The sequence below is a fragment of the Specibacter sp. NPDC078692 genome, assembly GCF_040686835.1.
In the GTDB taxonomy this organism is placed as follows: Bacteria; Actinomycetota; Actinomycetes; order Actinomycetales; family Micrococcaceae; genus Specibacter.
This window is the reverse complement of record NZ_JBFBLV010000018.1, coordinates 1-55,797: the sequence shown is the minus strand read 5'-3', so window position 1 is coordinate 55,797 and position 55,797 is coordinate 1. Positions and strand designations below refer to the sequence as shown.

Genomic DNA, 55,797 nt, shown 5'->3' with positions numbered 1-55,797 from the left:
CGCGGACACCGACGCCTTGGCCACCACGCTCTGGGAACGCTACTACTTGGGCGATGGCAGTTATGGAGCGTACGACGCCCAGGCTCACTTGCCCCGCCGCGACGTGTACCTGCTGACCGATCACAACGGTGTCGATTTCGAGGACGACGGCTGGCGTGAAGGCGAACACCGCCGCCCCGAAATGACCGAATGGTTCAAGGAAACGCTCACCGACGAAGGCCATTCGTGGATCTTGGTCACCGGCAGCCCCGAACGTCGCGTCGCCACTGCCACGGCCGTCATCGACGCCATGCTGGCCCAGCAAAATACCTTTACCTCGCCTGCTTGGCAGAGCCGGACTGTTCTGGAGGTCGCAGCATGAACCGCCCCGAGGATGGTGTTGAGATCTCGACAGGCTCGACCACCGAGGCAGACTTTCTAGCTAGCTACGACCCCGCGGATTTCCCTGCCGTGGCGGTGACCGTGGACCTGGTGGTCTTCGCGGTGGTCAACAAGGTGCTCCATGTGGCGCTGGTTGAACGCGGCGCCCCACCGTTCCTGGGCAGATGGGCTCTCCCCGGGGGATTTGTGGGCCCCGCAGAAGATGCCCTAGCGGCCGCGCATCGGGAACTCGTTGAAGAAACCGGACTGGATCTGGGCACGCAGCGCGTGTTCGTGGAACAGCTGGCCACCTTCAGCGCACCGCACCGGGATCCGCGCATGCGCGTGGTCTCGGTGGCGCATCTGGTCCTTCTGGCTGGAAACGGCACTAGCGTGCCGGACTTGATGGCTGGCACGGACGCGGCCCGCGCCCAGTGGCTTCCCGTCCATGAACTGGATCTGACAAGTCTGGCTTTCGACCATGCAGATATCCTCGCTGCCGGGCTGGAACGGCTGGCTGGAAAAATGGAATACACCACCATCGCCGCGCAGTTGGTTCCGCAAGAATTCACCCTTTCGGCGCTCCGAGACATCTATACAGCGGTGTGGCAGACGGATCTGCCGGCTGGAAACTTCACCCGGAAAATGCGCGCATCCTTGACCCCCACGGGAGCAAAGGTGCAGGCGGTGGGGGCTCCGGCGTCGCTCTTCACGGTAGGAAGCGAATGGATTTCCCCGCCTTGGTCCCGGCCCGCAAGCTGAGTCTGGAAGGCGAGGGGAGCGTACCCGGTGGAACCTTTCCACAACCGCCTCCGTTGAGCTGGACAAGACCTGCAAAGCTGGGAGAATTTGATAAAGGACCGGATTCTCACTGCGGTCTGGATTGGCAAGGGGGGACACCATCGAAAGTCAGGCCGTGGAAGTCGCGCGAAGTGCAGTTGAGGAATCACGATTCCAGGAACAAGCCCTCCAGGAGGCCGCGCAAGCCATCCGCAACACCATTGTGGGCAGGCTTCACGACGACGGTCTGAACCACCACGACGTCCAGTTCCGGGTCAAGAAGCCCGAGTCCGCGGCCGAAAAGTTGAGACGCCGCGGCGATGATGGTGAACTGAAATACCCCGGCGGGCTGGCGAATCTTGATGACTTGATCGGGGTGCGCGTCATCTTGTACGTGGAATCGGACATTGACGCGGTGGCGATCGCTCTCACCAGCCAGTTCATCTGCCACGACGACGAAGACAAAACGGCCATGATGCGTAAAAACGGCGGTATTGGTTACGCCGGACGGCATCTGACGCTGGAAGTTCCTGCCGATCATCCGCCCACCAACTGCAAGGAATACACCGGCTACCGTTTCGAGGTGCAGATCCGTACCGTCCTCCAACACGCTTGGGCCGAATTTGAGCACGACATCCGTTTCAAGGGTTCCAGTGGTGACAATGCCGAAATCAGCCGTGCCTTCACCATGGCCTCAACGCTGATTGAACTGGCGGATCAGCAGTTCGTGAACATCGCAGACACCCTCAAGCGGCTGCAGTCTGAGGGTGCCCTTGAGGCCGTTGCGGAGGCTCAGCCGCTCGACGCCGGATCCCTCCAGGGAGTGTTGACCCGCGCCTTCCCGCAGTACCGCAGCAGCAAGGAAAACCAGTACGACTGGATGGTGCACGTGCTAGCCGCCAACGGGATCGACACCGTCAGCGCGGCCGAGGAATGGTTCCGCTCCATTGACCCGTATCAGGTAGCCAAACTCATGGAATACCGGTTCAATCCAGGCCAGGTGCGCATCGCTGACGACCTGCTGCTGCAGTCCTTCGGCGAATCGTATGTGGACGCCACGAAGTCCGTGGGTAGCGATAGGAACCGTGAATCCAAGCTACGTTCACGTCTGCGCCGACTCCGCACCGAGTGGGATAGCCAGCAGGAAGACTGAGCTGGGCTCAGCCCTGTTGTGCGGCCCATTCTGCGACGCGCGCGCCGCTTTCCGCTTCGGAGATGTCTTCCACGCGGGTCATGATGGACCAGCGGACGCCAAAGGGATCGCGGATGCTGGCAAAACGGTCGCCGACTGCAGGAGGCTGCCGAGCGCGTCCGAACGCATCCAGATGTCGATTTGGCTGCCGTGGCCGCAGAGCTTGGCTACGCAGACCAAGCGCATCTGACTCATGATTTTCGATGCGTCCTGGGCATCACTCCCAGCAGCTACCGGCGAGATTTGTGACGGTGCATGAACCCGCATGACCGGGCACGTCGGAACCCTTGAGCCTGCCCGGAACCGGTTCCTAACCTTGGGAAATGACAAAAAACCCAGCACAAAAAAATCCTGACCAACCCAGCCCTGACACCTCAAAACCTTTGCGAACAGTCCGGATAGAGGCAGCTAAAAAGCAGCGCCGGAAGCTACGTGGGGTGGAGGTTGTGGCCCTCGCCGCGATCGTTGTCCTGATTGGCGGGGGTGCGGCCGTAGCCACCGTGGCCAGCGTGGCCAGCAACAACAAGGGCTCTACGGAGAATGCAGCGGACGTTGCCGGACCCGCAGCCGAGCTTCGTCTGGGCTATTTTCCCAATGTCACCCACGCGCCCGCCCTGATCGGTGTCAACAACGGCATTCTGGCCAAGAATCTGGGGGCCACCGCCCTGAAAACGCAGCTGTTCAACGCCGGCCCATCAGCCATCGAGGCGTTGAATGCCGGGGCCATTGATGCCGCCTATCTGGGTCCCAACCCGGCCATCAATTCATTCGTCAAGAGCGGCGGCGAGTCGCTGCGCATCATCGCCGGTGCCACCAGCGGCGGGGCGCAACTGGTGGTGAAACCGGAGATCACCACGGCGGATCAACTCCGCGGCAAGGTCTTGGCCACCCCGCAATTGGGTGGCACCCAGGACGTGGCGCTGCGTTCATGGCTCGCCAGCCAAAATCTGGCCACCACGCCCAGTGGTGGCGGAGACGTAACCATCAACCCCACCGATAACGCCAGTACGCTCAAGCTCTTCCAAGAAGGAAAGATCGATGGCGCCTGGCTGCCGGAACCGTGGGCCTCGCGCCTAGTGCTCGAAGCGGGGGGCCAGGTGTTGGTCAACGAGGCCGAGCTGTGGGAGCAGGGTGAATTCGCCACCACCATCCTGATTGTCAGCAAGACCTTCCTCGAAGCCCATCCGGAAACTGTGGACGCCCTGCTGGCCGGTAATGCCGAGTCCCTCGATTGGCTCAACGCCCATCCTGCCGAGGCTCCTGGGCAGGTCAATGCGGCGCTCAAACAGGCTGCGGGCAAAGAGCTGCCCGGTGATGTGATCGAGAGGGCGCTCTCTGAGCTCAACTTCTCAACCGACCCACTGGCCCGCACCTTCCCCAAATTACTGGCTGACGGTGTCACCGCCGGAGTAGGAAAACAGGCCAACCTTTCGGGCATCTTTGAGCTGGGACCACTGAATAAGATCCTGACAAAAAGTGCTAAAACTGCTGTCTCCGCAAGTGGCCTGGACTGACCGTATGTGACCGCGGCCGGCAATGTGACGTTGCGTGAACTACCGTGACCTCGAGTGTCCCGTTCATTGAAGCGGCCGCTGCGCTTTCCCTACCGTTTGACTATGAGTACACGGGAAAGCCATCAGGACACGCAGCCAAGCCCGCCGCTGCCAGCTCAACCGTTGCGGCTCAAGCGTGTCGTTGCCGGCGAGAAGGCCAAGCACAAAATTCGTGGCCTGGAGATCCTGGTAGTCACCGCACTGGTTGCCCTCATTGGATCGGGCGCGGCCGTCGCCAGCGTCAACGCCAAAAGTGCCGGCGAAGAATCTGCTGCCGCAACGTCCACAGCCCCGGCCGAGGTTCTCAACCTTGGCTACTTCGGAAACATCACTCACGGACCCGCTCTGGTGGGTGTGGAAAAGGGCATCTTCGCCAAGGATCTAGGCGCCACCACGCTGGAGACCCAGGTGTTTACCACGGGCCCGGCCACGGTTGAGGCGCTCAACGCCGGAGCCATCGACGCCGCGTATCTGGGCCCCAACCCCGCATTGAACTCCTTCGTTCAAAGCGGTGGCGAGTCCATCCGAATCATTGCTGGCGTGGCATCGGGCGGGGCGCAGTTCGTGGTCCGCCCGGGCATCAGCGAGGTTGAGGGCCTTCGCGGGAAGACCATCGCCACCCCGCAGTTGGGTGGCACGCAGGATGTGGCGTTGCGCAAGTGGCTGGCCGATCGCGGACTGGAAACCAACACCTCCGGCGGCGGCGATGTGACCATCACCCCCACCACCAATGCTCAGACGCTGCGTCTGTTTCAAGATGAAAAGATCGACGGCGCATGGGTCGCCGAACCGTGGACCTCGCGCCTGGTACTCCAGGCCGGGGCCACGGTACTGGTCAATGAGGCCGATCTCTGGGACAAAGGCGAGTTCAGCACCACCGTGCTCGCCGTGAATAAGAGCTTCTTGGCGGAACATCCCGAAACTGTTGAGGCTCTGCTGAGAGGACATGTGGATTCCGTCAAGTGGCTCGATGACAACCCTGGGGAAGCAACCACAGTTATCAATGCGGCGCTCAAGGTAGCTATTGGCCAGCCACTGGAAGATGACGTGATTGCGCGGTCCATCTCGGAACTGAAATTCACCTCCGATCCGCTAGCAGCCACCTTCCCCACACTGCTGGACCATGGCGTGAGTGCGGGCGTTTCAAAACCCGCAGACCTCAACGGACTCTTCGATCTGACGTTGCTGAACAAGGTACTAAAAGCTGCCGGCGGAGAACCCGTCACGGCGGCAGGATTGGGAACACAATGACCAAGCTGTTGATAGCAGGGCAGGAAGCTCTCACCCGCGAAGCGCGCAACGCCGACGGTGAAAGCCGGGCACCCGCCGTCGTCCTTGAGAACCTGGGCAAGCGCTTTGGTGCCGGCGCCCCCGTGCTGGATGACGTCAATGCCACGGTCTATCAGGGCGAGTTTGTGGCTCTGCTGGGGGCTTCGGGTTGTGGGAAATCGACGTTGCTGAACATCATTTCCGGGCTCGATGTGCCCTCTTCCGGCGCCCTCGAGGTGCCCGAGGACGGTGCGGCATTCATGTTCCAGGACGCCTCCTTGTTCCCGTGGCTTAGTGCGCGCGGCAACGTGGAAATGGCGCTGAAATTACGTGGTGTGGGGCATGCCGAACGGAGGGTTCGGGCCGCCGAACTGCTGGATTTGGTGAACCTGGGTCACTCCATGGACAAGCGCCCGCACGAGCTCTCCGGCGGTATGCGCCAACGCGTGGCGCTCGCTCGATCGCTGGCGCAGGATAAGCCGCTGCTGCTCATGGATGAGCCGTTCGCTGCGCTGGATGCCATCACCCGGGACCTGCTGCACAACGAGCTGGAACGGGTCTGGAAAGAGACCGGCCGGACCATCATTTTTGTTACTCACAACGTCCGCGAGGCCGTCCGGCTGGGACAGCGCGTCTTGCTGCTGTCCTCTAGGCCGGGACGTGTGGTGGCTGAATGGAACGTTTCCGAGGAACACCGCACGGACGCCGGCGCGGCCGGTGCGCTCACCGCCGACATCACCACCCGATTGCGCCAGGAGATCCGCAAACATGCCTGAAACAGTAACGTCGCCGATGATTAAAAGCGGCACTGAAGAGGAAATGCGGTCCCTCGAAGCAGGGCTGGACTCACTGCAATCCGAGGCCGTTGAAGGCCGCGGGATCGATTGGTCCCGGGTGTTACTGCCGCTGGCCGCGTTCATCGTGGTGCTGCTGGCCTGGCAGTTCTATGTTTCGTTGGGGCTGCGGCGCCGTGATCTGGTCCCCGGACCGTTGGATGTGCTCGGTTCCCTTGGCGCATTGTGGGGTGAAGGGACCGCTCAAGAGGCTGTCTGGACGTCGCTGCAACGGGGCATCATGGGCTTCGCCATCAGCATTGTGGTGGCCACCCCTATTGGTTTGCTGCTCTCGCAGGTGCGGGTGTTGCGCCGGGCGTTTGGGCCGCTGATATCCGGGCTGCAGGTCCTGCCATCCGTGGCATGGGTACCGGCCGCCATCATCTGGTTCGGACTGACCGACGCCACCGTTTACTTTGTCATGTTCATGGGCGCCATCCCCTCCATCATCAACGGACTCATTGCCGGGGTGGACCAGATCCCGCCGCAGTACCGCCGCATGGGCCAGATCCTAGGTGCTTCGCGGTGGGAGATGGCCGTCAACGTGGTGCTCCCCGCCGCATTGCCCGGTTATGTTGGTGGGCTCAAGCAGGGCTGGGCGTTCTCATGGCGTTCGCTGATGGCTGCCGAGATCATTGCCATGGGCGGTTCGCTCGGCTTCGGGCTGGGTTCGCTGCTAGAACAGGGCCGCCAGCTCTCAGACATGGGGATCGTCATGTCAGCCATCTTGATCATTTTGTTCGTGGGCATCTTGGTGGAACTGGTGGTGTTTGCACCCGTGGAGAAGCGCCTGTTGCGCGGTCGGGGCTTGTTGGCTGGCAGCACCCGCTAACCGCTGACGCAGAGATCCCTGAGGCGAGGCAGATCGGGGCCGGCGTTCCACAACAGTTGTAGGTCAAGCAGATCGTGCGCGCGGTCGAAGCCGGGATCGGTCACGGCGTGAATCTGCTGCGCGATCTGGTACTCGAGCTCAACGAGCTCTGGCCGCTGGTGAACCTGCGCAAGAACTTGTTCCCGCCGACCAAGAAGGTCACCGGCATCACCTGAGCCGCAAGGGGAAACCGGTGCGCAGCTACGACGATCCACGCACGCCGGCCCAGCGGATCAAGGACACGGGGATCATGCTTGAACCCCAACGCCACCACCTGGACGAGCCCTACGCCAGCCTCGACCTGGCCGGCCCGACGAACCGGATCAACGAGATCCAGCAGCGACTCATCCGACTGGCCGCCGCCAAGACCTACTCCCAATCACCCCACGCAGCATGAGCATCTCGCGAGCACAATAGATGAGGCACGCAGCCGTGCCTGCAGAAATGTGTCCTCAGGTGACGTTGCGTGAACGGGTGTAACGGGAACCTTGTCCAGGAATATTTCACTTCTCTAAGGTTTTGTTCCATGGCAATCGTGGATCTCTACCCAACCTCTCTCCGGCTTCTGGGCCGTCCCGTCCTCGTTGTGGGCGGCGGCACTGTTGCTGCGCCCCGGGCCAAGGCATTGCTCGACGCCGGAGCCCAAGTCACGCTGGTGGCTCCGGAACTGTGCGCCCCGGCACGGGAATTGGCGGATGCCGGCCTGGTCCGCTGGCTCGCCCGCGGTTATGAATCAGAGGACATGGCCGACGCTTGGTATGCAGTGGCCGCCACGAACGAGGTGGCTATAGACAATCAAGTGGCTGCCGACGCCGAAGCAAACCGTGTCTGGTGCGTCAACCACTCCAGCGCGCAGGAATCTGCTGCCTGGACACCCGCAGTAGCCACCATTGAAGACGTCAAGGTGGCAGTCAATGCCGGGGGAGACCCGCTGCGAGCCATAGCCATCCGCAACGCCATTGCCGCAGCTCTTGAAACCGGCGATCTGCCGTTGCAAAGGTACCGAGGTACCGCCGGCGGACCGGTCAGCCCGGATCTCGAGCCGCTCGATCACAGTGGGGGCTCCGTGGCTCTTGTTGGCGGCGGTCCCGGCGCCGAAGACCTTATTACAGTGCGCGGGCGCAGGCTCCTGGCTGAGGCCGATGTCGTTGTTGCGGACAGGCTCGGTCCGCGTGGACTGCTGGAAACCTTGGGCGAAAACGTCAAAATCATTGAGGTCGGCAAGACTCCCGGCCACCATCCCGTTCCGCAGACTGAAATCAACGCGATCCTGGTCCGCGAAGCCAAAGCAGGCAACCGCGTGGTCCGGCTCAAGGGCGGGGACCCCTACGTCTTGGGCCGTGGCGGCGAGGAAGCCATCGCCTGCCGGGAGAACGGTGTGGATGTGGAAGTTGTCCCCGGAGTCACCAGCGCTGTCAGTGTTCCTGCTGCAGCAGGGATCCCGGTCACGCACCGCGGCCTGGCGAAGGCCTTCACCATGATCAGCGGTCATGAAGAACTTGAAAACGTCCCGCACGGCAGCGATCACACGGTGGTGCTGCTGATGGGGGTAGGCACGCTGAACCGCTCCATGCCCATTCTCGAGGCGGCCGGCCGTGGCAGCGACTGCCCCGTGGCCATCATCGAGAATGGTTTCGCCAAGAATCAGCGCGTCACCATCGGCACCCTTGGCACCATCGTGAGCCTCGCTCAGGCGTGCCATGTGCGCAACCCGGCGGTCGTCGTCGTTGGTGACGTGGTGAGGGTCAGCCCCCTCGCTCCGGCCGAAATCGCCACAGCGTACTACGGCACGCGGGAAACTATCAGTTCTCTCTCTTAGACTTATCCCTAACCCCTTTGAATCACAAAGAAATGAGCACAGCCGTGTCATCACACACCCCCGTGACTTCAGTAGCGCCCGGAACCCAGGATCGCCCGCTACGCATCGCCGTGATCGGCTCAGGTCCGGCCGGAGTTTATGCCGCCGACATGCTGACCAAGAGCGAGGCGGTACGTGACGGACTGGTTGTCAGCATTGACCTTTTTGACCGTTATCCGGCGCCGTATGGCTTGATTCGCTACGGCGTGGCCCCCGATCACCCGCGGATCAAGGGCATTGTCAACGCTCTGTACAAGGTGTTGGACCGCGGCGACATCCGCTTCTTCGGCAACGTTGATTACGGCACCGACCTCTCGCTGGAGGATCTGCAGAAGCATTACGACGCCGTCATCTTCGCCACCGGCGCCATCAAGGATGCCGATCTGAACATCCCGGGCATCGAACTGGATGGCTCCTACGGCGGCGCAGACTTCGTCTCCTGGTACGACGGGCACCCGGACGTTTCCCGCGAATGGCCGCTGACCGCCAAGGAAATCGCCGTGATCGGCAACGGCAACGTGGCACTGGATGTGGCACGCGTCCTGTCCAAGCACGCCGATGACCTGCTCGTCACCGAGATCCCGGACAACGTCTACGCCGGGCTGAAGTCTTCCCCGGTCACCGATGTGCACATCTTCGGCCGCCGCGGACCCGCCCAGGTGAAGTTCACGCCCATGGAGCTGCGCGAGCTCAGCCATTCCAAGGACGTGGACATTGTCCTGTACGAGGAGGACTTCGATTTCGACGAGGCCTCCGATGCAGCCGTCAAGTCCAACAACCAGGTCAAGACCATGGTCAACACGCTCACCAACTGGCTCGCTGAGCAGGACGACTCGGAGGACGCCGCGGATCCAAGCACCGGCGCCTCCCGCCGCCTGCACCTGCACTTCCTGCACAACCCGGTAGAGATCACGGGCGCCGACGGCAAGGTCACGGGCATCAAGTTTGAGCGCACCGAGCTCGATGGCACTGGCAACGCGCGCGGCACCGGCGAATTCATCGACTACCCGGTCCAGGCCGTGTACCGCTCCGTAGGCTACTTCGGCTCGGCGCTGCCAGACGTTGAGTTTGACCACCAGCGCGGCGTTGTCACGAACGACGGCGGTCGCGTCCTGGGCGCCGACGGCACCCACGTGCCGGGCATCTATGCGACGGGCTGGATCAAGCGCGGTCCGGTTGGCCTGATCGGCAGCACCAAGGGCGATGCGCTCGAAACCATCACGCATTTGCTATCCGACCGTGAAGAGCTGCCGCTGGCCGTGGAGGCTGCACCTGAATCCGTGGTTGAGCTGCTGGACTCCCGTGGCGTGGAATTCACCACTTGGGAAGGCTGGCTGGAACTGGACGCCCACGAAAAGGCGCTCGGCGCAGCTGCTTCCGAGGGTGGTCCGGTGCAGCGCGAACGCATCAAGGTGGTGCCGCGCGAGGACATGGTGGCTGTTTCCCGCGGCGCCTCCGTGGTGAGCTAGCGTTCCTCCGCGGTGAGCTAGCCGAAAATGCCACTGTTTGACGTAAATGCCAGGGTTTGAACTATGGCATTTACGTCAAACGGTGGCATTTTTGCTGCGTCGCCCGAAGTGGTCCGGCCCGTTCGCGGATTCGTCAGCCTCCGAGGATCCCATCCACATTCGGTAGACCGTCAAAGCGGGTGAAAGTTCCTTGTTCGGCGATCTCCTTGGCGGCCTGCAGAAAGCCGCCCCAAGCGGTTCGCGCAAGCGTTCCACCAACGCTGATGCGCCGCACACCCAGCCGGGCCGCTTGCGCCACCGTCATAAAAGGGGCGTTGATGAGCAGATTCACCGGCTTCGGTGCCACCGCCGCGACGATGGCGCTGACATGCTCGGTGGAGGTGATGCGCGGTGCGTAAAGGCAGTCGGCACCTGCCTCGGCATAGGCGCGCAGCCGCCGAATTGTTTCGGTGATATCCGGGCGCCCATGTACGAATCCTTCAGACCGGCCAGTGAGGAGGACCGCGGTTCCGGTTTGATCGATCGCCTCCCGGGCAGCACGGATGCGGTCCACGGCGATATCGAAGTCAAAGAGCGGATCTTGCGGGTCTCCTGATGCGTCTTCGATGGATAACCCTGCGATCCCACTTGCCACGGCCCGTTTGACGTTCACAGCAACTGCTTCCGGTTCAGCTGCGTAGCCGCCTTCGAAGTCAGCGTTGACCGGAACACTGACTGCATCGACGATGGAGCGGAGGTGGGTAAGGACTTCCTCGAGACTGGCTTTGGTGTCGGGGCGGCCCAATGTCCAAGCGAATCCGGAGCTGGTGGTGGCTAATGCCGAAAATCCCAGCTGTTCCAGGGCCCGTGCGCTCCCCGGATCCCAAGGGTTGGGTATCACAAAACATCCTTCGGAATGCAAACGATGAAACTCAGCGATCCGATCCTCTGAAACAGACATGGCACACCTCATTTTTGGAAGGTGCTCAAAACTCTACGCGCGGTGCAAGATCCCCGGCAAGGGCTGAATCTGTACCCGGGCCGCCCCGAATTAGCACGGTTTAGCCACGCCGTTCTGCTGCGCTTAGCCTTGCTGCGCTTAGCCTTGCGGCGCGATCCTGCGCACGGCCAGGGCCAGCCACAACTGCACACGGTCGGGTGTCAGTGCGGGGTCGTAGCCTGTTAGTTCGGCAATCTGCGTCAGCCTGTATCTGACCGTATTGCGGTGCAGAGCCAGGGCTTCGGCAACGGCCGCTACGGAACCGTTGAGCCGCAAATAGGTTTCCAAAGTGTCCACGAGTTCGGCGCCGTGCGCGGTATCGAATGCGGTGAGTGGACCCAAGGCCTCAGCGGCCATGTCCACCATGGGCACGTCCTCACTGGCCAGCAGGAGCGAGGTCAGGCTCAGCCGTTCGGGAACATTGACTTCCAGCCCTCTGGTGGCGGCTTCACGTGCTTCAAAGTAGCTCCAGCGCAATCCGTTAGCCTGTGAATATGCCCCGCCGATTCCCACCGGCGTAGTGATACCAATGTTGTGCATCTGGTGGCTTAGTGCCCGGCCCAGGGCAGCAGGATCACCTGCCTGAGTTGGCAGCACCAGCAATAGTTCCTGCCGGCCTTCGGCACTGATGATAGCGGCAACTGCCGTTTCTAGTCCGGGCGGCAGTGTGATGGTTGACAGGGTGCTGAATTTGCCTGCGTCTGTGCTCACCAGCAAAACAAAGTTCTTAGCTGTCGGCGAGATCCCCAGATTCTCGAGCCGGGCAGCCGAATCGGCGGCTTCCAGAGTTCCCCGCACAATATCGGAAATAACTTGCCCGGCGATTTGGCGTGCACTGTGGCGCCGCTGCACGAGGTTGTTCAATTCGATGCTGATGAGCCCGCGGGCGTAGTCAACAATGCCATTGTCGTGAAAGGGCTGACGGAGCCAGAGCGTGCTGGCATCACGTTTGCCCGTGGACAATGCCACCGGGTGCCAGCTAGGTGCTTCGGGGAAGGCACCGGGGGATGTTGACTCGACTTCTCCGCCGTACTGGGTGATGATCAAATCGGCTGCGACTATGGCCGAGAGTTTCTTGAGGAGGGCCGGCAAACCACCGCCCGTCAGTAGCGCACGCGCCAAGATTTGGTGTTCCCGCAGTAGCTGTTCCAGCTTGATGTAGTGGTCCGAGGAGCGGGCATCGGCAACGAGTTTTCCAATGGCAATGAATGGTGTGCTGTATGGCACCTCAACCACCGGCACTGCCCACCGGTTCGCCTCGGCCAAAAGGGCCGGTGGCACACAGTCATGTTCAAAGCCAATGCCAAAACCAATGCCGACGGCCCCGGCGCGCTTAATTTGGCGGACAAAGGATCTCTGGGCATCGGCGGTTCCTTGCCGGGCACCCGTAGTGAGGACCAGTTCGCCTCCGCTGAGGAACGCTTGAGGGTTTTCCAGCTCTGTCACGGCAACCCAGTCAATCGCGGTGGTGAGCGGTGTCCGGGTCGAACCCAAATTTTTCAGGTGCAGATCGGGTACGCCCAAAAGGTCCGCCAAGGAAAGTGCCATGCATCAACTATACAAACGCACTATGCCAAATGCAGCGGGTGGTGCATTTGGCTATTCGCTTGCGTACGCGTCCGGGCTTAGGCTGTCGCATAGAAGGCGTATTTTCGCCCTTTTCACATCGAGCTAAAGAGGTTGAACACTGTGGTCCAAACCTTGCAGAACTTTATCAATGGAGCATTCGTTGCTGTCACCGGTACCGAGTCACTGGATATCGTCAATCCAAGCACCGGCGACATTGTGGCCAAAGCGCCCGTCTCTAGCCAAGCCGATGTGGATGCGGCCATGGATGCCGCCGCCACCGCGTTCAAGACCTGGAAGAAGGCCACGCCAGGACAACGCCAAAGCGTGCTGCTCAAACTTGCGGACGCTATTGAAGCGCGCAGCAGTGAAATCGTAGAAGCTCAGCACCGCAACACCGGGCAGGTCAAGCAGATGATCGCCGATGAAGAGGTCGCGGCAGGTGCTGATCAGCTACGCTTCTTCGCCGGAGCAGCCCGCCTTCTGGAAGGCCGCTCCGCCGGTGAGTACATGGAGAACTTCACCTCTTATGTGCGCCGCGAGCCCGTGGGCGTCATCGCTCAAGTAACTCCCTGGAACTACCCGTTCCTCATGCTCATCTGGAAAATTGGTCCGGCCCTGGCAGCCGGCAACACCGTGGTCCTGAAGCCCAGCGACACCACCCCGGAAAGTACTCTTGTCTTTGCCGATATTGCCAAGGACATTGTTCCTGCCGGCGTATTGAACTTTGTGCTCGGCAACGGTGCAACTGGCGCAGCAATGGTGGATCATACGACCCCGGCGATGGTCTCCATCACCGGATCAGTCCGCGCTGGCATTGCCGTTGCCACTGGTGCCGCTAAGGGCCTCAAACGTGCTCACCTGGAACTGGGAGGCAAGGCTCCGGCCATTGTCTTTGCAGACGCCAACATCGGCAAGACCGCCCAGGAAATCGCAGAGTACTCCTTCTTCAACGCAGGCCAGGACTGCACCGCCATCACGCGCGTGCTGGTCGAGGAATCTGCCCATGATGAGTTCACAGCTGCTCTGGCTACGGCCGCGCAAGGACTGGAAACTGGCAATGCCGATGATTCCAAGAACTACTTTGGGCCTCTGAACAACGTCAACCACTTCAATGCCGTGGTCAAGGTCGTGGAGAGCATTCCCGACTACGCAACTGTTGTCACCGGCGGAAAGCGCGTGGGGGAGAAGGGCTTCTTCTTTGCTCCCACCGTGGTGGACGGCGTCAAACAGAGCGATGACATTGTCCAGCAGGAAACCTTTGGCCCCGTCATCACAGTGCAGACGTTCAAGACCGAAGAAGAAGCTGTGGAGATGGCGAACGACGTCGACTTCGCGCTGGCTTCCAGTGTGTGGACCTCCAACCACGGAGTGGCCATGCGCGTCTCCCGCGACTTGGACTTTGGTGCCGTTTGGGTCAACACCCACATCATGCTCACCGCCGAAATGCCTCACGGTGGATTCAAGCAGTCCGGTTACGGCAAGGATTTGTCCATGTACGGCGTGGAGGATTACACCCGCATCAAGCACGTCATGAGCAACCTCGACGCGTAAACCACACTTTTTGGCACCGAACAGTTGTAGTTCGCGCCTTCCAAAACCCTCACCCTCTTGAAAGGAATGTCCATGAGCGATATTCAGTACCGCCTTGCCCAAAAGCGTCAGATCCTGGGAGCATTCCCTGGCCCGAAGTCGGAAGCGCTCAATGAACGCCGTAAATCGGTAGTAGCTGGCGGCGTCGCCTCCACCGTGCCCGTGTATGTTGCAGACGCCGATGGCGGCATCATCACCGACGTCGATGGCAACTCCTTCATCGACCTGGGCTCAGGCATTGCCGTCACCTCGGTCGGCGCATCGGACGCCAACGTGGTGGAGGCGGTCCGCGAGCAGGTTGGCCACTTTACCCACACCTGCTTCATGGTCACCCCCTATGAGAGCTACATCGAGGTCGCCGAGGAACTCAACGCACTGACCCCTGGCACGCACGAGAAGCGCACTGTGTTGTTCAACTCCGGTGCCGAAGCCGTCGAGAACGCCGTGAAGGTTGCACGCCTGGCCACGGGCCGGGACGCCATCGTCGCCTTCGACCACGCTTACCACGGGCGCACCAACCTGACCATGGCGCTGACTGCCAAGGCCATGCCGTACAAGACCAACTTCGGCCCGTTCGCACCGGAAATCTACCGCGTGCCCATGAGCTACCCCTACCGCGAAGAAGCCGACATTAAGGGTGAAGAGGCCGCCCGCCGCGCCATCACCATGATCGAGAAGCAGATCGGTGCAGACTCTGTTGCCGCAATCCTGATCGAACCCATCCAGGGCGAGGGCGGTTTCATCGTCCCGGCAGACGGCTTCCTCCCCACTCTCGCAGCCTGGGCCAAGGACAATGGCGTGGTCTTCATTGCCGATGAGGTCCAGTCAGGCTTCTGCCGCACCGGCGAGTGGTTCGCTTCCCAGCACGAAGGCGTAGTTCCGGACATCATCACCATGGCCAAGGGCATCGGTGGCGGTCTGCCGCTCTCCGCCATCACCGGCCGCGCCGACCTCATGGATGCCGTGCACCCCGGCGGCCTCGGCGGCACCTACGGCGGAAACCCTGTTGCCTGCGCCGCAGCGCTCGCCGCCATCCGCACCATGAAGGAACACGACCTCAACGGCCGCGCCACGAACATTGAACGCATCGTGACCGAGCGTTTCGAGGCACTCGTTGAGGAATTGGGTCAGGCCGGCATCATCGGCGAAATCCGCGGCCGCGGCGCCATGATGGCCATCGAATTGGTCAAGCCCGGCACCGCAAACACCACCAAGGAAGTCAACGCCGAAGCCGCCAAGGCAATCGCCGGCGCCTGCCTGCAGGCCGGAGTCATCATCCTGACCTGCGGCACCTACGGCAACGTCATCCGACTCCTCCCGCCGCTGGTCATCAGTGACGAGCTGCTGAACGACGGCCTGGACGTCCTCAGTGACGCCATCCGCGCAGGAGTCTAGAAGGCACGTATAGGCGGCTTTTCACGAGGCTGCAGACGTACGACGACGGCACCTGGCTGGGCATTAATGCCCGCCCGGGTGCCGCTCTTGTCATACCCAACCCGGCTCGAGATGAGCGCCCCAGGAGTGAGCTTGTGTAGGGTGGCAGGAATATCTTCACTAGTGGACGCGGCATAGTTAGGTGTCATGGGGAACAACAACTTTGACCAGCGGTACCCTGCGATGTTCCAGCCCGGCGGCGAAGACCACGTCTCCCAACAGTACTTCCCGCAGCCGCAACCGGATCAGGAGCCGGATCAGCAGCCGCCGCAGCCAAATCAGCCGCCGCAGCAGCCGGCCACCAGCGCCAGTGTTCGTGTGGCGCGCGCCCCCGTAGCGAGAACTCCTGGAGGCCAGCCGGAGGCTGCGGTTGTGGAAGAAGCAGTCCAGGTGCACGAACCGGACGGCGACGACGAACTGACCCCCGAGCTGATCCACGAAGAGTTCGCTGCCCCCTCGCCTGGACGTGTGAGCCATTGGTCCACCAGATCCTGGCTCGTCTGTTGTGTGGCCATCGTGCTGGTTTTTGCGGGATCGGTGTTCTGCTTTTTTGCGACCATGCTCATCCCTGGTTCTGCAAGCCTGGACCCAACCGCGTTTCATGGCGTGATGGTGATTCCGTGGGGGCATGTGATTTTCCTGGGAGGGCCAGCGCTCTTGACAGCCGGCCTGGGCATGCTTGCGGTCATGTTTTTGCTGGCGGCACGCCACTATCCGAGAAGGGCATGGCACTTTCAGGCCGCGGCCGGATTAGTGGGACTGGTGACGCTTGGACTCGCTTTGATGGCAGTGTTCAGCGAACAATTTTTCACTGAATTGCTCTACAATCCCATCGATTACCAACTGGATAGCAATCCCTTACCCTGGTATTCAGCGTTTGCGTCCTCCGCCTCACAGCTGCTGATTCTTGGACCGGCCATTCTGGCTCTCGCGGTGATCCTCCATCCGGATAAGAAAGGGAGCCCCGGTGCTGCCTCGCCCAAAATAACGTTTTGGACAGGTGCGCTCATCATTGCAGCTGGCGTTTGGGTGTGGTTTAGCCCGCAATTGTTTCCCTTGGCACGGGGCGTCTCCGTGGACTATCTGGAGGACCAGCGCTTCTTGACATCACCCTGGACGTACAGTCTTTCGCAAGCGGGTGGGCCCATAATTCTCGTGGGGTCCCTGGTGTTGTTCTGGTGGGTGCTCATCTTGGCCACCAACCACCGTCTGCCAGAAGAGGATGATGCACAGGCCAACGCCATCGACGGCGAGTGAAGGCTGTTGTTCAAGCCTCCCGCCGTTGTACAGTCAGTGCTACGACCGCCTGCACAATGATGTGACGGGCACTGTGCGAAAGGGTGCTTCATGAAATATGTAGTGGGATATCGGCCAGATGAGCGTGGCGCTGATGCTGTTGCCCTCGCCGCGGTTATCGCTAGAACCCAGGGTGCGCATCTGCACCTGGTCCACGTACTCCGCGGGGGTAAAAACGTGGGCGCCGATGTCGAGAAACAGGCGCTGGCACTGGTGCCCAGTGATGTTGAAGCAAGTTTTTCCACCCGCGTAGCCGAATCGTTCGCGCATGGCCTGATCGACGCAGCTCGAGAAGACAACGCCGTCATCATTGTGATGGGAGCCGCCAGTAACGGCCTGTTCAAACGGTTTACGGTGGGTTCGGTAGCCAATGGGTTACTGCACGCATCACCGGTCCCCGTGGCTCTTGCGCCGCGCGGCTACAACCGTAAGGCCCCGCTGACCCGGCTCACCGTCATGACCGGTGTACGCGAGGGTTGGCAGGCCGTGCTCGACGTCGGCATCGTCGCGGCAGGGCGTCGCCAGGTGCCGCTGCGGCTGGTATCTGTCGTGGAAATAGATCAACTGGAGCAAAGCAATTTCGATCTCGACAGCGCACTGAGCCCGGCCAAACAGCACGTAAACACTGTCTTGGCAGCGGCCGCCGCGAAACTCCCGGACAACAAGGTCACCGTGACGCTCGCACACGGCCGCAACATTGAAGAAGCCATTGACGGCATTGGCTGGAAGTCAGGAGAATTGGTGATCGTCGGTTCCAGCCGTCTCGCCGAAAAACGCAAGATCTTCCTTGGCTCCACCGCTAACAAGATCCTCCGGTCCTTGCCGGTGCCCATGGTGGTTGTCCCCCGCGATTACGTATCCGCGGAAATCTGAGGGCAGATTCTCTAAGAAGGCTTACGGCTCCATGAAAGCATCGCTGAACAGGAGCTGTAAGCCTTCTGCCATGGTGGGGTGGGTAATGACGGCGTCACGCAGACGCTGGTAAGGGAGCTTGCCGAGCATGGCCATCTGCACCACGGCAATCACCTCGCTGGATTCATGCCCCAGCAGGCTGACCCCGAGGATCTGGTCCGTGCCGCGCTCCACCACGGCTTTCCAGATGCCGTCCAGGTGACCCACAGTGCGGGCGCGCGGGATCGATGAGACGGGCATCCTCGCCACGCGGATGTCATGTCCGGCGGCGCGAGCCTCCGTTTCCGAGAGCCCCACCCTGCCAAGCTCTGGGGTGGTGAAAACTGCATAAGGAATGAGCCGATCACGGGTACTGCGCCGCTCCGTTTCAGAGGCTGCCGCAAGATTCGCTTTCAGAATGCGGTAGTCATTCCACGAGGCATGCGTGAACTGGGGCGTCCCGGCCACATCGCCGGCCGCCCACACGCCCGGTGCCCTCGTGCGCAGGAATTCATCCACCTGCACCAGCCCCTGCTCCGTAAGTTCGACGCCGGCCAACTCCAGTCCCAGCCCTGCCGTGACGGGTTCGCGGCCCAGAGCCACGAGGATTTGGGCTGCTTCAGCGGTGCTGCCATCGGAGAGTGAAACCCTCACAGTGCCGTTGGATCGGGAGACCGATTCGGCGGAGACGCCTAAGCGCACGTTCACGCCGTCGGCCTCTAACGCGGCGGTGACGGCTGCCGAGACATCCGCATCCTCGCGAGGGAGCAGGGCTTTGCCGCGCTGGATGATGGTCACGGCAACGCCCATGATGGCCAGCATGGAGGCGAATTCGCAGCCGATGTAGCCGCCACCCAGGATGATGATGCTCTCGGGAAGTTCGGTCAGGGCCAAGATGCTGGTGCTGGTCAGAGGTGTCGCGGCCCGCAAGCCGGCAATGTCCGGGACCCGCGGCACCATCCCGGTGTTCACCACAACATTGGTACCGGACAGCGTGCGGTGCGTGCCGGCGTCATCCGTTACTTCGATGGTGCGTGGGCCGGTGAAGTGGGCCTCGCCAATCACCAATTCCATGCCGGAAGCCAGGAAGGATTTACGCTGACCGGCAACCATGGTGCCCACCACGTCCTCTTTGCGGGCGCGCAGCAGCTCGAGGTTGATGGCCGGGGAGGCGGTGGCGTCAATGCCGAATTCCGCGGCCCGCCGAGTGATCGCCAGCAGCCGGGCGCTATTGACGAGTGTTTTGGTGGGGATGCAGGCGACATTGATGCACGTGCCGCCAATCATGCCCCGTTCCACCATGGCTACGCGTTGGCCGGCCGCTGCCAGATCCATGGCCAAGGACTTTCCAGCCTTGCCGCCTCCTACCACCAGCAAGTCAAAATTCTGCGTTGTCATGGAGTTCCTTTCGTAACTGTGTTCAGGATTTTGCTGGCGTTAAGTTCCGCAGTCGGGACGTCTTGCGGTAGCTCAGAAGCATGTCGGCCACGAGGATGATCAGTGCTACCCAGACAATAGCGAAGCCGATCCACCGTTCAACGCTCATGTGTTCATCGAGGAGGGTGATGGCGATGATGAACTGCACCACCGGGGTCATGAACTGGAGCAAACCGATACCGGTCATGGACAGGCGTCGGGCTGAGGCGCCAAAGAACAGCAGGGGCACGGCCGTCACAATGCCAGCGGAGGCCATCAGCCAGAAGTGGCCAGCGCCCATCCCGGTCAGCGTGGCCTGGCCCATGAGTGTCACGATCACCATGGCGGCGATGGCGAAGGGCGTCAGTACTGCGGTTTCAATACTGAGGCTGGTAATGGCGTCCACCCGGCCACCCACGCGATTCTTGACGAAGCCGTAGAGGCCGAAGCTCGCGGCCAGAATGAGTGCGATCCAGGGAAGTTTGCCGTAGCTGAACGTCAGCACTACGACGGCCACGAAACCAATACCGACGGCTGTCCACTGCAAGGGGCGCAGCCGTTCTTTGAGCAGAATCACGCCCAGTAGCACCGAGAAGAGGGGGTTGATGAAGTACCCCAGGGAGGCCTCGATGGTGTTGCCGGTGGTTACTGCAAAGACATAGGTGAGCCAGTTGATCACGATCAGGAAACCGGCCACGGTCAGGGTCCCCATGATGCGCCGGCTCCGCAGGGCGGCGCCAATCTTGCCCCAGCCGCGGGACACGGTGATGATGAGGGCACAAAAAATCACTGACCAGACCACCCGGTTGGCGACAATTTCAATGCTGTTAGCTGGAATGAGCAAGATGAAGTACAGCGGCATCAAGCCCCACAGGCCGTAGGCGCCTACGCCGTAGAGCGCGCCTTTGGTGCTCTCGGAGCGTGCGGGCTTGAGTGCTTTTTGTGGTTTACCGGGAGTGCCGTCTATCTGGGGTTCGCTAATTGTCACAAAGCCCATAACAACACCGATGCAGATTAAATGCCATGTCCACTTCGGATCGAGTGGACGGGTGCCGTTGAGTACTACCGTTCAGTACTGAGGTAAGTGAGTAGTTGGTCACTTTCGTAGGCGGCCCCTTTCGGCCATTGAGCGTTGCCAATTAGACTAGAAAAGTAGCGCTTAATTGGCGCCCCGGTGTGCAACAGTTGATGCAGTAACTTTGCTGATGTTGCCATTCCCCAGTTCGGAAGGACTCCTTTCTTGGCTAACTTGAACGCCACCCGCCCATTACGCGTTGCCATTGTTGGCTCCGGTCCTGCGGGCGTCTACGCGGCAGACATTTTGACGAAGTCTCAGGAAGTGGCCGGCGGCGACGTTCAAGTCAGCATTGACCTCTTCGAATCACAACCAGCCCCTTACGGCCTGATCCGCTATGGCGTTGCTCCGGATCACCCCCGCATCAAGGGCATCATGAACGCCCTGCACAAGGTTCTGGACCGTGGAGACATCCGCTTCTTCGGTAATGTCACCTACGGGCTGGATGTGACGTTGGCCGATCTACGCTCGCACTACGACGCCATTATTTTTGCCACCGGCGCCACCAAGGATGCCGTGCTTGATATCCCGGGCATGGACCTAGAGGGCTCCTACGGCGGCGCAGACTTTGTCTCCTGGTATGACGGACATCCCGACGTTTCCCGCGAATGGCCGTTGATCGCCAAGGAAATCGCCGTCATCGGCAACGGCAATGTGGCACTTGATGTGGCCCGAGTCCTGTCCAAGCACGCCGATGACCTGCTCGTCACCGAGATCCCGGACAACGTCTACGCTGGGCTGAAGTCTTCCCCGGTCACCGATGTTCATATCTTTGGCCGCCGAGGTCCGGCGCAGGTCAAGTTCACGCCCCTTGAACTGCGTGAACTCAGCCATTCCCGCGACGTGGACATTGTTCTCTACGAGGAGGATTTTGATTTCGACGAAGCCTCCGACGCCGCCATTAAGTCCAACAACCAGGTCAAGATCATGGTCAACACCCTGACCAACTGGCTTGCTGAAGAACACGATCCGACGCGGGTTCCGGCGTCGCGCCGCCTCCACCTGCACTTCTTACACACCCCCGTGGAAGTTCTCGGCACCGATGGCAAGGTCTCCGGCATCAAGTTTGAGCGCAATGAGCTCGACGGCACCGGAAATGTCCGCGGCACCTGCGAATTCATCGACTACCCGGTCCAGGCCGTTTACCGCGCTGTGGGCTACCTCGGTTCCGAGCTTCCCGAAGTGGACTTTGATTCTCGCCGTGGCGTCATCCCTAACGACGGCGGGCGCGTGCTGGCATCGGACGGCACCCAAGTGCCTGGGCTGTATGCGACGGGTTGGATCAAACGTGGACCTGTTGGCTTGATCGGCAGTACCAAGGGCGATGCACTGGAAACCATTGGCTGCCTGCTGGAGGACCGCTTGGGACTCCCCACTGCCGAACTTCCTGATGAGGCAGCCATTGTGAACTTGTTGGAATCCCGGGGCATTGAATTCACCACGTGGGAGGGCTGGAACAAGCTCGATGCCCATGAAAAGCAGCTGGGCGCCAGCTATGTCCACGCCGACGGCCTTGAAGTGACGCGCGAGCGCGTGAAGGTTGTGGACCGCGAGCAGATGGTCAACATTTCCAAGAAATAGCAGCCGCCAACCGCAGGATGGATTCCTGCGGCAGCTGAGACATGTTGTGGCCTCAAACCGTCGGTTTGGGGCCACAACCATTGGGCGGGCACCTCTTCCGAGAAGGCCGCCTGAAAAAACAGTGACTTCTTTTCGCGTCATGAACCACTGTGGCGCCGCTCTCACTAAGCGACACAACCGGAAATGCGGTTGTCGTATGGGGAAAGTTGCTTGTTGCTCATGTTGAGAAAAAATCTTTGGCGGGGACGGAAGTTGGCGGGGGCTGTTGCGGCCGTTGCAGTTGCTGGATCATTGGCCGCAAGTGCCTTGCCGGCGTTTGCCAGTCCGGAATTGCCCGCACCGCCTGTTTCAGCCCTGGCGGGCGCAAACGTCTCGCCCAACCCGGAACTGCCGCAAAAATGCGGTCTGAACCTGGCCATGGTCTTCGATATGTCCTCGTCCATGAGCACCTCCGATGTCGCCACGGTCAAGGAAGCCAGCACCGCGGCCGTTTCGGCGTTGCAAGGCACAGCGACCACGATGGGCGTCTACAGTTTTGCGACATTTGCACAGCAGGAGCTGGCCGCCACCTCGCTGGCCTCCGCACAGGGAGCCGGCAGAGTCACCAGCAGCATCAACGCATTGGTCCGCCCCAGTGACACGCAAACCTGGCATGGGGGCACCAACTGGCAGCAGGGACTGAACATCGTCCCCACAAACACCTACGACGGCGTCATCTTCTTCACCGACGGCGACCCAACATTCTTTGGGCCCACACCGCTGAATGAGCGCGGGAACGGGGCCAGCGGAAACGGGGGCACCGGTCAGGGAGGCAACGCCAACATCACAGCCTCCCTGAACGCAGCCATCCCCGAAGCCAACAGGCTTAAGGATGCCGGAACACGCATCGTCAGTGTGGGCGTCGCGGGTGCGAACGCGGACCGCCTGGCCAAGATTTCCGGGCCGGTTGCCGGTTCCGACTACTTCACCACCAACTATGAAGAGTTGGCAGACATCCTGAAGGGCATTGCCACGGCAGGATGCTCCGGCACACTCAACGTGAACAAGGCCGTCGAAGCCGCTGACTCCACGGAAACCACACCCGGTCAGGGGTGGGTCTTCGACGCCGCAGCCGAAGGGGCCGAGCCGGCAGTCCTGACGACCGGAGCCAACGGACAGGCCGGCCTGGCCCTGAACTTCCCCGCGGGGGAACCGGTCAAGGTCACCATCAAGGAACGCCAGCAGCCCGGCTACACCGTGGTGGCGAAGGACGGTTTCAACGCTGTCTGCACCCGTGACGGACAGCCGCTCGAGGTGACCAACACGGACGACACCGGAAACATCGGCTTTGAGGTAACCGCTGAAGCCGGCACCATCACCTCCTGCACCGTGACAAACAAGGCCCCCGTTACGGCCTGGACCATGGAAAAGACCTCTGACACCGATGGTACCGTCAACCCCGGTGACACGATCAGCTACACCGTTGAAGCCAGCAACACCGGGGAGGAAACCGTTGACGGCATCACTTTCCGTGATGACCTGTCCGATGTCCTGGACGATGCAACGTTTGTCAGCGGATCGGCAAAGCTCGTCGTGGACGGCGGCGCAGCCACAGCCGTCGAGGATCCTGCCGGTACGCTTCTCAGCGCAGGCCCGTTCGGCCTCGCCAAAGGTGCCACGGCAACTCTGCACTACCAGGTCAGGGTCAACGATGATGCCTACGAGGCAACGCTGACCAACGCGGTCACAGGCGCCGGTTCGGTGCCCCCGGCCCAGTGCGTGGAAGCGGAACCGTGCACCACCACGGACATCGTGCCACCCAAACCGACTGAGACTCCGACGCCGACGGAAACGCTGGAACCGACACCGACCGAGACTCCGACCGTGACCCCGACGGAAACGCCGGAACCCACAGCAACAGCCTCGGAAACCAAGGTTCCCACCTCCAGTGCCCCGGCGACAGGTCCGGCGTCGAACATGACAACAACCCCGACGGCGGACTCAGTGTCGAGCAAGGATCTGGCTGTCACCGGTGCCGGCAGTTCCCTGCCGCTGCTTCTGGGTGGTCTGCTCCTGGCCGGCGGCACCCTGATGCTGCTGGTCCGCCGAGTCCGCCGCACGCACTAGGCACTGGCGCAGAACAGCCATCGCACCGCCGGGGGCTGCCCACTGGATAGCAGTGGGCAGCCCCCGGACTGATGCATTTAAGGGCGAAAAAGATTCTTCAAAATGTTATCTATTTTCGCGTCATGATTTGAGCATTCCGTACTCACAGGCGGGCAACCGTGGCTGGGTAGACTGACGAATGCTGTTTGAGTGGCGCTCAATGAAGGGACGGGGCAGCGTGGCTGACAAGATCACCGACATGACTGACGGTGCCGCAGGCGCGCCCGCCTGCGACGAACAGTTGATTGAGCAGGTGCGAGACGGCAATGTTGAGGCCTACGCCGGCCTGTACGAGCGCCATGTGGACGCCGCCCGGGCGACAGCCAACAGCCACGCACGCAATCCCAGCGATGTGGCCGACCTGGTGGCCGAGGCCTTTGCCAATGTCCTGGCGGCGATCCAATCCGGCAATGGCCCAACGGTGTTTTTCCGCGCGTACCTGCTCACCACGCTGCGGCGGCTGGCAAGTGCCAAGCGCGCAGCCGATGGAAAACAAGTGGCCGTTGACGACCTTGAAACAGTCATCGTGGTGGAAGTCGGCAGCGACCCGGTCGTGGCAGCCTTTGAAAAGGACGTCGTGAGCCGGTCCTTCAAGGATCTGCCCGAACGGTGGCAGGCTGTGCTCTGGTACACCGAGGTCGATGGCATGGCTCCGGCCGATATTTCGCCCATGCTGGGCATTACGCCCAATGCCGTGGCCGCCCTGGCGGTGCGGGCCCGTGAGGGGCTCAAGCAGGCCTATCTGCAAAACCACATTTCAGCCGCTGCCAGCTGTTGTGACGAGTACGCCAAGAACCTGGGTGCATACGCCCGCGGGGGACTGACGCGCCGCCGCAAGGAAAAGGTTGAAGCGCACCTCCAGGGCTGCCTCACCTGCAGCGAAATGCTGCTGCACATTGAGGACGTAGGCGTTGGCATGCGCACCATCATCTTCCCGGCGGTGGCCGGTCTGGCCTTCGTTGGTGAGGAAATTGCCAGGGGGGCGGCTTATGCTGCTGCCCCGCTGCTGGCTAACGGCGTCCCGGCCGTGGGCGCCGGCGGGGCCGGTGTTGGCGGTGCAGGCGCTGGATCCGTTGGGTTGGGTTCCGTTGGCTTGGGTTCCGTTGGCTTGGCGTCCGCCGGTCTTGGCTCCGCAGGAGTCGGTGCTTTCGTGACGGCTTCGGCAGTTGGAGTGGTGCTGCTGGGTGCTGTGGTGGCTTCCGCGGTGGGGCTGTCCCACGTTGACAAGCATGGCAAAGATGCCGGTCCACTCCCGACGGACATCACCGCCAGCGCCCCTGCCACCGAAACGCAGCACCCTTCGGCCGGGACCGCTTCACCGGGTGAGGCCCTGTCGTCGGCCACCGCGGCGTCCGCCGTTCCAGACGTCCCTGCCCAGGTGCATATTTCCACGGTTCCGCCGGACCCGGACCACCCGCTGGCCATGCCTGAGGGGTCGCAGCTGGTCCCGCTACTACCGGCAGCGCCGGCTCCCACCCCTGCACCCGCTCGCGGGCAGGCGCCGTCGAAGCCTGCCCAGCCGGCCGTGGAGCCCTCGGAGCTGGTAGGGCCACCAACGTCTGCCCCAGCGCCAACCCCAGCGCCAACCTCAACCCCAGCGCCAACGCAGGCCCCAACGCCAACCCCAATGCCATCGCCAGCGCCTACACAGGCTCCAACACCAACCCCAGCGCCAACCCCAGCACCAACCTCAACACCAACGCCTACGCCAGCCCCAACCCCAACCCCAGCGCCAACGCCTACGCCAGCCCCAACCCCAGCGCCAGCGCCAACGCAGGCCCCGGATCCCGAGGCCACGTTCTCAGTCACCGGGAGCCTGCTCTCCCAAACGGCCCTGGAAACCGTGTTTCAGCTGGAGATCTCCCGTACCGGGAGCGACTTGGACAGCCCGAAGGTCTCGTTCAACGTTCCGCGGCTCTGGATGGGATTGCCTGTTGTGGTGACCCCACCAGCAGGATGGAGCTGTGTTGACTCGGCGACGATTCTGACAGCCGGCAGCACCTGTACGGCCACCCGTTGGGCAGGCGCGGTGGGCACCTTCATGCTCCGCGTACCCACGCCCAGCATCCTGCAGGGATATCCGGTGGAAATCAGTGTCTCGGCCGGTGGCGCGGCGGCCTTCAACGGCTGGCTCTGGTTCAATTAGCGCGGATGGTGACGCAACATGAAGCGCCCAAAATCTCATACTTTGAGATGAAGTATTCCAAATTGAAGAGTTCTGGTATGGCCTCGCTAATGTGTAGGAGTTGAAAAACGTCCGACGATTAAGCGGTATTCATGAACTTGTTCCGAATTAAATCCATTGAAAACTCCCTTGCTGACGCGGAAGCGCCCGGTCAAGGCCTGAAACGTTCCCTGAGTACCTGGGATCTGATGATCATGGGCATCGCCGTCGCCGTTGGTGCGGGCATTTTCTCAGTGGGAGCCGATGCCGCAGCCAACCATGCGGGCCCGGCAGTCTCGATCTCCTTCATCCTGGCGGCAGTCACCTGCGCCCTGGCCATCATGTGTTACGCGGAATTTGCCACAGCCATACCCGTGGCAGGCAGCGCCTACGTGTTCACCTACGCCACGGTGGGCGAGCTCCTCGCCTGGATCATTGGCTGGAACCTGATCCTGGAACTGCTCATGGCCGCATCAGTGATTGCCAAGTACTGGGGCATTTACCTGAGCAACTTCTTTGAGGCGGTCAACCTCAATGTGCCGTCCAACTTTGCATTCGGGCCGGTCACAATGTATTGGGGACCGCTGGTTGTGGTTTCCATCTTCACATTCATCCTGGTCATGGGCACCAAACTGGCGGCACGCATCAACAACGTCTTCACCCTGGTCAAGATCGGCATCGTCCTCTTTGTGATCGTGGTTGGATTCTTCTACGTCAAGATGGACAACTACCAGCCCTTCGTCCCTCCGTCCCAGCCTGCCCCGGCTGCCCACGCGTCGTGGCAGGAGCAGCCTTTCCTGTCCATGCTGACCGGTGCCGAACCATCCATGTACGGGTTTGTGGGCATCGTGTCCGGCGCGGCGCTGGTGTTCTTCGCGTTCATTGGCTTTGATGTGGTCGCCACCAGTGCAGAGGAAGTTAAGAACCCAGCCAAGACGCTGCCCCGCGGTATTTTTGCCGGGTTGGCGGTGACTGCCGTGTTGTACATTCTGGTCACCCTGGCCGTGACAGGCATGGTCTCGTATGAGGACCTTGCCAAGGTCGCAGATCCCTCGCTGTCGACGGCGTTTTCCCTGGTCGGTGCCGAGTGGGCCGTAGTGGTCATTTCCCTCGGTTCACTCATTGGCCTGACCACTGTCATCATGGTGCTCCTGATGGGCCTGGCCCGGGTCATGATGGCCATGAGTCGTGACGGCCTGTTGCCGCGGGCGCTAAGCAAGACCTCCGAGAAGCACGCCACCCCGGCCCGCACGCAGATCCTCAGCGGCGTCTTGGTTGCCTTCCTGGCCGGATTCACGCCGGTGGAAGTGCTCAGCGAAATGATCAACATCGGTACGCTCAGCGCCTTCGTGATGGTCAGCATTGGCATCCTGGTGCTGCGCCGCAAGCGGCCCGACCTCAAGCCCGCCTTCCGTGTGCCCTTCGGCCCCGTCATTCCCGTGCTCTCCGCCCTGTTGTGCATTTACCTGATGCTTAACCTGGCCACGCTGACTTGGGTGTTCTTCGCAGCCTGGCTGGCCGTGGGGCTGGTGGTTTACTTCAGCTACGGATACTGGCATTCCAGGCTGCGCAGAGATGAGGCTGCAATCCCGGACAGTGTTCCGGCCCTGCTGAAGTAGTGCTGCGCCGTCGCTGCGTCTGTGTCACGCTGGAAGGCATGAACAGCATGCTCCGGAAAAATCTCACGGCCCAAGAATCCCGCACAGCAGGGAATGAACGGGCAGGCGCGGGGCAGTGTCCAAAAACGTTGGCGGACATTGCCCCGGAATCGGTGCTGCTGGCCGGCGCCGGCCGGGCCATCCTGCTCCAGCTCGCCCACCCGGCCGTGGGGTATGGAGTGGCGCGGCACTCGAGTTTCGCCACGGATCCGCTCAAGCGCCTGCATGGCACGCTCAGCTACATCTACGCACTGAGCAACGGCACGCCGAAGCAGCGGAAGTTCATGCAGAGGCAGGTGCAGCGGGCGCACCTGCCCGTGAAATCCTTAGGTTCCCCTGGTGTGCCCGCGTATGACGCCTCAGCTACCCAGCTGCAATTGTGGGTGGCCGCCACGTTGTATGAGTCGGCTTCCCAGGCGTACGACGCCGTGTTCCCGGCTCTTTCTGCGGCTGACGCGGAATCGGTGTACCAAAGCTACGCCGTGCTGGGCACGGCGCTGGGCATGCCCGCAGATCTCTGGCCCGCCACCCGCTCCGACTTTGCCACCTACTGGGAGCGGCAGCTGGAACTGCTCAGCGTGGATGGCACGGTTCGTGGCGTGGCGCAGGAACTGCTGGCGGCCACGCATGCACCCCTCTGGGTCAAGGCGCTCATGCCGCTGGCCAGGTTCCTGACCACGGGCATGCTGCCACCGGCGGTGCGAGACATGTACGGGTTCAAGTGGACGCCCCACAAAGATCGGCTTCTACGAGCGGTGTTCAGAGTAGCTGCCGTGCTGGTGCGCATCACACCACGGACGATCCGGCACGCACCCATGCACTTCTACCTCAACCGCATCCCGGTTAGCTGAAGTCGAACTGACGGTGAATTCCGAGCCTGGCTGCAGTGAGATCGTTCGGGAGTACGTGGCTAGTGTCCGGGACAGGGGCCGTGCAGGCCATGTGATTCAAGGCGCTGCGTAGCGGATAACCCAGTCCACCAGCGGACGCAGTTGCTCCCAGGAGGAGAGAATTTCCTGTTCGGCCTGCGCTGTTTCCAGCCAGAGAGGGGTACCGAGATGCTTGGACGCACTCACGGTCTTATGTTTGAGCAGCTCAGCACGGGGATGGTCCTTAGCGAATCCCTGCGGAACCCGCTTAAGGGTTTGGCCCTCAAGGGTGAGCCCCGCAGAGCCCAGGCCTTTCAGGATCGTTTCGAGTGCTGCGCCGCTCGCCGAAGAATCCACCGCGGCCCGGTACCTGGAGAGCTGGGCCGGGGATGAGGAATGGTAACCGCCACCCACGAGTAGACCGTCGGCGTCAATCTGGACATAGAACCCCACTTCTTCGTAATTGGAGACAAACATTCCCTGCGCAATTTTGTACGGGGACTTATCAGGAGAAAACCGCACATCGCGGTACGGTCGAAAAATCTTTCCGGAGCCGAATTTTCCCTCCGCAGCTTGTTGGAGACCCAACAGCGGTGCCCTCACAGCGGCGTCGTAAATGTCCTTGTGGCCAAGCCACCACTCCTTGTTATTGTTCTTCTCCAGTGCGGCATAAAACTCCACTGCTGCCATGGGAATTCCGGTAAATATACTCATGGTTTGAGCTTAGGGATGGGGCAGGAAAGGGGCTAGAGCGATGCGCCTTTTAGTGCGTGAGTAGGCGTTTTTCTGAAGCTGTGGAGGAATAAGAGCCACGCCGCAACTCCTTTACTGGACTCAGTCCAGAAAGGTGGATAAGGTGGGAGGCATGGAAAAGGAACGAACAATCGAGGACTTATTGCGGGCAGCATCACTGCGCGTGACTCGTCCTCGCGTTGCCGTTCTCAGTGCGGTCAGCAACCACTCTCATGCCGATGCCGACGCCATCATCGGTGCTGTTCGCACCGAGCTGGGCAGCGTCTCCAAGCAAGCCGTCTACGACGTGCTGGCGGCGCTGGTAGAGGCCGATCTGGTACGCCGGATTGAACCGTCAGGCTCGCCTGCACGGTTTGAGACACGGGTGGGGGACAACCACCACCACGTGGTGTGCCGCAGTTGCGGAGACATTGCAGATGTGGACTGCGCCCTCGGTGCGGCACCCTGTTTGCATGCCTCTGATAGCCATGGCTTCAGCATTGATGAAGCCGAGGTTATTTACTGGGGAACCTGCCCAGATTGCACAGCCAAGAGACTTCTGAACGAGCAAGATCTGAATACCACAAGGAGCGAAAAGTAAAGATGACTTTCGAAAACACCGCACCCCTGACAACGGCCGCAGGTGCGCCCGTTGCTAACAACCAGGACAGCCTCACGGCAGGACCCCGCGGCCCGATGCTGCTCCAGGATGCCTGGTTCCTTGAGAAGCTGGCCCACTTCAGCCGCGAGGTCATCCCCGAGCGTCGTATGCACGCCAAGGGATCCGGTGCATTTGGTACCTTCACGGTCACCAACGACATCACCAAGTACACCAAGGCGAACATCTTCTCCGAAGTAGGCAAGCAGACCGAGCTCTTCGCACGCTTCTCCACCGTTGCCGGTGAGCGCGGCGCAGCAGATGCCGAGCGCGACATCCGCGGCTTCTCCGTGAAGTTCTACACCGAAGAGGGCAACTGGGACCTGGTGGGCAACAACACCCCCGTCTTCTTCTTCCGCGACGGCCTGAAGTTCCCGGATCTGAACCGTGCCGTCAAGCGCGATCCCCGCACCAACCTGCGCAGTGCAGAGAACAACTGGGACTTCTGGACCAACCTCCCGGAATCCCTGCACCAGGTCACGATCGTCATGTCCGACCGCGGCATCCCTGACGGCTACCGCCACATGCACGGCTTCGGCTCGCACACCTTCTCCCTGATCAACGCCGAAGGCGAGCGTTTCTGGGTCAAGTTCCACCACGTGACCCAGCAGGGCATCAAGAACCTGACCGACGAAGAAGCAGGTGCCGTGGTCGCAGCCGACCGCGAGTCCAGCCAGCGCGACCTGTTCGACTCGATCGAGAACGGCGACTTCCCGAAGTGGAAGCTCATGGTCCAGATCATGCCCGAGGCCGACGCCGAGACCTACAAGTACCACCCGTTTGACCTCACCAAGGTCTGGTCCAAGAAGGACTACCCGCTGATCGAGGTTGGCGAGTGGGAACTGAACCGCAACGCCGAGAACTACTTTGCCGACGTCGAGCAGGCAGCATTCTCACCGGCCAACGTTGTCCCCGGCATCAGCTTCTCGCCGGACCGCATGCTGCAGGCACGCCTCTTCTCCTACGGTGACGCCCAGCGCTACCGCCTCGGTGTCAACCACCACCAGATCCCTGTAAACGCACCGAAGAACGCCTCGGCCAACACGTACCACCGTGATGGCCAGGGCCGCGTTGACGGCAACCAGGGGCGCACCCCCGGCATCGAGCCGAACTCGTACGGCCGCTGGCAGGAACAGCCGGCCTACGCCGATCCGGCACAGGCCATTGGCGCTGTCGCGGACCGATTCAACTACCGCGAAGATGATGCCAACTACTTCGAGCAGCCCGGTATCCTCTTCCGCGAGAAGATGACTGACGAGCAGCGCCAGGTGCTCTTCGAGAACACCGCCCGCGCCATCGACGGTGCCTCACAGGCCACCATCGAGCGTCACATCTACAACTGCACCCAGGCCGATCCGGCTTACGGCGCAGGTGTTCGTGCGGCCATTGAGGCTCACCAGGCGTCCAAGGCTTAGTCCTTAAAGACGTACGACGGCGGCACTTACCTTCGCATATTGCGGACGGTGAGTGCCGCCGTCGTTGGTTAACGCCGGTTTCTGGGTTCACCAGCCTCGCGAGAGGGGCTGGGGAAGGGGCGGGGCAGGCGGAGAGGGCTAGCCGAGGAGGTGTTCGCGGCCGAACATGGCGGCTGTGGTGCGGGCGGAAGGCGTGCCAGCGTCGAGGTCGGTCCCGGCTGCCACCAGCAGCGTAGCCACGGCGTCCTCGCCCTTGAACAGGGCTCCGGCGAGGGGTGACTGGTCCCGGGCGTTGCGCAGATCCGGGTCGGCTCCGCGCGTTAGCAGCATGGAAACCGTCTCGGCGTTGCCCTTGTAAGCGGCCAGCATCAAGAGCGTGTTGCCACCGGCGTCTTGGACGTTTAGCTCGAGCCCGTGGTCAAGGAACTCCGCCAGCTCGGCGCTCTTACCTTCGCGGGCAAAGTCCATGGCTATGGCGATCAGCTGGGCCGTCTGTTCTTCGTTGAGGGAGGGGTTATTGGTCATTTCTCCACAGTAGGCGATGGGCTGGTGCTTGTCCTCACCGTTCGCGATGACAGTGGCAGATCCAGCCCTCCGGCGTTAACGAACGCGGTAAGTCGGCCATCGTTGCCGTGCTCACGAGCAAAGATATTAATGGACATCGAAATGGCCCACAGATCCGTTGCCCACACCGACATGCCCACATGCCGGGGGCTGGATTCCCATGCCAAATTCTCGATGCCGTGGACCAGCTCCAACAGCGCTTCTAGGCTCATCCTGTCCAGTGAGTCGACAGCTGAATGAGGGGATGCACTCCACTGGCCGGCTCCCATGGATTCGCCGGGGGCCGGATCAACAGGCGCAACCAGAAAAGACCGGTTCTGCCACCCTTCTGATCCTGCAGGGCTTTCCGGGCCCGCTACCGGGGATTCCAGAGGCTCGAGGGCAGGCGAATGTTCAGGCGCCGGCGGGGTCGTCTCTGTTCCAGGCTCAGTTGCCGCGGTTGCCAGTGCAAGCCAGCGGCCTAGTTCCTCATCCACATCTCCTGCGCTTTTTGCCGCAATGCGCCGGTGAGCCGGGCGGGTGAGTGCGGCAGCCGGCGTCGGACTTCCCGGCCAGACAAAAAAGGTGTGCAGCGACGGGGTGGACGTTTCGGCAATGGGCTCGCCAATGGCGTCACCCACAGGCTGCCAATTCCGGGAGATGTACAGTTGCGCCGCAGTGGCACCCACCAAATCGGTTAAGGCGCGCCGCAGCTCGCCGTAACAATGCAGCAAATCCGCAGCCGACTCGGGGCCGAAAGCAATGGAGGGGTCATTGAGCCGGATCACAAAGTGGCCCTCGGTCAAGGGGAACTTGGGACGGCGGATGCTCCAAAACGTCGATGTGAGCAATTGCTCCCGTGTATCTGGCACGCATACCTCCCGGGCAGTGGAATTTGTTGTCAGCCTAACTCACTGTTGTCGAGCGTCGCACGCAATTCAGTGGAGTAGGACAGAATGGGAGCATGCGATTGATCTTGATTAGGCACGGCCAAACACCCAACAATGTGCGTAGCCTGCTGGATACCGCCGTCCCGGGGCCAGGGTTGACCCCGCTCGGTGAGTTGCAGGCAGCAGCGGTCCCGGACGCTGTATCGGGACAGAGTCTGCACGCTCTGTACATCTCGAACCTGACTCGCACCGCGCTGACGGCGGCCCCGCTCGCTGCCGCCCGCCAGCTCACCCCTGTAGTGCGGGATGGGCTCCGGGAGATCAGCGCAGGCGATCTTGAAATGAAGGGCGACAAGGCCTCGATTGAGGCGTACCTGAACACGCTCAAGTCCTGGCTGACAGGTGACCTCTCGGTCCGGATGCCCGGGGCCGACAACGGTTTCGAAATTCTGGAACGCTTTGATGCGGTGGTGGAGGAAGCCGCCCAGACTCATCAGAGCGCCGCCATGGTCAGCCACGGTGCCATGATCCGTTTTTGGGCTGGACACCGAGGCATCAACATCGACTGGTCCGACCCCAAATACCATGATCTTTCAAACACCGGCATTGTCACCTTGGATGGCGAGCCGACCGGTAAAACAGCGCCGGGAGGCTGGCGGATCCAGTCTTGGCAGGGAAAACCGGCTGGCGGACTGAGCGGCCTGGACGCTGATGGCCCCACAGCGGAAATCACTACAGAAGCCTGAGCCTGTGGGCATGAAAGCAGCTAAGAATAAGACCGTGAACGTGGCCGCTGAGCCAGCAGCGAGACGCAGCCCCGAGACGGCAACTGCGGCGATGACAACTGCCCACGGCGGTGTTGAAGCCACTGCGCCCTTTAGTTCTGTCAATCTATGGCGGCTAAAGGGAATCAGTTGGGTCTGGCTGGGAACGGCGGCCGTCTGTATCGCCCTTCTCGCCGTGGGCGCACCGCTGAACATGAGTTTGTACCAGATGGCCCTGCCCTTCGCGCTGGGTATGGCGATCTTGCATTCGGCGTCCTTGGGCCTGACCGCAGCCCGGCCCGTGGCCGGCGTGATTGTTTCACTCATTCCGATGGCTGTCATGCCGCTGGCCTCGGACCCTGTGGGTGCAGCCCCGATGCCTTTCAGCGTGGTTGCCATGATCACCCAGGTGTTGGTGATCTGTATTGCCGGGCTACGTGTGCACTGGATGGTTTCGGCCGCGGGATGGCTGGCTAGTGTCATGGTGGGTGTGATTCTAAATTACTTGACCATGCCAAATGGCCAGTCGCTGGGGGCCCAAAACAATGTTGTCATCTTCGCTGCCGTCTCGGGTGGGCTCATGGTGGCCGCCGTGGTGGTCCAGCAATGGCAGCACCTGAGGGCCGAACTTGCCGCCGAACGAAGTGTCAGCGCTGAGGAACAGTCCAGGCGCAGGCTGGCTGAGGAACGTGCACGCATTGCCCGTGAGCTCCACGACGTAGTGGCCCACGGAATGTCCGTGGTGGTGGTACAGGCAACTACGGCACGCTACCGGCACGCAGGGCTCAGCGAGGAACTCAAGCAGGAATTTGATGACATCGCCGCGAACTCGAGGCGAGCCATGACTGAAATGCGCAGCATGCTCGGATCGCTGCGCAACAGCGAAGCCGGGCGCGAACTGGGGCCACAACCAACGCTGGCTGACCTTCCGCAGCTCTTCGCATCCGCCCGCTCCACGGGGGTGCGCATCCCCGAACCGGCCCTCACCGACATTGAAAACCATGACATTGGCGAGATTATTGCCCTGACGTCCTACCGGATCGTGCAGGAAGCGCTGAGCAACGTGATCCGGCACGCACCCGGAGCCACCGTGCAGGTGCGGTTTACCGTGATCGGGGGACTGTTGGAAATCTCCGTGGTCAACTCCAGCTCCGGCGTGGGAATGGTCATGGCTCAGCTAGACAAGGGCGCGCACGTAGGGCAGGGATTGATCGGCATGCGGGAGCGGGCAGCCATTGTGGGCGGGTCCGTTGTTTGTGCACCAACGTCCGACGGTGGCTTCTCGGTCACTGCAAAACTGCCCCTCAGCGCCAATAATGGCAAAGGAAACACCAAATCATGAGCATTAAAGTGTTGGTTGTTGATGACCAGGCAATGGTCCGGGAGGGTTTTGCGGCCCTGCTCGGCGCCCAGGACGACATTGAAATTGTGGGGCAGGCCGAGAACGGGGCCATTGCAGTGGACCTAGCCGCGCTGCACCGTCCGGACGTGGTGTTGATGGACGTCCGCATGCCCGTCATGGACGGTTTGGAAGCGGCACGCCTGATCCTTGCCGGGTCCCCTGATGCCAATGCCACGCATGTGTTGATGCTGACCACCTTTGACGTGGACGACTATGTCTATGATGCCCTGCAGCTCGGGGCCAGCGGTTTCCTCCTCAAGGACGCGCTCGCCGAAGAACTGGTCGCCGCCGTGCGTATCGTGGCATCCGGGGAGGCGCTACTGGCTCCGTCGGTGACGAAGCGGTTGATCGAGCAGTTTGCGGTTTCCCGAGCGAGGCCCGTACTTTCCCAGGAACGGCTGGCTGGACTCACCGACAGGGAGCTTGAAGTGATGACGTTGATTGGACGAGGGCAATCAAACCAGGAAATTGCGGCCGAGCTGTTCATCGCCCAACAAACGGTGAAGACCCACGTCAGCAAGATTTTAGCCAAGCTGGATCTTCGCGACAGGGTGCAAGCCGTAGTGCTCGCCTATGACACCGGTCTGGTGGAACCCGGAAGCTGATTCGTGGGTGGCAAGCCACCGGCGTCGGGGAGGCGAAGGAGGGCTAAGACTGCGCTGCCATTTTGGCTAGATCCCAGCCGCCCGGCTGCGTGTGACTCATCAAATGGTGCTCAGCAGTGGACGTATAGGTCCGACGGGCATTTGACCTCCGCAGCCAGTAACACGGGCAGTAACCAGAAGTGGATTGGATTGAGCCCCACCCCTGTTCTGGCGACGGCCCTGCTGAATTCGGCATCCATCAAGAAGCTGGGCGAGTTGGGTCTCTAACTCTTCTCGCTTGGAGTTTATCGCCCCGCACTTCTTACTTTGAACAAACAGCCCGCAGCAGTGGTCAATCCCGTTTTCTATAAACCGGTGCGGCCACTGCTGGGGGCTGTTTGTGTGTTGATTCTAGGCTGGTGGCTGGACCAGTTTGAACATGGCGCCCGTGCAGTCGCTGAGGCCGGCGATCCTGCCATAAGGGGAATCTTCGGCCGGGTTGATGATGGTGGCACCCAAGGTGAGCGCCGTGGCGATGGAGGCATCGACGTCGTCGGTCTGGAAGTAAATCTGCCAGCTGGACGGCACCTCATCAGGCAGGAAATTGGCAGCATCCATGATGCCAGCCAGCTCTTGTTCGCCAGCCATGAGGTTGGTGTAGCGGAACTCGGGGGAGTCGCTCATGACGGAGGTAGTCAGGCCGAACACGTCCCGATAGAAGGTGACCGCCGCCGGATAGTCCTTGCTGTGGAGCTCGTGCCAGGCGGCAGCGCCGATTTCCTCGTGCAACTGGAAACCCGTATGGCCGCCGAACTCCCACAGCCCGATTGAGGCGCCGCTGGGGTCGCCGAGCATGGCCATTTTGCCTTGTTCAGGGACAGCCATGGGCTCCATGAAGACCATGGCGCCAGCAGTTTTAGCTGCTCCGATAGTCGTCTCAATGTCGTCAACCCGCAAGTAAGTGGTCCACATATCCGGATAGCCGTCGGTGTCTTCTCGGGACTGCATGAGGCCAGCGACGCTCTTGCCGTCCTTGAAAGCCATGGTGTAGCCGCCGTATTTTTCCTCATCGCCTACGTCGTAGCTCCAGCCAAAAAGGGCTGTGTAAAATTCCCTGGACTTGTTCATGTCCGAGGTCAACAGATCAATCCAGCACGGTGCCCCGGCGGGAATTCCTTGAGGGTTCATGGCAGCTCCAAACGTCTTCAGTTGCTGTGAGGTGGATCTAAGGGGTGGATCTAGGGGGCAAAGGAAGACTATGCCCGGGGCGGCGCCCGGGCAAGAGCAAAAGCGCCTGCTGGCTGAAAGTTTCCCCCGAGTTTGGGGTGACTTTCAGCAGCAGACGCTTTTTAGCTCAACTGTGCTTGTAGCTGCAAATATACAGCTGTGACAGTTAGCGCATGTTGACGAACTGCAGGTCGGCGTCCTCGAACTTGCGCAGCATGGCCATGACTTCCTGAAGATCGTCGCGGCTCTTGGAGCTCACGCGCAGTTCATCGCCCTGAATGGTGGACTTCACGCCCTTGGGGCCTTCGTCGCGGATGAGCTTGTTGATCTTCTTGGCGATGTCCTGGGCGATACCTTCTTTGATCTCAGCCTCCAGGCGGTATTCCTTGCCCGAGGCGTAAGGTTCGCCAGCGTCGAGGGACTTCAAGGAGATGCCGCGCTTGATCAATTTGGATTCGAAGACGTCCATGATGGCCATGACGCGTTCTTCGGAGTTGGCCTTCAGCAGGATTTTCTCGCCGCTGAAATCGATCTCGGCGCCCACACCCTTGAAGTCGTAGCGCTGGACTACTTCCTTTTGGGCCTGGTGCAGAGCGTTGGCGACTTCTTGCTTATCGACTTTGCTAACGACGTCGAACGTTGACTCACTGGCCATGATTCCTCCACAGGTTCGAAAACTCAAAAACTTGAACGGTTGATTTGCCTCCTAGCCTAGCTGGCCGCTGTCCTACTCGCCCGTTCTGCGGTGTAGCGTGCCGCTCACAGTGTCCTATAAGGAGTATCGGGGCAAGTGCACATCTACGAAGGACAGAGTAGAAGGTGTTGAGACTGCCAGCGCCTAGCTCTAGGAGAAACAATGACAACGGATCCAAGCCCCGCAAGCCCCGCATCATCAAGCCCCGCGTCATCATCCGCCGTCACGCTGCCGGTACGCCGTGGCGCTGTCGGACGGAAATCGGTAGGTGCTGCGGTGGCCGCGGTGACCCTAGCTGCGGTGACGGTTTTGAGCGGGCCCGGACTGGTGAGCGGCTCGGCCCATGGCTTGGAGCCGGGAAGTATCATCACTTCTCCGCCAAATTCTGCGTCGTCACGGATTGCTGGCGTCCATGAAGATATGGCCCGGGCCGTGAAGCTGCAACAACTCACAACTGAGCAGGCGGCGTTCCTAGAAAATGAGCTGGTCAAGCGGATCCAAGGCAAGGCCTGACACCGTCGGCTGATGAGCGACTTTGTAGGGGAATGTACTGCTGTCCGCGCCAATTTCGGCGCCGGGGGCCTCTCGATTAGATTCTTGGCGAAATTCCTTGTATTGTTTTACTGCTTCCACTTGTTGGGGGCGAAAGCCGGACCCGAAGTTTGGGTGTGGTGGCCATGGCAGATTACCCGAGTGGCCAAAGGGGGCTGACTGTAAATCAGCTGGCAACGCCTTCACTGGTTCGAATCCAGTATCTGCCACCAAACCGGAAACCCGGAACTTCGCGAGAAATCGCAAGTTCCGGGTTTTTTGTTGTACCAGAGCCAAAGTGGGGCCGGACGGGACGTCAAACGCGAACTACAGTTAAGGCATGGAATACGTCGTGCCCCTGGTTATTGTGCTTGTCATTGTTATTGTCGTGATTGCTGGTGCACGGTTCATGGGACGGCGCGGCACCCAAACCCAGGGCCGCAGCCAGCAGCACTCACCTGGGCAAGATACGAGGCAAGGCCCACACTCGGTCCACGACCGAAACCGGGACTCCGTATCTTCTGCCCCGGAGGCAGCCCGCAAGCGCTCCCGCAATGAAATCACGCGGGAGGACGCACAGGAGGCCAGTGCCAGGCTCAGCCCGGAAGCTCATCGGAGGGTGTACGCCCTGATCGCCCAGCACCAGGTACTCAATGCCGTCAAGGAATACCGCAAAGCCACCAAGACTGGGCTGGGAGATGCGGCCGCGGCTGTAGCCGCCTTGGCACAGTTTCCGCAGCCCAGGCCTGAGCCTGCGACACCTGCGCAGTTCCCGCAGCATGAGCCCACCACGCAGACTGCACCCAGCATTAAGGAGGGGCCGCTGACCGTAGATGACATCATCAGCGCCACGCCGTCGGTTGCCACACCCGCAACCCCTGCAGTTGCCGCCACTGGCAGCTACCGATACCGGGCCATCGTTTCGCAGGGCAATGAAGTCCGTGAGGTGGCCAGTACTCGCCTCAACGCAGAAATCTACGGGCAGATCCGTCAGCTGGCCCTGTCCGGAAATCACGACGAAGCCGTCCGACTCTTGCGGGATCATTCGGATGTGGGCGAGGCACAGGCGCTGGAATTCGTTTCAATGATCGGGCCCGACGAGTAACGGGAACAGCAATTGCCCGGTCCCGTTTATAGGGCCGGGCAATTATTTTTAGTGGCAGCCCTAGCTGGCTTCGTCTTCCAGCACAAAGCCGTCCTGGTGGTGAATCAGCTGGCGCCCCATGCCGGAATCAAGCTGGATCCACAAGCATTGGCGGTCGTGGGACAGTGTTTCAACGCGGCCCGAAAGACGCCAGCCGCGGTCGTTGACCAAAGCCACCGGAGCGTCCTTGCTCATCGTCGGCCACACGTCGTGGTTGTCGGGGTTAATGAAGGCTGTGTGGTGAGTGCGTCGTGCCATGGTTTCTCCTGATACGAAAGTCATCGCTGCTTCCAGTTCTAGTTTCTTTACACCGACAGTTTGCCCGGACAAGGTGAACTCGCCGTGAACTCAGGGTGTTTTTCCGTTCAAAATTCCGTGAACCTGCCTGCGCCTTTGTCTTTGTGCGCGCACGACGCCGGCTGCTGGCTTCTCTTCCCTTGCCCGCCCGGGTGCCACACCGGCAGGCGGACGGGCTGCCCATTCCCTCACGCGGTGAGCGAAACCACAGCCAAACGCCGGACTAATCCCGTACGGTTAAGGCATGGCTACAGTTGAAATCACCACAGAATCTTTTGGCCCCACCATTGAGGGCAACGACATTGTGATCGTTGATTTTTGGGCATCTTGGTGCCAGCCCTGTGTGCGCTTTGCGCCCACTTTTGAGGCGGCTTCGGAAAAGCACGGCGACATTGTGTTCGGCAAGGTTGACACGGAAGCGCAGCAGCAGCTTGCCGCCGAAGCTAATATCACCTCCATCCCGACACTGATGGCGTTCCGAGAAAAGGTGCTGGTTTTCGCCCAGCCCGGCGCGTTGAACGGTACCCAGCTTGACTCTGTCATTGACGCCGTCAAGGCCCTAGACATGAGCGAAGTTCACGCAGCAGTTGCTGCGAAGGCAGCCGAAGGCACCGCTTCCGAATAGGGTTCCGCACCCAAGGACTCGCCAAAGTTCGCAACCACAAATGACCCGTTAGATAAGGTCGCTTAGATCCATCTAAGCGACCTTATCTAACGGGTCATTTGGGTGTCCGAGGGCTCAGGACCCCACGGCCAGCTGGTTTAGCTGCGAACCAGTTCCACCGGCTTTGCCAGCAGGGCGCTGAGAGATTCGTTGAGGTCCTGCACGGCAATGCCCTTGCTGTGCTTGGTCAGGTCCTCTTCGGAGGCCCACTGCTCGGTCAAAACAATCTTCTCTTCCGATTCCTCGGTGATTTCATACTGAATGCAGCCGGTCTCTTCGACGACCTGCTCAATCGCGATGTCCAGTGCAAGCTTCACACGGAAGAATTCGCCCTCGTTGGGGATAAAGGTGGCCTGTAGGTTGATGATCTCGCTCATGCAACCAGCCTAAGTGATGCGAGGGTTCGGGCGGGAAGTTGTTCCGCTCTATGAACGCGTGCGCAAGATCCGCAAAAGTGACGTGGGCGGGTCCCGATCAGTGAGTTAGTGTCCTCGATGGTCCTGAATAGTCATTCGTGGCCCGAACGTGGGTTTGCGGAGACCGCTGAGCTGGAGCAGCCGCACCACGCGCTGGCGGTGGCCGCGCCATGGTTCAAGAAGTTCCAACATGCCCGCATCGTCCACTGGTTTTCCGGCCAGTGCCCAGCCCACATAGGCGGCCAGATGGTAGTCGCCCACCGCCACCTGATCGGCATCCGAGTGCGTGCGTTGGGTGACTTCTGCTGCCGTCCAGGCCCCAATGCCAGGAATGCTCTGCAGCTTGGCCCCAGCCTCTGCGGCTGGCAGCGCGCTCAAACGCTCCAAGCCCGACGACGAGCGCAGCATCCGCTGGACCGTGGCCGAACGCTGTGGTCCAACGCCAGCCCTGTGCCACTCCCATGACGGAATCTGAGCCCATTGGGCAGGTGTCGGGGCCACCATCAAATCGGTGGGGACTGCTGCATTTGTTCCAGCGCCGGGGGCGGGCAAGCCGAACTTTCTCAACAGAACCGCATAGCCGCGGAGGGCCTCAAGGGCCGTGACTTTCTGCTCCAAGATGGCCGGTACCAGGGCGTCAACCATCCGCCCAGTGGCAGGCAGGCGCAGGGCCGGGTGCCGTCGTCGTGCTTCCCGGACGCGGGCCGGGAGCGTCTCGGTAACGGTGGGGGAGTCGAAAGCGGACCAGTCGTCGTGGGCTCCTAGCAGTGCAGGGGCGGATTCCAGCGCATGGTCGGCGCCCGGCCCCCAGGCCCGTGCATGCAGCTCGGTGCCTCGCTGAGAAATGCCCAAGGTTGCCGGGCCGGCGGGGGTGTTGAATGCCAACCACGCGTTCTCCGGGGTCAGCCGCACGGTCCGATCGCCCGGGCCGCGACCAATGATGCCCAACGTCTGCGTCAGCGAATAGGGGGCGCCGGCATCCCAAACTGCGATGGAGTCCTGGTGCGTGGTGGTCATAGATCCATGGTCGCACGCGCGACTGACAAGGGGTGTGCAAGCTGAGGAATCATGCTAGGTTAACGTTTATCGTTATTATCGATCAGCGTTAAGGGTGGGGATTCTGGTGGCTTTTTCAATGTGGTCGTGGCTGTTGGTGGTGGCGGTGCTAGCTATCGTGGCGTTGATCTTGTTTGCAGGCAGGAGCTCGGTCAAGGACCCCGAAGCCGTGGCTGGCGGGGGGATGGTCAGGGCCACTCGCCGCATTGCCTGGCTCTACGTAGCGGGCTGTGTTGTCGGCGGCCTCACCGCCATGGTGTCTACGGTGTGGGGTGATGCTGTCACCGTGAAACTGCCTGTTCAGGAGTTCTGGCCCTCGCTGCCAGGGACCGTAACCATTGACACGCCTCTTGCCACCGTTGAATCGGGTGGGTTCACGTGGGCCAATGTGAGCGTCAGTGGACTGACTATTGCGACCCGACTGATGCTCACCGGGGTAGTGGTGGCGCAATCTGCCCTAGCTGTGGGGGCCGGTTTGGTCATTATTAAACTGTGCACCTCGGTCATGAACAAGACACTTTTTGTTCCTGCGCTGGTCAAGGGTGTGCAAATAGTTGCCGGTGTGGTGTTCTTGGGCGGGACGATCTGGCAAGCGTGCCAAATCTTCGGCGGCAGTATGGCTGCCGAACAAGTGCTCGGTGCCACTGCGTGGGAGCTGAGCGGTGAAACCATTGCATGGACCGACATTCACAATATTGTGGGCATGCCGTCCGTGGCCTATTTCTGGGAATTCAATTTCTGGCCCATCGGTGTTGCCCTGGTGCTCATGGTCTTAGCTGAGCTGTTCCGTCAGGGTAGCAAGGTTCAAAAGGATACGGCAGGGCTCATTTAGTGGCAGACGATGAAGAATCCGGGATCCATTGCCGGCTTGATGAGCTGTTGGCCGAGCGCGGCATGACTCTGACACGGCTTGCGGAGCTCGTTGACATCAGTATTGTGAACCTCTCCGTCCTGAAAAATGACAGAGCCAAGGCCATCCGTTTCTCCACGCTGCTGGCCATCTGCCGGGCGTTGGACTGCGAGGTAGGGGAGCTGTTGGAGCTGGCGTAGTTTTCTACTGTGGCCAAAGCACGACGCCGGACCTAGGCTGGGCGAATATGTCACGACGGTGAGGGGCAGCTATGTGGAAAAGAAGCGCAGCGAGTGAGCGTGTGCCTCAGGGCTGGCGCGCTAGCGGAGGCATCTCCTGGCCGCTAAGTGTGGCCCTCTACATCCGTGACGTCTACGGATTGCCCGCCACGCGGCCTTTCTTCGTGCCGCCCATGTCGCCTGCAGTTCCGGAGCATATTCCCGTCACCGGACCTGCCGGAGACACTGCTCTGGCCGCTGAATGGGCCCACTGGTTTGGGGAGCTCGTACGCAGCCGGGCCTCCATTTACGATGTCGCTGGCCTGTTGCTGGAGGAACGCTCGCCGGCCTTCCTGCAGGCTGTGGAAAACCGGCTGCGTCAGGCTACAGGGGCAGCCGAAACGGCCAAGCGATATGAAGTTGAACAATGGCGGACCCGCAGGAACAGCCCGGGACTGGCGCTGCCCAAGCTGGTGCACTCCATCGAGAAGGAACTGGGTCGAAAGGCCGCTCCCTTCAACCTTGAATTCCGGATCCTGCCGGTGGCGGGGCTGTGGGTGCATCAGGTGGCACCCAACTGTGTGCTCATGAGCTTTGACATTCAGTCAGACCCCGACGCCATGGGCCGCCTACTGGGCCCCATCGTTAGGGAACTGGCTCACTGAGCCAGCCATCCGGCGTCGCACTTTCCCGATCCTGGGCCGGAATCGGAGGGCACCTCTACCCATGGCAAGGCGTTGCGGTGGCGCGTAGGCTCGAAAAAGATCACGAACATCGACGTGGGCGGTGCCCCGCAGTGGAGGCAACAATGTCAGGATTTATCGGAGCGGACCCGGAAGAACTCCGCAACCTCGCCAAGCATATGGACAACAGCGCCGAACAGCTCGACGGGACACGAGCGGATTTGCTGAGCAATTTTCAACGAGTGCGGTGGGTCGGCGAGGACGCGAACCGTGCCAAGGGCGAATTCCGTGCCAGTCACGCAAAGAAAATCCAGCAGGCAACCTCGATGCTGCGCGAAACGGCCGATCTTGTCCGTAAACAGGCGCAGGAACAAACTCAGGCCAGCTCCAGTGGCAGTGCATTTCCGATCGGGATGGTTATTGCCAAGCCGCTGCCAGCCTTCATGCCTGATCCGGACCAGGTGCCACCACCCAACCTGGTGACGCTACCCGACAAACTACCTGTTGGTTTCACGCCTCCGGACTGGTTCGAAGCGCCAGATTTGGAGGCCCCCTACCCGGTCTACGAAGCCTATACCGGGCCGGAAGCGCCCTGATCGGAATCTGCGTGGCCGGATGTCGAGCCGGCGGAGGGGCCTGCGGTAGGATCGGCGGCGGCCAGCTCTTCGGCTGTCTGCTGCAGTAAATCCCGGCAGGCCAGCAGCGCCGGGCGGTTGCGGCTGGAGCGCCTGGCTGAGGTGAATATGGTGCGGCGGGGTGCTTCGGGCAGATCGATCAGGGTCACCGGGGTCGGGCGGCCAGTCCACATCAAATCGGGCATGAGCCCCACGGCATTTCCGGATTCAATGAGGCGAATCTGTGCCTGCAGATCAGCCGTTTCGAACCGCACATCCGGTTCGAATCCCGCTTGCCGGCATGCTTGTTCGGCCCAGTGCCGCGAGGCTGCGCCGCGAGGTTCCATGACCCAAGGAAGATTTTCGGTGTCCGCAATACAAGTGATGGGTTCGGTGCGAAGACGGCTCATCCCACCGCTGACGCCTGCAGCAGGGACGGCGAGGCGGATGGCGTCGGTGGTCAAAACCACGCGGTCTAGCTCTGGCTGCAGGGGAGCGGCATGGCCGGGGTACTGTTCGGCGACAACCAGATCGAAGTCTCTAGCCCAAGTCTCATGCAGGGCCGTTTCCGGCTCGCGCTGGATCATCTCAATGCGAACATCTGGATAGCGCTGCGCCATTGCGGTGAGCACATCCGGTATCAGGGCTAGTGCTGCCGATTGAAAGACGGCCATCTTGACCGTGCCGGTCACGGTTGTCAGAGAGGCTGACATATCAGCCTCGGCGCGTTCCAGAGTTTTCAGAAGTTCGGCGGTGTGCTCCACCAGAATTTCTGCCTGAGCCGTCAGCTGAACGCGCCGGCCAACCTTGCGGAACAGCGGAACACCCACTTCTTTCTCCAGCAGTGCCAGTTGTTGGGACACGGCAGAGGGGCTGTATTGCATCACTGCGGCCACGTCGGCCAAGGTGCCGCGAATGTGCAATTCACGCAGCAATCGCAGCCGTTTCAGCTCGAGCATGGCTTCTCCAAGTTTGATGAGGATTTGATTAGGAAACGTGTTGAGTATTCATCATAAATCACCACTTTTGCTTATTGAACATTACTCTCATACTGGAGCTGAGGGGAACGCTACGCGCCGCCGCACAGGCTCACAAATGTCAGGTGCGCTCGCTTCCCTGATCACTAAGCAGCAACTCATCAGGCACCAGCAGAAAAGAAGCCCGTAAAAACTATGACAAGCACCGTCTCTGCGGCCACCGCCGCGAACATTCCGGTTCCCAGCAATGATCTTGCCCAGGAAACCATTGCTCTTGTGCGGCACTGGCTGAGCGAGGCCGCCACATTCCCGGCAGATGTTTCGGCCCAGCGTCTGGCCGGTGTCTTGAAGGACCCCAACGGGCTGGACTTCACGGTTGGTTTTGTTGACGGCGTGGTCCGTCCCGAGGACCTATCCGTCGCCGCCCGCAACCTGGCCATCCTGGCGCCCAAGGTTCCGGCCTTCCTGCCCTGGTACATGCGCAGTGCCGTTCGCGTCGGTGGCGTGATGGCCCCGATCCTGCCGCAGCTGGTCATTCCCATTGCCCGCAAGGTGCTCCGCGAGATGGTGGGCCACTTGATTGTGGATGCCACCGACGCCAAGCTGGGTCCGGCCATCGCCAAGATCCGCAAGGACGGCGTTGACCTCAACGTGAACCTTCTCGGAGAAGCCGTGTTGGGCAAGAACGAAGCCGCCCGACGCCTCGAGGGGACCCTCAAGCTACTGGCGAGGGACGACGTCGACTATGTCTCCATCAAGGAATCCTCCACCGTGGCGCCTCACTCACCATGGGCCTTCGACGACGCCGTCAACCACGTGGTGGAGAAACTCACCCCGCTGTACACGTTGGCCAACTCCTTCGCCAAAGCCAAGTTCATCAACCTGGACATGGAGGAGTACAAGGATCTCACCATGACCATCGCGGTGTTCAAGCGCATTCTGGACAAGCCCGAGTTCAAGAATCTCGAAGCCGGCATTGTGCTCCAGGCCTATCTGCCGGACACGCTCGCCGCCATGATTGACCTGCAGGAGTGGGCCGCCGCCCGCCGCGCAGAGGGTGGCGCCGCCGTCAAGGTCCGCATCGTGAAGGGCGCCAACCTGCCCATGGAACAGGTCCAGGCTTCGGTGTTTGGCTGGCCGCTGGCTACCTGGGGCACCAAGGCGGATTCCGACACCAACTACAAGCGGATCGTGAACTACGCGCTGACCCCCGAGCACATCAACAACGTCCATATTGGCGTTGCCGGGCACAATCTCTTCGACGTGGCCCACGCCTGGTTGCTCGCTCAGCAGCGCGGCATCGACACCACCAGCGGTGCGCTCGAGTTTGAGATGCTGCTGGGCATGGCCACCGGTCAGGCCGAAGCCGTCCGCAAGGATGTGGGCTCGCTGCTGCTGTACACACCCGTGGTCCACCCGGGCGAGTTCGACGTCGCCATCGCCTACCTGATCCGGCGCTTGGAAGAAGGCGCCAGCCAGGACAACTTCATGTCAGCCGTCTTTGAACTCTCCGAGAACGAGGCTCTGTTCGCTCGCGAGCAGGAGCGCTTCCTGGCTTCTCTGGCCGAATTGGACACCACGGTGCCGCCCAGCAACCGTGTCCAGGACCGCAACCTGCCTGCGATTCCAGCTGCCACATCCGGGTTCGCCAATACCCCGGACACTGACCCGTCGCTGGTGCCCAACCAGGTGTGGGGCAAGGAGATCCTGGCCCGCATCCCCGGCTCGGTTCTGGGCAATGACCTGGTCGCCGAGACCACCGTCACCGAGTTGGAGGAGCTGAATACCCTCGTGGCCACCGCCCTTGAGCACGGTGCTGCGTGGGGTGCCATGAGCGGTGCGCAGCGCGCGGCCATCCTCCACCGTGCCGGCGATCTCCTGGACACCCGCCGCGCCGATTTCATGGAGGTCATGGCATCGGAGACCGGCAAGACGCTGGACCAGTCCGACCCCGAAATCAGCGAGGCCGTCGACTTTGCCCACTACTACGCCGAGCGTGCCAAAGATCTAGAAACGGTCGACGGCGCAACCTTCGTCCCAGCGAAGCTCACCGTGGTGACCCCGCCGTGGAACTTCCCGTTGGCTATCCCAGCGGGCTCCACTTTGTCCGCACTGGCCGCCGGTTCCGCAGTGGTCATCAAGCCCGCCCCGCAAGCCCAGCGCAGTGGATCCCTCATGGTCAAGGCCCTCTGGGATGCCGGCGTGCCCCGCGAAGTACTGGCTCTGGTCCAGCTTGGCGAAAACGAACTCGGCAAGGCGTTGGTGTCTCATCCCTCCGTGGACCGCGTCATCTTGACCGGTGGCTATGAGACCGCCGAACTGTTCCGTAGCTTCCGCACCGATCTACCGTTGCTGGCTGAGACCTCCGGCAAGAACGCAATCATCGTCACCCCCAGCGCCGACCTTGATTTGGCCGCCAAGGATGTGGTGCAGTCGGCGTTCGGCCACGCGGGCCAGAAGTGCTCGGCAGCATCGTTGGTCATCATGGTTGGATCCGTGGCTCAATCTGCTCGTTTCCATAATCAGCTCATCGACGCGGCCTCCAGCCTTGCCGTTGGGTACCCGGAAACCGCCACCACACAGATGGGACCCATCATTGAACCGGCCGCCGGCAAGTTGCTTGGCGCGCTGACCACCTTGGATGCAGGCGAGAGCTGGGCCATCGAACCGCGCCAGTTGGATGAGAGTGGCAAGCTCTGGTCCCCGGGTGTTCGCACTGGCGTTGCGCCCGGATCGCACTTCCACCTGACCGAGTTCTTCGGCCCGGTTCTGGGCATCATGACGGCCGCGACGCTCGAAGAAGCCATCGCCATGGTCAACGCCATTGACTACGGGCTCACCTCCGGCCTGCACTCGCTGGATTCCGCTGAGATTGGTCTGTGGCTGGACACCGTCCAAGCCGGAAATCTGTACGTCAACCGCGGCATCACCGGCGCCATTGTGCAGCGTCAGCCATTCGGTGGCTGGAAGAAGTCGGCCGTCGGCGCGGGCACCAAGGCTGGCGGGCCCAACTACTTGGTGGGCCTGGGGTCTTGGGTTCCTGCCACGGCTGCGGCAACCGCACCGTTGGGCGATGCTGCCCGCAAGATGCTGAATGCGGCTTCGGATTTGTCCGCCGAGGAGCAGGCGTTCCTGAAGCGCTCGTTGCACAGCGACGCCGCGGCATGGGCTTCCGAGTTTGGCGAAGCACGCGATGTTTCAGCATTGTCGGCCGAGCGCAATGTGTTCCGCTACCTGCCGCTGAACCCTCTGGTTCGCCTTGCCGAGGGAGGCTCGGTAGCCGGGCTCATGCGCGTACTTGCGGCAGGAATCCTGGCCGGGGCAACCCCGGAAGTCTCCTCCGGCGTCGAACTTCCCAACGCCTTGAAGGCCCTGTTGCTGAGCTTGCGTATCACCGTCACAGCAGAGAAGGACGCCGAGTGGCTGGCTCATGCGCGGCGCTTCGGAGCGGGTCGTATCCGCCTCATCAGTGGGGACGCCTTGGCGGTATACGAGGCAACTGGCGGACGCCCGGATCTGGCAATTTACCACGGTGAGGTTACCGAGGCCGGGCGTGTGGAGATGCTGCCGTTCCTGCACGAGCAGGCCGTCAGCATCACAGCGCATCGCTTCGGCACGCCCAACAACCTCTCGGACGGGTTGATCTAGGCCTTGCCGTCCGTCTGACGGAAAATGCGCCCGCCTCCCATAAATGAACCCTGTAGACCGGGCGCATTAATGGGAGGCGGGCGCATTTTCTCGCAGGTGAATTACCTTTTCGGAATGCCGGCCTGTCGGAGAAGTCGCTCAAAGCCATTGAGGTCCATCAAGTCCGCCCAAATCCACCGAAAGAAGCCAGCGCACTGGGCCCGAATCTGGTCCTCGCGGTTTTTCTCGTCAATGATCCGGTCCTCGAGTGACTTGCCGCCCGCCCAGTCCTTGCGCAGGTACTTTTTCCTGCCGTCGAATTCACCGACCTTGCGTTGTTTCTCGAACCAAAAATCGACAAATGCGTTGCGGCCGTCTCGGAGCACGAAGCCATGTTGCAGTGTCGGAGCGACAAAACCGAGCTGGGACATGCGGACTCTGCTGATGGACTCACCGGCAGAACCGGAAAGTCCGGAGGCAAACTCAACGACTGCCACCGCCCGATTGCGGGCAGACCTGGACGGCAGCGACTCGGCGGCGTTCAGGAGATTGGATTTCAAAAGGGGCTGGCCTAGCGGGGTGTCCGTGTTCCACTGTGGAGCATGATCGCTGGTGGGGACTGCCAATGATGTGAACACGTTGCCGGGTTTGGGATATCTCACCAGATGCATGCTGGAATCACACACGGCGACAGCTTGCTCAAATTTCAACCGGGTGATTAATTCAATCGTGGTGGTGAGCTTGTCCGTAAGGAGAAACGGCCCGCAACGTACCACCACGTCATCTTGCCGTCGCAAATGACGGGTGATGTCACCGCGGCTGCGCCCACCGTTCGACTCGTCCGTGAGAATGTGCAAATTCTCCGGCAGGCCCAAGACCCACAATCCCCACAGGAGTGCTGCGGTGGTGTGGGAAAAGATCGGCGGGCGCTTGGTGGTCAGCTGAAATGCGGTGGCACGAAGGCCATACCGCGACGCCTCATCAAGCTCCTGCCATTGCGCCGCTTCCGTGTAAACGCTGCGGCGGACACGGACGTATCGTCCGTTGTTGCAGAGTCTGGCAAGAAGACGTGAATCTTGGCCGGCCAGCTCCACATCGGAAGGAAGAATCAACCGTGGCGTGTCCATGCCTTCAAGGATTCCAGATATAGGGCTGCCGTATAAGAGCGATCCAGCGGACCTGTGGATAACTCTGGAGCCGTGCCGCGGCGGGCCAGAGCATCACATGGCCGGTTGTTGTCTACATCCTGACGAAAAATGCGCCCGCCTCCCATAAATGAACCCCGTAGACCGGGCGCATTAATGGGAGGCGGGCGCATTTCCTGCTGGGGCGCACGCGGGCGCAGGCAATTATGCGGTTAGGCCTGTGCGACGCGGACCGTGTTGCCGGACGGGTCGCGGAAGGCGCAATCCTTAGGGCCCCAGGGCTGCTGGATGGGTTCCTGTAGCACCTCGGCACCGGCGGCCACGGCCGTTTCAAATGTGGCATCAAGATCGGTGGCAGTGAAATTCAGCATGGGCAGCACGCCTTTGGCCAAGAGCCGGGCCATGGCGTCGCCGTCTTCCGCAGAGCGGCCAGCGTGCGGTTCGGATAGCACAATGCCGAGTCCGGGCTGGGAACTGGTGCCCATGGTGACCCAGCGGAAGTCGCCATTGCTGACATCGTTTTGGACTTCCAAGCCCAGAGCGTCGCGGTAGAACGCGATGGCTTGATCGGGATCGTGGACGGTCAAATGCGTGTATTGCAGTGAAATGGTCATGGCACCAATTTTATGGTCCGGTGCGCTCTGACGCTTCTTGAATCCTGCTCGGTTTCCCCGCACTGCTCACGCTGCTGGTGTTTCCTGCGCTGCGTGGCTGAGCGTCCCGGCGGGGCCGGGTGGTGACCCGGGCAAAGCACGGCGGCATAGCCGCAATCACGCTGTGGTCCCGGGACTTGTAGCTACTGGGGGACTCGCCCATGATCTCGGTGAATCGTGTGCTGAAGGAGCCCAACGATGTGGCACCGACGGCCATGCAGGCGTCCGTCACCGAAACACCGGCCCGCAGCAGCGCCGCGGCACGTTCGATCCGCCGCGTCATGAGGTAGCTGTACGGTGTTTCCCCATAGGCTGCGCGAAATTTTCGGGAGAAATGCGCCGGGGACATAAAGGCCTTCGCCGCAATGGTGGGCACATCCAAGGGTTGGGCGTAGTCCCGGTCAATCATGTCCCGGGCCTTACGCAGCAGCGTGAGTGTGGCCAATTCCTCAGGCGTCATGGCTGGTCCCGGAATAGCTGATCCCGGACGGGCAGGGCCTGCCTTGGTTCATCCTGACTCGTAGAGGCTGCAGAGGCTGCAGAGGCTGCAGTTACCTCCGCGGCCAAGCGGCCCAGCCACATATCTGCCTCGCGCGGGGATCTCAATCGCACCACGTGGAGCTCCGGAAAAGCTGAATCAAGTGTCGGCACCAGCGCCCTAAGCGAGGTCCGAGTGTTCCAGCCCCACCGAATAATGTGATCGGGGTCGGTGAAAATCCCCCACAGCGGACCTTCATAGTTGCCATTCCAGAGTTCCTCGTGCCGAAGCCGGCGCCGAACAGTGCGCCGAATGAGCCTCAGCATGGACACCGGCATGGGGTAGTCCAGCCAAATGAGGGTGTCTGCACGCCGCGCCAGCAGGGGACGCACGGACGAGTACTGCCACTCCGAAATCCAGGCGGACGCTTGGGTGAGATTCTCGACGTCCTCCGCGAACTCCGCGCGCGGCTCCCAGTTGGGCCCGTGGAACAGACTGTCCAGCTCCGTGTACCGGGTCCCGAGCAGCGCGGCAATACGCCGGGCCAGGGTGGACTTTCCCGAACCGGAAACCCCGGCAACAAGGATGCGTTGCGGATGCTCCGGGAGAGGATCTGCGGCTGTGAACATGCTCCACAGTTTATTGCGCCCAAAGCCCTAAAGAGTAACCTGTCTTGGCCAGTTCCACGGCAGGGTACTACGTTTGGTGTATGAAGTATGCGAACTCTGTCTTGGACCTTATTGGCAACACCCCCTTGGTGAAATTGAACAAGGTGACGCAGGGGCTCCAGGCCACCGTTTTGGTCAAGCTTGAGTACATGAACCCGGGCGGTTCCGCGAAGGACCGCATCGCTGTCAAGATGCTCGATGAGGCTGCCAAAGAAGGCAAAATCAAGCCCGGCGGCACCGTGGTGGAACCCACCAGTGGCAACACCGGCGTAGCCATGGCCATGGTGGCCCAGGCGCGCGGCTACAACTGCGTGTTCGTGGTTCCGGACAAGGTTGGCGAGGACAAGCGCGCCGTGCTGCAGGCCTACGGTGCCGAGGTGGTCGTGACCCCGACGGCGGTCGCGGCCGACAGTCCGCAGTCCTACTATGGCGTCTCGGACCGTCTGGTCAGGGAGATTCCCGGCGCCTACAAGCCGGACCAGTTCTCCAACCAGAACGGCCCGTTGAGCCACTACGAAAGCACCGGCCCCGAAATCTGGCGCGACACCGAAGGCAAGGTCACCCACTTTGTGGCCGGCGTTGGCACCGGCGGCACCATCTCCGGCACCGGGCGCTTCCTGCGTGAGGCCTCCGCGGACCGTCCCGAGTCCGACGGCGGCGAGGTCAAGATCATCGGCGCCGACCCCGAGGGCTCTGTCTACTCAGGTGGCACAGGCCGGCCGTACCTTGTAGAAGGCGTGGGCGAGGACATGTGGCCCGACTCCTACGACAAGCGCGTGCCGCACCAGATCATCGCCGTCACGGACAACGACAGCTTCGCCATGACCCGCCGCTTGGCACGCGAGGAGGGCCTGCTCGTGGGAGGTTCCTCCGGCATGGCCGTGGTGGCCGCGCTGGAAGCTGCGAAGGATCTGGGACCTGAGGCCGTCGTCGTCGTGCTTCTTCCGGACAGCGGACGCGGCTACCTGGGCAAGATTTTTGATGACAAGTGGATGCAGTCGTACGGCTTCTTGAAGGTCACCGACGAGCCAGCCATTGGCGATGTGCTCAAGGCCAAGACCGGGCAGCTGCCGGCGCTGGTGCACATTCATCCGAACGAGACAGTGCGTGATGTCATCAACTTGATGAGCGAATACGGCGTCTCCCAGATTCCCGTGCTCACCGCTGAACCGCCCGTGGTGATGGGCGAGGTGATTGGCTCGGTCGATGAACGCACCCTGACCGGCAAGCTGTTCCGGCACGAGGCCAAGCTGACGGACGTCATTACCGAACACATGCAGCCGCTGCTGCCCATTATCGGCTCGCTGGAACCGATTTCTGCCGCCCGCACCAAATTGCAGGATGTGGACGCGCTGATGGTGACGTTTGTGGGGGCACCCGTTGGTGTGCTGACCCGTCACGATCTACTGACTTACCTCAACGACTGATTTACCGACTGCTTTTCCACTGATTTGCCACTGATTTGCAAGGAGAACACCATGACTGAAGGCTTCAACACCCGCGCCGTCCATGCTGGGCAGACCCCCGATCCCACCACCGGATCGGTCATTCCGCCGCTGTACCAAACCACCACGTTCGCTCAGGATGGGATCGGCAAGCTGCGCAACGGCTACGAATACGGCCGCGGCACCAACCCCACCCGCGACGCGCTCCAGACCCAGCTCGCAGCCCTGGAAGGCGGCGAATTCGCGTTCAGTTTCGCCTCCGGCCTGGCCGCTGAGGACGCCCTGATCCGCGCCCTGCTGGTCCCCGGCGACCACATCATCATGGGCAACGACGTCTACGGCGGCACCTACCGGCTCATCAACCGGGTCCTGTCGGTCTGGGGCATCAGCAACGCTGCGGTGGACATGTCCGACGGCGGGGCGCTGGCTGCCGCTGTCGCCGCCGGCGGGCCTAACGGCAAGACCAAGATGGTGTGGGTGGAGACCCCCTCAAACCCGATGATGAAGATCACCGATATTGCTGCACTCGCCGAGGTGGCCCACGCCGCCGGCGCGCTGCTGGTTGTGGATAACACCTTCGCGTCCCCGTACCTGCAGAACCCCCTCGCCCTAGGCGCCGACATTGTGGTGCACTCCACCACCAAGTACATCGGCGGACACTCGGATGCTTCCGGCGGCGCCATCATCGTCTCCGACGCCGAAGCTGCCGAGAAGATCGGCTTCGTGCAGTTCGCTGTGGGCGCCGTTTCAGCACCCATGGAAGCATGGCTGACCACGCGCGGGCTCAAGACACTCGGCGTCCGCATGGACCGCCACTGCACCAACGCTCAGGCCATCGCCGAGTGGCTGCTGACCCGGCCCGAGGTTGAGAAGGTGCTCTACCCGGGCCTGCCCGATCACCCCGGCCACGAGTTGGCTGCCAAGCAGATGCGCGGCTTCGGCGGCATGATCTCGGTGCAGTTCAAGGGTGGCGAGGCTGCTGCACGCAAGGTGGCCGAATCCACGCACCTGTTCACCCTGGCAGAGTCACTCGGCGGCATTGAATCGCTCATGAACTACCCTTCGGAAATGACGCACGCCTCCGTCAAGGGCACCGAGCTGGCCGTGCCGGAAAACCTGATCCGCCTCTCCGTAGGCATCGAAGACGTGGCTGATCTGCTGGCTGATCTGGAACAGGCCCTGAACACCCTGTCCTAGCCCCGCCCCGCCCCCCAGACGCTAGCGCAGCAACGGCAATGGTCTGTTTTTCGTGAACGCTATCGCAGTCAGTGCGATAGGGTTTCCAAAAATCCAGCCATTGCCGCGATAGCGTCTGTTGTTTCGGAGCTAGTTATAGATCGCCTTCCTCCTGGTTACCGTCCTCACAGTCCCCATCACCAGGATGACCTCGATTTTCGGAAGTGGCCTACAACGTTGCAGCACCCGAATTTACGCACCAGCAGTGCACTTAATGGCCGCTACGAGAAGAATTTAGGCCCACGAAGTTAGCTTCGAAAACCTGCCTTTCGGGTCCCCCCAAAAACACTAAGTGCTTAAATACACCATCGGCCTGTTAAAAGATATGACAGTTAGGTAACAGTTTGCTGATTTGCGTATCGATTTGATATCGCTTTACCCTTAGTTATGCCCTATTGGGCGGGTGGCACTTCATGCCCCCACGATTGCCCGGGCCTTCCAGCACCGCACACCGTCATTGGGAAGGCTCCGGAAACAACCTCCATATCTATAGGTTGGACGGTGGCGCGCAGATGTCCGGGGACGGATGGAGCGCAGGTGACCTGCAGGAGAATGCATCGATGAAAAATACTAAACTTACTCGCAATATCGGCCGTGTCTTGGTCATTGGCGCTATCGCCGGTGGCGGCATGGCTATGGCCGGAACCGGTGCCAACGCGGCCGACGGTAGCACCTGGGACGCACTAGCTCAGTGTGAAAGTGGCGGCAACTGGGCTATCAATACGGGTAACGGTTTCTCCGGTGGGCTTCAGTTCACCCCGAGCACATGGGCCGCCTTTGGCGGTGTTGGTGCCCCGGAGAATGCCACTCGTGAGCAGCAGATTGCTGTGGCCGAGCGGGTCCAGGCCGGTCAGGGTTGGGGTGCATGGCCTGCATGCGCCGCCCAGCTTGGCTTGAGTGGCGGCGGCGGACAGGCTTACTCGCCGGCTGCCGTTCCCGCAGCTCCGGCTCCGGTAGCGGCACAGTCCGTTGAGGTAGCCCCGGTTGAGCAGGCGCCGATTCAGGCTCCTGTAGAACAAGCACCCGTGGTGCAGGCCCCGGTAGAGCAGGCCCCGGCCGCTGTGCAGGTAGCGCTCAGCGGCGAGACCTACACCATCCAATCGGGTGACACCTTGAGCACCATTGCCGACAAGCTCGGCATCCAGGGTGGCTGGAACACGCTTTACCAGGCCAACGTGGACACCGTGATCCACCCGGACCTGATCTTCACGGGCGCAGTACTTCAGCTCCCGGCCTAGGCTTTACGGATAAAAACCCGGATATAAAGACGGCGCTTGCCGGTACGGGTGGCCCTGGGCACTCGGGACGTCGGCGACGATGATGTCCTGGCCGTC

General features: G+C 61.3%; 54 protein-coding genes, 1 tRNA gene and 2 pseudogenes (1 of these 57 only partly in view). 39 read left to right on the top strand and 18 right to left on the bottom strand.

The window, feature by feature from the left end; genetic code table 11:
* The 3 genes from AB0O97_RS13110 to AB0O97_RS13100 all read left to right on the top strand — a co-directional run.
* Positions 1–361 carry the 3' portion of an AAA family ATPase gene (locus AB0O97_RS13110; RefSeq protein ID WP_363883249.1) on the top strand. The gene continues 743 nt to the left of window position 1, outside the view, so 361 of the gene's 1,104 nt are visible here — the last part of the coding sequence; the start codon falls outside the window, past its left edge; the stop codon is at positions 359–361.
* Positions 358–1,122, top strand: coding sequence for an NUDIX hydrolase (locus tag AB0O97_RS13105; protein WP_363883248.1), 765 nt, complete (start codon positions 358–360; stop codon positions 1,120–1,122). Before AB0O97_RS13110 ends, AB0O97_RS13105 begins: the two co-directional genes overlap by 4 nt.
* Positions 1,123–1,276: 154 nt before the next feature.
* Complete coding sequence (locus AB0O97_RS13100; protein ID WP_363883246.1) at positions 1,277–2,293, top strand: hypothetical protein; 1,017 nt, start codon at positions 1,277–1,279, stop codon at positions 2,291–2,293.
* A 7-nt stretch (positions 2,294–2,300) separates the two neighbouring features.
* Here the strand turns inward: AB0O97_RS13100 and AB0O97_RS13095 are convergent.
* Positions 2,301–2,426: pseudogene (locus AB0O97_RS13095) on the bottom strand (VOC family protein); the annotation flags it as partial.
* On the opposite strand from AB0O97_RS13095, the pseudogene AB0O97_RS13090 reads away from it, so the two are divergent.
* From AB0O97_RS13090 to AB0O97_RS13050, 9 genes and pseudogenes are all read left to right on the top strand, one after another.
* Positions 2,423–2,581: pseudogene (locus tag AB0O97_RS13090) on the top strand (helix-turn-helix domain-containing protein); the annotation flags it as partial. The pseudogenes AB0O97_RS13095 and AB0O97_RS13090 sit on opposite strands and share 4 nt — an antisense overlap.
* Before the next feature lie 74 nt (positions 2,582–2,655).
* Complete coding sequence (locus AB0O97_RS13085) at positions 2,656–3,846, top strand: ABC transporter substrate-binding protein (protein WP_363883244.1); 1,191 nt, start codon at positions 2,656–2,658, stop codon at positions 3,844–3,846.
* Positions 3,847–3,948: 102 nt separating this feature from the next.
* Positions 3,949–5,136: an ABC transporter substrate-binding protein gene (locus AB0O97_RS13080; protein ID WP_363883243.1), complete on the top strand. Its 1,188-nt coding sequence runs from the start codon at positions 3,949–3,951 to the stop codon at positions 5,134–5,136.
* Entirely contained in the window at positions 5,133–5,930 is a 798-nt protein-coding gene (locus tag AB0O97_RS13075) for an ABC transporter ATP-binding protein (protein ID WP_363883241.1), read from the top strand. Before AB0O97_RS13080 ends, AB0O97_RS13075 begins: the two co-directional genes overlap by 4 nt.
* Positions 5,923–6,819 (top strand): ABC transporter permease, encoded by an 897-nt coding sequence (locus tag AB0O97_RS13070; protein WP_363843025.1) that lies wholly within the window; start codon positions 5,923–5,925, stop codon positions 6,817–6,819. The genes AB0O97_RS13075 and AB0O97_RS13070 overlap by 8 nt, the downstream gene beginning before the upstream one ends.
* Before the next feature lie 74 nt (positions 6,820–6,893).
* Complete coding sequence (locus AB0O97_RS13065) at positions 6,894–7,034, top strand: hypothetical protein (protein ID WP_363883240.1); 141 nt, start codon at positions 6,894–6,896, stop codon at positions 7,032–7,034.
* 17 nt (positions 7,035–7,051) lie between these two features.
* Positions 7,052–7,255: a hypothetical protein gene (locus tag AB0O97_RS13060; protein WP_363883238.1), complete on the top strand. Its 204-nt coding sequence runs from the start codon at positions 7,052–7,054 to the stop codon at positions 7,253–7,255.
* Positions 7,256–7,384: 129 nt separating this feature from the next.
* Complete coding sequence (cobA, locus tag AB0O97_RS13055) at positions 7,385–8,677, top strand: uroporphyrinogen-III C-methyltransferase (protein ID WP_363883236.1); 1,293 nt, start codon at positions 7,385–7,387, stop codon at positions 8,675–8,677.
* Positions 8,678–8,709: 32 nt separating this feature from the next.
* On the top strand, positions 8,710–10,185 hold the full coding sequence (locus tag AB0O97_RS13050; RefSeq protein WP_363883234.1) for an FAD-dependent oxidoreductase: 1,476 nt from the start codon (positions 8,710–8,712) through the stop codon (positions 10,183–10,185).
* A 133-nt stretch (positions 10,186–10,318) separates the two neighbouring features.
* Here the strand turns inward: AB0O97_RS13050 and AB0O97_RS13045 are convergent, their stop codons facing one another.
* A complete protein-coding gene (locus tag AB0O97_RS13045) occupies positions 10,319–11,125 on the bottom strand; it encodes an isocitrate lyase/phosphoenolpyruvate mutase family protein (RefSeq protein WP_363883232.1) in 807 nt (268 codons plus the stop codon).
* A gap of 138 nt (positions 11,126–11,263) precedes the next feature.
* Positions 11,264–12,712: a PucR family transcriptional regulator ligand-binding domain-containing protein gene (locus AB0O97_RS13040; RefSeq protein WP_363883230.1), complete on the bottom strand. Its 1,449-nt coding sequence runs from the start codon at positions 12,710–12,712 to the stop codon at positions 11,264–11,266.
* A gap of 141 nt (positions 12,713–12,853) precedes the next feature.
* On the opposite strand from AB0O97_RS13040, the gene AB0O97_RS13035 reads away from it, so the two are divergent.
* The 4 genes from AB0O97_RS13035 to AB0O97_RS13020 all read left to right on the top strand — a co-directional run bounded on the left by AB0O97_RS13035 (position 12,854) and on the right by AB0O97_RS13020 (position 17,926).
* On the top strand, positions 12,854–14,284 hold the full coding sequence (locus AB0O97_RS13035) for an aminobutyraldehyde dehydrogenase (RefSeq protein ID WP_363883228.1): 1,431 nt from the start codon (positions 12,854–12,856) through the stop codon (positions 14,282–14,284).
* A 66-nt stretch (positions 14,285–14,350) separates the two neighbouring features.
* Positions 14,351–15,718: a 4-aminobutyrate--2-oxoglutarate transaminase gene (gene gabT / locus AB0O97_RS13030; protein ID WP_363883278.1), complete on the top strand. Its 1,368-nt coding sequence runs from the start codon at positions 14,351–14,353 to the stop codon at positions 15,716–15,718.
* Positions 15,719–15,904: 186 nt separating this feature from the next.
* Entirely contained in the window at positions 15,905–17,014 is a 1,110-nt protein-coding gene (locus AB0O97_RS13025) for a hypothetical protein (protein WP_363883226.1), read from the top strand.
* A 90-nt stretch (positions 17,015–17,104) separates the two neighbouring features.
* Complete coding sequence (locus AB0O97_RS13020) at positions 17,105–17,926, top strand: universal stress protein (RefSeq protein WP_363843047.1); 822 nt, start codon at positions 17,105–17,107, stop codon at positions 17,924–17,926.
* Between the two features lie 21 nt (positions 17,927–17,947).
* On the opposite strand, the gene AB0O97_RS13015 is transcribed toward AB0O97_RS13020, so the two are convergent.
* Together AB0O97_RS13015 and rarD are read right to left on the bottom strand one after the other, a co-directional pair.
* Positions 17,948–19,342, bottom strand: coding sequence for an FAD-dependent oxidoreductase (locus tag AB0O97_RS13015; RefSeq protein WP_363883224.1), 1,395 nt, complete (start codon positions 19,340–19,342; stop codon positions 17,948–17,950).
* Between the two features lie 22 nt (positions 19,343–19,364).
* Positions 19,365–20,327, bottom strand: coding sequence for an EamA family transporter RarD (gene rarD, locus AB0O97_RS13010; RefSeq protein WP_363843508.1), 963 nt, complete (start codon positions 20,325–20,327; stop codon positions 19,365–19,367).
* Positions 20,328–20,600: 273 nt separating this feature from the next.
* On the opposite strand from rarD, the gene AB0O97_RS13005 reads away from it, so the two are divergent.
* The 5 genes from AB0O97_RS13005 to AB0O97_RS12985 all read left to right on the top strand — a co-directional run bounded on the left by AB0O97_RS13005 (position 20,601) and on the right by AB0O97_RS12985 (position 28,834).
* Positions 20,601–22,016: an FAD-dependent oxidoreductase gene (locus AB0O97_RS13005; protein WP_363883222.1), complete on the top strand. Its 1,416-nt coding sequence runs from the start codon at positions 20,601–20,603 to the stop codon at positions 22,014–22,016.
* Positions 22,017–22,235: 219 nt separating this feature from the next.
* Positions 22,236–24,122 carry a VWA domain-containing protein gene (locus AB0O97_RS13000; protein ID WP_363883220.1) on the top strand — a complete coding sequence of 629 codons (1,887 nt, stop codon included), beginning with the start codon at positions 22,236–22,238 and terminating at the stop codon, positions 24,120–24,122.
* A 217-nt stretch (positions 24,123–24,339) separates the two neighbouring features.
* The gene (locus AB0O97_RS12995; protein ID WP_363883217.1) at positions 24,340–26,307 is read left to right on the top strand and encodes a sigma-70 family RNA polymerase sigma factor; all 1,968 of its coding nucleotides are present in this window, start codon (positions 24,340–24,342) and stop codon (positions 26,305–26,307) included.
* 131 nt (positions 26,308–26,438) lie between these two features.
* The gene (locus AB0O97_RS12990) at positions 26,439–27,944 is read left to right on the top strand and encodes an amino acid permease (RefSeq protein WP_363883214.1); all 1,506 of its coding nucleotides are present in this window, start codon (positions 26,439–26,441) and stop codon (positions 27,942–27,944) included.
* Between the two features lie 38 nt (positions 27,945–27,982).
* Positions 27,983–28,834 (top strand): oxygenase MpaB family protein, encoded by an 852-nt coding sequence (locus tag AB0O97_RS12985; protein ID WP_363883211.1) that lies wholly within the window; start codon positions 27,983–27,985, stop codon positions 28,832–28,834.
* A 96-nt stretch (positions 28,835–28,930) separates the two neighbouring features.
* On the opposite strand, the gene AB0O97_RS12980 is transcribed toward AB0O97_RS12985, so the two are convergent.
* Positions 28,931–29,566 carry a DUF2461 domain-containing protein gene (locus AB0O97_RS12980; protein ID WP_363883208.1) on the bottom strand — a complete coding sequence of 212 codons (636 nt, stop codon included), beginning with the start codon at positions 29,564–29,566 and terminating at the stop codon, positions 28,931–28,933.
* Positions 29,567–29,717: 151 nt separating this feature from the next.
* On the opposite strand from AB0O97_RS12980, the gene AB0O97_RS12975 reads away from it, so the two are divergent.
* Both AB0O97_RS12975 and AB0O97_RS12970 read left to right on the top strand, forming a co-directional pair.
* The gene (locus AB0O97_RS12975) at positions 29,718–30,185 is read left to right on the top strand and encodes a Fur family transcriptional regulator (protein WP_363883205.1); all 468 of its coding nucleotides are present in this window, start codon (positions 29,718–29,720) and stop codon (positions 30,183–30,185) included.
* A 2-nt stretch (positions 30,186–30,187) separates the two neighbouring features.
* Positions 30,188–31,657, top strand: a complete 1,470-nt coding sequence (locus AB0O97_RS12970; RefSeq protein ID WP_363883202.1) for a catalase — start codon at positions 30,188–30,190, stop codon at positions 31,655–31,657.
* 138 nt (positions 31,658–31,795) lie between these two features.
* On the opposite strand, the gene AB0O97_RS12965 is transcribed toward AB0O97_RS12970, so the two are convergent.
* Positions 31,796–32,182: an ankyrin repeat domain-containing protein gene (locus AB0O97_RS12965; RefSeq protein ID WP_363843067.1), complete on the bottom strand. Its 387-nt coding sequence runs from the start codon at positions 32,180–32,182 to the stop codon at positions 31,796–31,798.
* Positions 32,179–33,072 (bottom strand): hypothetical protein, encoded by an 894-nt coding sequence (locus AB0O97_RS12960; RefSeq protein ID WP_363843070.1) that lies wholly within the window; start codon positions 33,070–33,072, stop codon positions 32,179–32,181. The genes AB0O97_RS12965 and AB0O97_RS12960 overlap by 4 nt, the downstream gene beginning before the upstream one ends.
* 92 nt (positions 33,073–33,164) lie before the next feature.
* Here AB0O97_RS12960 and AB0O97_RS12955 point away from each other — a divergent pair, with 92 nt between their 5' ends.
* The 4 genes from AB0O97_RS12955 to AB0O97_RS12940 all read left to right on the top strand — a co-directional run bounded on the left by AB0O97_RS12955 (position 33,165) and on the right by AB0O97_RS12940 (position 36,128).
* On the top strand, positions 33,165–33,836 hold the full coding sequence (locus AB0O97_RS12955) for a histidine phosphatase family protein (protein ID WP_363883199.1): 672 nt from the start codon (positions 33,165–33,167) through the stop codon (positions 33,834–33,836).
* Positions 33,837–33,846: 10 nt separating this feature from the next.
* Positions 33,847–35,196 (top strand): histidine kinase, encoded by a 1,350-nt coding sequence (locus AB0O97_RS12950; protein WP_363883197.1) that lies wholly within the window; start codon positions 33,847–33,849, stop codon positions 35,194–35,196.
* Positions 35,193–35,861: a response regulator transcription factor gene (locus AB0O97_RS12945; protein ID WP_363883194.1), complete on the top strand. Its 669-nt coding sequence runs from the start codon at positions 35,193–35,195 to the stop codon at positions 35,859–35,861. The genes AB0O97_RS12950 and AB0O97_RS12945 overlap by 4 nt, the downstream gene beginning before the upstream one ends.
* Positions 35,862–36,002: 141 nt before the next feature.
* Positions 36,003–36,128, top strand: a complete 126-nt coding sequence (locus tag AB0O97_RS12940; protein ID WP_363843082.1) for a hypothetical protein — start codon at positions 36,003–36,005, stop codon at positions 36,126–36,128.
* Between the two features lie 123 nt (positions 36,129–36,251).
* On the opposite strand, the gene AB0O97_RS12935 is transcribed toward AB0O97_RS12940, so the two are convergent.
* Together AB0O97_RS12935 and AB0O97_RS12930 are read right to left on the bottom strand one after the other, a co-directional pair.
* Positions 36,252–37,028: a VOC family protein gene (locus tag AB0O97_RS12935; RefSeq protein WP_363883191.1), complete on the bottom strand. Its 777-nt coding sequence runs from the start codon at positions 37,026–37,028 to the stop codon at positions 36,252–36,254.
* Between the two features lie 205 nt (positions 37,029–37,233).
* Positions 37,234–37,722, bottom strand: a complete 489-nt coding sequence (locus AB0O97_RS12930; RefSeq protein WP_363843088.1) for a YajQ family cyclic di-GMP-binding protein — start codon at positions 37,720–37,722, stop codon at positions 37,234–37,236.
* A 201-nt stretch (positions 37,723–37,923) separates the two neighbouring features.
* Here AB0O97_RS12930 and AB0O97_RS12925 point away from each other — a divergent pair, with 201 nt between their 5' ends.
* The 3 genes from AB0O97_RS12925 (at position 37,924) to AB0O97_RS12915 (ending at position 39,397) form a co-directional block, all read left to right on the top strand.
* The gene (locus tag AB0O97_RS12925) at positions 37,924–38,274 is read left to right on the top strand and encodes a hypothetical protein (RefSeq protein ID WP_363883188.1); all 351 of its coding nucleotides are present in this window, start codon (positions 37,924–37,926) and stop codon (positions 38,272–38,274) included.
* Positions 38,275–38,440: 166 nt separating this feature from the next.
* Positions 38,441–38,525, top strand: a tRNA-Tyr gene (locus AB0O97_RS12920).
* Between the two features lie 107 nt (positions 38,526–38,632).
* Positions 38,633–39,397, top strand: a complete 765-nt coding sequence (locus tag AB0O97_RS12915) for a hypothetical protein (protein WP_363883185.1) — start codon at positions 38,633–38,635, stop codon at positions 39,395–39,397.
* Positions 39,398–39,457: 60 nt separating this feature from the next.
* Here the strand turns inward: AB0O97_RS12915 and AB0O97_RS12910 are convergent, their stop codons facing one another.
* The gene (locus AB0O97_RS12910; protein ID WP_363843097.1) at positions 39,458–39,694 is read right to left on the bottom strand and encodes a hypothetical protein; all 237 of its coding nucleotides are present in this window, start codon (positions 39,692–39,694) and stop codon (positions 39,458–39,460) included.
* Positions 39,695–39,977: 283 nt separating this feature from the next.
* Between AB0O97_RS12910 and AB0O97_RS12905 the strand changes: the two genes are divergently transcribed.
* Positions 39,978–40,358: a thioredoxin domain-containing protein gene (locus AB0O97_RS12905; RefSeq protein ID WP_363843100.1), complete on the top strand. Its 381-nt coding sequence runs from the start codon at positions 39,978–39,980 to the stop codon at positions 40,356–40,358.
* A gap of 137 nt (positions 40,359–40,495) precedes the next feature.
* Here AB0O97_RS12905 and AB0O97_RS12900 read toward each other — a convergent pair whose 3' ends face one another.
* Together AB0O97_RS12900 and AB0O97_RS12895 are read right to left on the bottom strand one after the other, a co-directional pair.
* Positions 40,496–40,774 (bottom strand): antibiotic biosynthesis monooxygenase, encoded by a 279-nt coding sequence (locus AB0O97_RS12900; RefSeq protein ID WP_363843103.1) that lies wholly within the window; start codon positions 40,772–40,774, stop codon positions 40,496–40,498.
* A 105-nt stretch (positions 40,775–40,879) separates the two neighbouring features.
* On the bottom strand, positions 40,880–41,830 hold the full coding sequence (locus AB0O97_RS12895; protein ID WP_363883183.1) for a 3-methyladenine DNA glycosylase: 951 nt from the start codon (positions 41,828–41,830) through the stop codon (positions 40,880–40,882).
* Positions 41,831–41,936: 106 nt separating this feature from the next.
* Here AB0O97_RS12895 and AB0O97_RS12890 point away from each other — a divergent pair, with 106 nt between their 5' ends.
* From AB0O97_RS12890 to AB0O97_RS12875, 4 genes are all read left to right on the top strand, one after another.
* Positions 41,937–42,701, top strand: coding sequence for a hypothetical protein (locus tag AB0O97_RS12890; protein ID WP_363883180.1), 765 nt, complete (start codon positions 41,937–41,939; stop codon positions 42,699–42,701).
* Positions 42,701–42,919, top strand: coding sequence for a helix-turn-helix domain-containing protein (locus AB0O97_RS12885; protein WP_363883177.1), 219 nt, complete (start codon positions 42,701–42,703; stop codon positions 42,917–42,919). Before AB0O97_RS12890 ends, AB0O97_RS12885 begins: the two co-directional genes overlap by 1 nt.
* 212 nt (positions 42,920–43,131) lie before the next feature.
* Positions 43,132–43,602, top strand: coding sequence for a hypothetical protein (locus tag AB0O97_RS12880; RefSeq protein WP_363883174.1), 471 nt, complete (start codon positions 43,132–43,134; stop codon positions 43,600–43,602).
* Between the two features lie 143 nt (positions 43,603–43,745).
* A complete protein-coding gene (locus AB0O97_RS12875) occupies positions 43,746–44,216 on the top strand; it encodes a hypothetical protein (protein ID WP_363843118.1) in 471 nt (156 codons plus the stop codon).
* Here AB0O97_RS12875 and AB0O97_RS12870 read toward each other — a convergent pair.
* Complete coding sequence (locus AB0O97_RS12870; protein ID WP_363883171.1) at positions 44,192–45,193, bottom strand: LysR substrate-binding domain-containing protein; 1,002 nt, start codon at positions 45,191–45,193, stop codon at positions 44,192–44,194. The genes AB0O97_RS12875 and AB0O97_RS12870 overlap by 25 nt on opposite strands.
* A 213-nt stretch (positions 45,194–45,406) precedes the next feature.
* On the opposite strand from AB0O97_RS12870, the gene AB0O97_RS12865 reads away from it, so the two are divergent.
* Positions 45,407–48,859 carry a bifunctional proline dehydrogenase/L-glutamate gamma-semialdehyde dehydrogenase gene (locus AB0O97_RS12865; RefSeq protein ID WP_363883168.1) on the top strand — a complete coding sequence of 1,151 codons (3,453 nt, stop codon included), beginning with the start codon at positions 45,407–45,409 and terminating at the stop codon, positions 48,857–48,859.
* A 101-nt stretch (positions 48,860–48,960) separates the two neighbouring features.
* Here AB0O97_RS12865 and AB0O97_RS12860 read toward each other — a convergent pair whose 3' ends face one another.
* The 4 genes from AB0O97_RS12860 to AB0O97_RS12845 form a co-directional block, all read right to left on the bottom strand.
* Positions 48,961–49,965, bottom strand: coding sequence for a hypothetical protein (locus tag AB0O97_RS12860; RefSeq protein WP_363883166.1), 1,005 nt, complete (start codon positions 49,963–49,965; stop codon positions 48,961–48,963).
* A 230-nt stretch (positions 49,966–50,195) separates the two neighbouring features.
* Entirely contained in the window at positions 50,196–50,597 is a 402-nt protein-coding gene (locus tag AB0O97_RS12855) for a VOC family protein (RefSeq protein WP_363883163.1), read from the bottom strand.
* Between the two features lie 10 nt (positions 50,598–50,607).
* Positions 50,608–51,096, bottom strand: a complete 489-nt coding sequence (locus AB0O97_RS12850) for a helix-turn-helix transcriptional regulator (RefSeq protein ID WP_363883160.1) — start codon at positions 51,094–51,096, stop codon at positions 50,608–50,610.
* Entirely contained in the window at positions 51,093–51,743 is a 651-nt protein-coding gene (locus AB0O97_RS12845) for an AAA family ATPase (RefSeq protein ID WP_363883157.1), read from the bottom strand. Before AB0O97_RS12845 ends, AB0O97_RS12850 begins: the two co-directional genes overlap by 4 nt.
* Before the next feature lie 80 nt (positions 51,744–51,823).
* Between AB0O97_RS12845 and AB0O97_RS12840 the strand changes: the two genes are divergently transcribed.
* From AB0O97_RS12840 to AB0O97_RS12830, 3 genes are all read left to right on the top strand, one after another.
* A complete protein-coding gene (locus AB0O97_RS12840; protein WP_363883154.1) occupies positions 51,824–53,209 on the top strand; it encodes a cystathionine beta-synthase in 1,386 nt (461 codons plus the stop codon).
* A 51-nt stretch (positions 53,210–53,260) separates the two neighbouring features.
* Positions 53,261–54,424, top strand: a complete 1,164-nt coding sequence (locus AB0O97_RS12835; protein ID WP_363883151.1) for a cystathionine gamma-synthase — start codon at positions 53,261–53,263, stop codon at positions 54,422–54,424.
* A gap of 599 nt (positions 54,425–55,023) precedes the next feature.
* Entirely contained in the window at positions 55,024–55,701 is a 678-nt protein-coding gene (locus tag AB0O97_RS12830) for a transglycosylase family protein (RefSeq protein WP_363883148.1), read from the top strand.
* Positions 55,702–55,797 lie beyond the last annotated feature (96 nt).

What these genes read in the sequence shown, in the direction of transcription:
- AB0O97_RS13000 (WP_363883220.1), top strand. Translation starts at nt 22,236, where the DNA reads ATGTTGAGAAAAAATCTTTGGCGGGGACGGAAGTTGGCGGGGGCTGTT.
- AB0O97_RS12835 (WP_363883151.1), top strand. Translation starts at nt 53,261, where the DNA reads ATGACTGAAGGCTTCAACACCCGCGCCGTCCATGCTGGGCAGACCCCC.
- AB0O97_RS12915 (WP_363883185.1), top strand. Translation starts at nt 38,633, where the DNA reads ATGGAATACGTCGTGCCCCTGGTTATTGTGCTTGTCATTGTTATTGTC.
- AB0O97_RS12850 (WP_363883160.1), bottom strand. Translation starts at nt 51,096, where the DNA reads ATGACGCCTGAGGAATTGGCCACACTCACGCTGCTGCGTAAGGCCCGG.
- AB0O97_RS12975 (WP_363883205.1), top strand. Translation starts at nt 29,718, where the DNA reads ATGGAAAAGGAACGAACAATCGAGGACTTATTGCGGGCAGCATCACTG.
- AB0O97_RS12905 (WP_363843100.1), top strand. Translation starts at nt 39,978, where the DNA reads ATGGCTACAGTTGAAATCACCACAGAATCTTTTGGCCCCACCATTGAG.
- AB0O97_RS12930 (WP_363843088.1), bottom strand. Translation starts at nt 37,722, where the DNA reads ATGGCCAGTGAGTCAACGTTCGACGTCGTTAGCAAAGTCGATAAGCAA.
- AB0O97_RS12840 (WP_363883154.1), top strand. Translation starts at nt 51,824, where the DNA reads ATGAAGTATGCGAACTCTGTCTTGGACCTTATTGGCAACACCCCCTTG.
- AB0O97_RS13105 (WP_363883248.1), top strand. Translation starts at nt 358, where the DNA reads ATGAACCGCCCCGAGGATGGTGTTGAGATCTCGACAGGCTCGACCACC.
- AB0O97_RS12955 (WP_363883199.1), top strand. Translation starts at nt 33,165, where the DNA reads ATGCGATTGATCTTGATTAGGCACGGCCAAACACCCAACAATGTGCGT.
- AB0O97_RS12965 (WP_363843067.1), bottom strand. Translation starts at nt 32,182, where the DNA reads ATGACCAATAACCCCTCCCTCAACGAAGAACAGACGGCCCAGCTGATC.
- AB0O97_RS12985 (WP_363883211.1), top strand. Translation starts at nt 27,983, where the DNA reads ATGAACAGCATGCTCCGGAAAAATCTCACGGCCCAAGAATCCCGCACA.
- AB0O97_RS12865 (WP_363883168.1), top strand. Translation starts at nt 45,407, where the DNA reads ATGACAAGCACCGTCTCTGCGGCCACCGCCGCGAACATTCCGGTTCCC.
- AB0O97_RS12870 (WP_363883171.1), bottom strand. Translation starts at nt 45,193, where the DNA reads ATGCTCGAGCTGAAACGGCTGCGATTGCTGCGTGAATTGCACATTCGC.
- AB0O97_RS13075 (WP_363883241.1), top strand. Translation starts at nt 5,133, where the DNA reads ATGACCAAGCTGTTGATAGCAGGGCAGGAAGCTCTCACCCGCGAAGCG.
- AB0O97_RS12875 (WP_363843118.1), top strand. Translation starts at nt 43,746, where the DNA reads ATGTCAGGATTTATCGGAGCGGACCCGGAAGAACTCCGCAACCTCGCC.
- gabT (WP_363883278.1), top strand. Translation starts at nt 14,351, where the DNA reads ATGTCCATGAGCGATATTCAGTACCGCCTTGCCCAAAAGCGTCAGATC.
- AB0O97_RS12925 (WP_363883188.1), top strand. Translation starts at nt 37,924, where the DNA reads ATGACAACGGATCCAAGCCCCGCAAGCCCCGCATCATCAAGCCCCGCG.
- AB0O97_RS12945 (WP_363883194.1), top strand. Translation starts at nt 35,193, where the DNA reads ATGAGCATTAAAGTGTTGGTTGTTGATGACCAGGCAATGGTCCGGGAG.
- AB0O97_RS13085 (WP_363883244.1), top strand. Translation starts at nt 2,656, where the DNA reads ATGACAAAAAACCCAGCACAAAAAAATCCTGACCAACCCAGCCCTGAC.
- AB0O97_RS12845 (WP_363883157.1), bottom strand. Translation starts at nt 51,743, where the DNA reads ATGTTCACAGCCGCAGATCCTCTCCCGGAGCATCCGCAACGCATCCTT.
- AB0O97_RS12935 (WP_363883191.1), bottom strand. Translation starts at nt 37,028, where the DNA reads ATGAACCCTCAAGGAATTCCCGCCGGGGCACCGTGCTGGATTGATCTG.
- cobA (WP_363883236.1), top strand. Translation starts at nt 7,385, where the DNA reads ATGGCAATCGTGGATCTCTACCCAACCTCTCTCCGGCTTCTGGGCCGT.
- AB0O97_RS12990 (WP_363883214.1), top strand. Translation starts at nt 26,439, where the DNA reads ATGAACTTGTTCCGAATTAAATCCATTGAAAACTCCCTTGCTGACGCG.
- AB0O97_RS12950 (WP_363883197.1), top strand. Translation starts at nt 33,847, where the DNA reads ATGAAAGCAGCTAAGAATAAGACCGTGAACGTGGCCGCTGAGCCAGCA.
- AB0O97_RS13080 (WP_363883243.1), top strand. Translation starts at nt 3,949, where the DNA reads ATGAGTACACGGGAAAGCCATCAGGACACGCAGCCAAGCCCGCCGCTG.
- AB0O97_RS13050 (WP_363883234.1), top strand. Translation starts at nt 8,710, where the DNA reads ATGAGCACAGCCGTGTCATCACACACCCCCGTGACTTCAGTAGCGCCC.
- AB0O97_RS12860 (WP_363883166.1), bottom strand. Translation starts at nt 49,965, where the DNA reads ATGGACACGCCACGGTTGATTCTTCCTTCCGATGTGGAGCTGGCCGGC.
- AB0O97_RS12970 (WP_363883202.1), top strand. Translation starts at nt 30,188, where the DNA reads ATGACTTTCGAAAACACCGCACCCCTGACAACGGCCGCAGGTGCGCCC.
- AB0O97_RS13045 (WP_363883232.1), bottom strand. Translation starts at nt 11,125, where the DNA reads ATGTCTGTTTCAGAGGATCGGATCGCTGAGTTTCATCGTTTGCATTCC.
- AB0O97_RS12880 (WP_363883174.1), top strand. Translation starts at nt 43,132, where the DNA reads ATGTCGCCTGCAGTTCCGGAGCATATTCCCGTCACCGGACCTGCCGGA.
- AB0O97_RS12855 (WP_363883163.1), bottom strand. Translation starts at nt 50,597, where the DNA reads ATGACCATTTCACTGCAATACACGCATTTGACCGTCCACGATCCCGAT.
- AB0O97_RS12910 (WP_363843097.1), bottom strand. Translation starts at nt 39,694, where the DNA reads ATGGCACGACGCACTCACCACACAGCCTTCATTAACCCCGACAACCAC.
- AB0O97_RS13020 (WP_363843047.1), top strand. Translation starts at nt 17,105, where the DNA reads ATGAAATATGTAGTGGGATATCGGCCAGATGAGCGTGGCGCTGATGCT.
- AB0O97_RS12980 (WP_363883208.1), bottom strand. Translation starts at nt 29,566, where the DNA reads ATGAGTATATTTACCGGAATTCCCATGGCAGCAGTGGAGTTTTATGCC.
- AB0O97_RS12830 (WP_363883148.1), top strand. Translation starts at nt 55,024, where the DNA reads ATGAAAAATACTAAACTTACTCGCAATATCGGCCGTGTCTTGGTCATT.
- AB0O97_RS13025 (WP_363883226.1), top strand. Translation starts at nt 15,905, where the DNA reads ATGGGGAACAACAACTTTGACCAGCGGTACCCTGCGATGTTCCAGCCC.
- AB0O97_RS13070 (WP_363843025.1), top strand. Translation starts at nt 5,923, where the DNA reads ATGCCTGAAACAGTAACGTCGCCGATGATTAAAAGCGGCACTGAAGAG.
- AB0O97_RS12895 (WP_363883183.1), bottom strand. Translation starts at nt 41,830, where the DNA reads ATGACCACCACGCACCAGGACTCCATCGCAGTTTGGGATGCCGGCGCC.
- AB0O97_RS12900 (WP_363843103.1), bottom strand. Translation starts at nt 40,774, where the DNA reads ATGAGCGAGATCATCAACCTACAGGCCACCTTTATCCCCAACGAGGGC.
- AB0O97_RS13040 (WP_363883230.1), bottom strand. Translation starts at nt 12,712, where the DNA reads ATGGCACTTTCCTTGGCGGACCTTTTGGGCGTACCCGATCTGCACCTG.
- AB0O97_RS13015 (WP_363883224.1), bottom strand. Translation starts at nt 19,342, where the DNA reads ATGACAACGCAGAATTTTGACTTGCTGGTGGTAGGAGGCGGCAAGGCT.